General features: G+C 59.7%; 51 protein-coding genes and 1 tRNA gene (2 of these 52 cut by a window edge). 20 read left to right on the forward strand and 32 right to left on the reverse strand.

Features of this window, described 5'->3' with window-relative positions; translation table 11 throughout:
• The 3 genes from coxB to RCH06_RS09920 form a co-directional block, all read right to left on the reverse strand.
• Positions 1-253, reverse strand: partial view of a cytochrome c oxidase subunit II gene (gene coxB, locus RCH06_RS09910; protein WP_327081295.1) — the 5' portion only. Its footprint begins 935 nt before the window's first position; 253 of the gene's 1,188 nt are visible here — the first part of the coding sequence; the start codon lies at positions 251-253; the stop codon falls past the left edge of the window.
• Positions 254-386: 133 nt separating this feature from the next.
• The gene (locus tag RCH06_RS09915) at positions 387-890 is read right to left on the reverse strand and encodes a DUF2244 domain-containing protein (RefSeq protein ID WP_442799634.1); all 504 of its coding nucleotides are present in this window, start codon (positions 888-890) and stop codon (positions 387-389) included.
• Positions 891-1,102: 212 nt separating this feature from the next.
• A complete protein-coding gene (locus RCH06_RS09920; protein WP_327081296.1) occupies positions 1,103-2,008 on the reverse strand; it encodes a methyltransferase domain-containing protein in 906 nt (301 codons plus the stop codon).
• On the opposite strand from RCH06_RS09920, the gene RCH06_RS09925 reads away from it, so the two are divergent.
• Together RCH06_RS09925 and trmL are read left to right on the forward strand one after the other, a co-directional pair.
• On the forward strand, positions 2,007-2,816 hold the full coding sequence (locus RCH06_RS09925) for a ComF family protein (RefSeq protein ID WP_327081297.1): 810 nt from the start codon (positions 2,007-2,009) through the stop codon (positions 2,814-2,816). The two genes, RCH06_RS09920 and RCH06_RS09925, sit on opposite strands and share 2 nt — an antisense overlap.
• Before the next feature lie 72 nt (positions 2,817-2,888).
• Positions 2,889-3,368 carry a tRNA (uridine(34)/cytosine(34)/5-carboxymethylaminomethyluridine(34)-2'-O)-methyltransferase TrmL gene (gene trmL / locus RCH06_RS09930; RefSeq protein WP_327081298.1) on the forward strand — a complete coding sequence of 160 codons (480 nt, stop codon included), beginning with the start codon at positions 2,889-2,891 and terminating at the stop codon, positions 3,366-3,368.
• Positions 3,369-3,383: 15 nt separating this feature from the next.
• On the opposite strand, the gene RCH06_RS09935 is transcribed toward trmL, so the two are convergent.
• Entirely contained in the window at positions 3,384-3,839 is a 456-nt protein-coding gene (locus RCH06_RS09935; RefSeq protein ID WP_327081299.1) for a MaoC family dehydratase, read from the reverse strand.
• A 207-nt stretch (positions 3,840-4,046) separates the two neighbouring features.
• On the opposite strand from RCH06_RS09935, the gene kefC reads away from it, so the two are divergent.
• Positions 4,047-5,870 (forward strand): glutathione-regulated potassium-efflux system protein KefC, encoded by a 1,824-nt coding sequence (gene kefC / locus RCH06_RS09940; protein WP_327081300.1) that lies wholly within the window; start codon positions 4,047-4,049, stop codon positions 5,868-5,870.
• A gap of 66 nt (positions 5,871-5,936) precedes the next feature.
• On the opposite strand, the gene RCH06_RS09945 is transcribed toward kefC, so the two are convergent.
• On the reverse strand, positions 5,937-6,692 hold the full coding sequence (locus RCH06_RS09945) for a sulfite exporter TauE/SafE family protein (protein ID WP_327081301.1): 756 nt from the start codon (positions 6,690-6,692) through the stop codon (positions 5,937-5,939).
• 109 nt (positions 6,693-6,801) lie between these two features.
• Between RCH06_RS09945 and RCH06_RS09950 the strand changes: the two genes are divergently transcribed.
• Positions 6,802-7,443 carry a trimeric intracellular cation channel family protein gene (locus RCH06_RS09950; RefSeq protein WP_327081302.1) on the forward strand — a complete coding sequence of 214 codons (642 nt, stop codon included), beginning with the start codon at positions 6,802-6,804 and terminating at the stop codon, positions 7,441-7,443.
• Positions 7,444-7,595: 152 nt separating this feature from the next.
• Here RCH06_RS09950 and pcaF read toward each other — a convergent pair whose 3' ends face one another.
• The 3 genes from pcaF to RCH06_RS09965 are packed head-to-tail and all read right to left on the reverse strand — an operon-like array spanning position 7,596 to position 10,242.
• Complete coding sequence (pcaF, locus tag RCH06_RS09955; protein ID WP_327081303.1) at positions 7,596-8,804, reverse strand: 3-oxoadipyl-CoA thiolase; 1,209 nt, start codon at positions 8,802-8,804, stop codon at positions 7,596-7,598.
• A gap of 55 nt (positions 8,805-8,859) precedes the next feature.
• Complete coding sequence (locus RCH06_RS09960) at positions 8,860-9,513, reverse strand: 3-oxoacid CoA-transferase subunit B (RefSeq protein ID WP_327081304.1); 654 nt, start codon at positions 9,511-9,513, stop codon at positions 8,860-8,862.
• Positions 9,514-9,522: 9 nt separating this feature from the next.
• Positions 9,523-10,242, reverse strand: coding sequence for a 3-oxoacid CoA-transferase subunit A (locus RCH06_RS09965; RefSeq protein ID WP_327081305.1), 720 nt, complete (start codon positions 10,240-10,242; stop codon positions 9,523-9,525).
• 136 nt (positions 10,243-10,378) lie between these two features.
• Between RCH06_RS09965 and RCH06_RS09970 the strand changes: the two genes are divergently transcribed.
• Complete coding sequence (locus RCH06_RS09970) at positions 10,379-11,215, forward strand: IclR family transcriptional regulator domain-containing protein (protein ID WP_327081306.1); 837 nt, start codon at positions 10,379-10,381, stop codon at positions 11,213-11,215.
• Between the two features lie 88 nt (positions 11,216-11,303).
• On the forward strand, positions 11,304-11,738 hold the full coding sequence (locus tag RCH06_RS09975) for a DUF1841 family protein (RefSeq protein ID WP_327081307.1): 435 nt from the start codon (positions 11,304-11,306) through the stop codon (positions 11,736-11,738).
• Positions 11,739-11,827: 89 nt separating this feature from the next.
• On the opposite strand, the gene RCH06_RS09980 is transcribed toward RCH06_RS09975, so the two are convergent.
• Positions 11,828-12,505: a c-type cytochrome gene (locus RCH06_RS09980; protein WP_327081308.1), complete on the reverse strand. Its 678-nt coding sequence runs from the start codon at positions 12,503-12,505 to the stop codon at positions 11,828-11,830.
• A 133-nt stretch (positions 12,506-12,638) separates the two neighbouring features.
• On the opposite strand from RCH06_RS09980, the gene RCH06_RS09985 reads away from it, so the two are divergent.
• The 6 genes from RCH06_RS09985 to RCH06_RS10010 all read left to right on the forward strand — a co-directional run bounded on the left by RCH06_RS09985 (position 12,639) and on the right by RCH06_RS10010 (position 21,625).
• Positions 12,639-13,481: an AAA family ATPase gene (locus RCH06_RS09985; protein ID WP_327081309.1), complete on the forward strand. Its 843-nt coding sequence runs from the start codon at positions 12,639-12,641 to the stop codon at positions 13,479-13,481.
• A gap of 53 nt (positions 13,482-13,534) precedes the next feature.
• Positions 13,535-14,134: a GNAT family N-acetyltransferase gene (locus RCH06_RS09990; RefSeq protein WP_327081310.1), complete on the forward strand. Its 600-nt coding sequence runs from the start codon at positions 13,535-13,537 to the stop codon at positions 14,132-14,134.
• A 14-nt stretch (positions 14,135-14,148) separates the two neighbouring features.
• Entirely contained in the window at positions 14,149-15,372 is a 1,224-nt protein-coding gene (locus tag RCH06_RS09995; protein ID WP_327081311.1) for a vWA domain-containing protein, read from the forward strand.
• Positions 15,373-15,393: 21 nt separating this feature from the next.
• Positions 15,394-17,397 (forward strand): autotransporter assembly complex protein TamA, encoded by a 2,004-nt coding sequence (locus RCH06_RS10000; RefSeq protein ID WP_327081312.1) that lies wholly within the window; start codon positions 15,394-15,396, stop codon positions 17,395-17,397.
• Positions 17,397-21,476, forward strand: a complete 4,080-nt coding sequence (locus RCH06_RS10005) for a translocation/assembly module TamB domain-containing protein (RefSeq protein WP_327081313.1) — start codon at positions 17,397-17,399, stop codon at positions 21,474-21,476. Before RCH06_RS10000 ends, RCH06_RS10005 begins: the two co-directional genes overlap by 1 nt.
• 74 nt (positions 21,477-21,550) lie before the next feature.
• Positions 21,551-21,625 (forward strand) — tRNA-Arg (locus RCH06_RS10010).
• A gap of 477 nt (positions 21,626-22,102) precedes the next feature.
• Here RCH06_RS10010 and RCH06_RS10015 read toward each other — a convergent pair.
• Entirely contained in the window at positions 22,103-22,351 is a 249-nt protein-coding gene (locus RCH06_RS10015) for a hypothetical protein (RefSeq protein WP_327081314.1), read from the reverse strand.
• 569 nt (positions 22,352-22,920) lie between these two features.
• Here RCH06_RS10015 and RCH06_RS10020 point away from each other — a divergent pair.
• The gene (locus RCH06_RS10020; RefSeq protein WP_327081315.1) at positions 22,921-23,931 is read left to right on the forward strand and encodes a Stealth CR1 domain-containing protein; all 1,011 of its coding nucleotides are present in this window, start codon (positions 22,921-22,923) and stop codon (positions 23,929-23,931) included.
• A gap of 38 nt (positions 23,932-23,969) precedes the next feature.
• Here RCH06_RS10020 and RCH06_RS10025 read toward each other — a convergent pair whose 3' ends face one another.
• The 4 genes from RCH06_RS10025 to RCH06_RS10040 form a co-directional block, all read right to left on the reverse strand.
• Complete coding sequence (locus RCH06_RS10025) at positions 23,970-25,364, reverse strand: MFS transporter (protein WP_327081316.1); 1,395 nt, start codon at positions 25,362-25,364, stop codon at positions 23,970-23,972.
• 462 nt (positions 25,365-25,826) lie between these two features.
• Positions 25,827-26,396 carry a hypothetical protein gene (locus RCH06_RS10030; RefSeq protein WP_327081317.1) on the reverse strand — a complete coding sequence of 190 codons (570 nt, stop codon included), beginning with the start codon at positions 26,394-26,396 and terminating at the stop codon, positions 25,827-25,829.
• 64 nt (positions 26,397-26,460) lie between these two features.
• Positions 26,461-26,682 carry a CsbD family protein gene (locus RCH06_RS10035; protein WP_327081318.1) on the reverse strand — a complete coding sequence of 74 codons (222 nt, stop codon included), beginning with the start codon at positions 26,680-26,682 and terminating at the stop codon, positions 26,461-26,463.
• A gap of 196 nt (positions 26,683-26,878) precedes the next feature.
• Complete coding sequence (locus RCH06_RS10040; protein ID WP_327081319.1) at positions 26,879-28,501, reverse strand: ABC transporter permease; 1,623 nt, start codon at positions 28,499-28,501, stop codon at positions 26,879-26,881.
• A gap of 112 nt (positions 28,502-28,613) precedes the next feature.
• On the opposite strand from RCH06_RS10040, the gene RCH06_RS10045 reads away from it, so the two are divergent.
• Entirely contained in the window at positions 28,614-29,681 is a 1,068-nt protein-coding gene (locus RCH06_RS10045) for an ABC transporter ATP-binding protein (RefSeq protein ID WP_327081320.1), read from the forward strand.
• A gap of 117 nt (positions 29,682-29,798) precedes the next feature.
• Here the strand turns inward: RCH06_RS10045 and RCH06_RS10050 are convergent, their stop codons facing one another.
• From RCH06_RS10050 to RCH06_RS10075, 6 genes are read right to left on the reverse strand one after another with little or no spacing between them, the layout of a single operon-like run.
• Positions 29,799-30,536 carry a lysophospholipid acyltransferase family protein gene (locus RCH06_RS10050; protein ID WP_327081321.1) on the reverse strand — a complete coding sequence of 246 codons (738 nt, stop codon included), beginning with the start codon at positions 30,534-30,536 and terminating at the stop codon, positions 29,799-29,801.
• A 36-nt stretch (positions 30,537-30,572) separates the two neighbouring features.
• Positions 30,573-31,868, reverse strand: a complete 1,296-nt coding sequence (locus tag RCH06_RS10055) for a dihydroorotase (protein ID WP_327081322.1) — start codon at positions 31,866-31,868, stop codon at positions 30,573-30,575.
• Positions 31,865-32,827, reverse strand: coding sequence for an aspartate carbamoyltransferase catalytic subunit (locus RCH06_RS10060; RefSeq protein WP_327081323.1), 963 nt, complete (start codon positions 32,825-32,827; stop codon positions 31,865-31,867). The genes RCH06_RS10055 and RCH06_RS10060 overlap by 4 nt, the downstream gene beginning before the upstream one ends.
• Positions 32,828-32,838: 11 nt before the next feature.
• Positions 32,839-33,372 (reverse strand): bifunctional pyr operon transcriptional regulator/uracil phosphoribosyltransferase PyrR, encoded by a 534-nt coding sequence (pyrR, locus tag RCH06_RS10065; RefSeq protein WP_327081324.1) that lies wholly within the window; start codon positions 33,370-33,372, stop codon positions 32,839-32,841.
• Complete coding sequence (gene ruvX, locus RCH06_RS10070) at positions 33,365-33,835, reverse strand: Holliday junction resolvase RuvX (RefSeq protein WP_327081325.1); 471 nt, start codon at positions 33,833-33,835, stop codon at positions 33,365-33,367. The genes pyrR and ruvX overlap by 8 nt, the downstream gene beginning before the upstream one ends.
• Positions 33,828-34,418 (reverse strand): YqgE/AlgH family protein, encoded by a 591-nt coding sequence (locus tag RCH06_RS10075; protein ID WP_327081326.1) that lies wholly within the window; start codon positions 34,416-34,418, stop codon positions 33,828-33,830. Before RCH06_RS10075 ends, ruvX begins: the two co-directional genes overlap by 8 nt.
• A gap of 151 nt (positions 34,419-34,569) precedes the next feature.
• Between RCH06_RS10075 and RCH06_RS10080 the strand changes: the two genes are divergently transcribed.
• Entirely contained in the window at positions 34,570-36,045 is a 1,476-nt protein-coding gene (locus tag RCH06_RS10080) for a cryptochrome/photolyase family protein (protein ID WP_327081327.1), read from the forward strand.
• Between the two features lie 61 nt (positions 36,046-36,106).
• Here the strand turns inward: RCH06_RS10080 and RCH06_RS10085 are convergent, their stop codons facing one another.
• The 6 genes from RCH06_RS10085 to RCH06_RS10110 form a co-directional block, all read right to left on the reverse strand.
• Positions 36,107-42,085, reverse strand: a complete 5,979-nt coding sequence (locus tag RCH06_RS10085) for a hybrid sensor histidine kinase/response regulator (protein WP_327081328.1) — start codon at positions 42,083-42,085, stop codon at positions 36,107-36,109.
• Between the two features lie 56 nt (positions 42,086-42,141).
• Entirely contained in the window at positions 42,142-44,226 is a 2,085-nt protein-coding gene (locus RCH06_RS10090; protein ID WP_442799637.1) for a methyl-accepting chemotaxis protein, read from the reverse strand.
• A 235-nt stretch (positions 44,227-44,461) separates the two neighbouring features.
• Positions 44,462-44,992 carry a chemotaxis protein CheW gene (locus RCH06_RS10095; protein ID WP_327081330.1) on the reverse strand — a complete coding sequence of 177 codons (531 nt, stop codon included), beginning with the start codon at positions 44,990-44,992 and terminating at the stop codon, positions 44,462-44,464.
• Positions 44,993-45,015: 23 nt separating this feature from the next.
• Positions 45,016-45,381 (reverse strand): response regulator transcription factor, encoded by a 366-nt coding sequence (locus RCH06_RS10100; protein WP_327081331.1) that lies wholly within the window; start codon positions 45,379-45,381, stop codon positions 45,016-45,018.
• Positions 45,381-45,779: a response regulator gene (locus tag RCH06_RS10105; protein ID WP_327081332.1), complete on the reverse strand. Its 399-nt coding sequence runs from the start codon at positions 45,777-45,779 to the stop codon at positions 45,381-45,383. The genes RCH06_RS10100 and RCH06_RS10105 overlap by 1 nt, the downstream gene beginning before the upstream one ends.
• A 79-nt stretch (positions 45,780-45,858) precedes the next feature.
• The gene (locus RCH06_RS10110; RefSeq protein ID WP_327081333.1) at positions 45,859-46,032 is read right to left on the reverse strand and encodes a rubredoxin; all 174 of its coding nucleotides are present in this window, start codon (positions 46,030-46,032) and stop codon (positions 45,859-45,861) included.
• Positions 46,033-46,114: 82 nt separating this feature from the next.
• Between RCH06_RS10110 and thiD the strand changes: the two genes are divergently transcribed.
• Positions 46,115-47,089: a bifunctional hydroxymethylpyrimidine kinase/phosphomethylpyrimidine kinase gene (gene thiD / locus RCH06_RS10115; RefSeq protein WP_327081334.1), complete on the forward strand. Its 975-nt coding sequence runs from the start codon at positions 46,115-46,117 to the stop codon at positions 47,087-47,089.
• On the forward strand, positions 47,070-48,401 hold the full coding sequence (gene hemL / locus RCH06_RS10120; RefSeq protein ID WP_327081335.1) for a glutamate-1-semialdehyde 2,1-aminomutase: 1,332 nt from the start codon (positions 47,070-47,072) through the stop codon (positions 48,399-48,401). Before thiD ends, hemL begins: the two co-directional genes overlap by 20 nt.
• Positions 48,402-48,546: 145 nt before the next feature.
• On the opposite strand, the gene purH is transcribed toward hemL, so the two are convergent.
• The 3 genes from purH to dusB all read right to left on the reverse strand — a co-directional run bounded on the left by purH (position 48,547) and on the right by dusB (position 51,487).
• The gene (purH, locus tag RCH06_RS10125; protein ID WP_327081336.1) at positions 48,547-50,118 is read right to left on the reverse strand and encodes a bifunctional phosphoribosylaminoimidazolecarboxamide formyltransferase/IMP cyclohydrolase; all 1,572 of its coding nucleotides are present in this window, start codon (positions 50,116-50,118) and stop codon (positions 48,547-48,549) included.
• Positions 50,119-50,183: 65 nt separating this feature from the next.
• Positions 50,184-50,420 carry a helix-turn-helix domain-containing protein gene (locus RCH06_RS10130; RefSeq protein ID WP_327081337.1) on the reverse strand — a complete coding sequence of 79 codons (237 nt, stop codon included), beginning with the start codon at positions 50,418-50,420 and terminating at the stop codon, positions 50,184-50,186.
• A gap of 44 nt (positions 50,421-50,464) precedes the next feature.
• Positions 50,465-51,487: a tRNA dihydrouridine synthase DusB gene (gene dusB, locus RCH06_RS10135; RefSeq protein ID WP_327081338.1), complete on the reverse strand. Its 1,023-nt coding sequence runs from the start codon at positions 51,485-51,487 to the stop codon at positions 50,465-50,467.
• A gap of 167 nt (positions 51,488-51,654) precedes the next feature.
• Here dusB and RCH06_RS10140 point away from each other — a divergent pair, with 167 nt between their 5' ends.
• Positions 51,655-52,137, forward strand: coding sequence for a YqaA family protein (locus RCH06_RS10140; protein WP_327081339.1), 483 nt, complete (start codon positions 51,655-51,657; stop codon positions 52,135-52,137).
• A 7-nt stretch (positions 52,138-52,144) separates the two neighbouring features.
• On the opposite strand, the gene RCH06_RS10145 is transcribed toward RCH06_RS10140, so the two are convergent.
• The 3 genes from RCH06_RS10145 to RCH06_RS10155 all read right to left on the reverse strand — a co-directional run bounded on the left by RCH06_RS10145 (position 52,145) and on the right by RCH06_RS10155 (position 55,186).
• Positions 52,145-52,900, reverse strand: a complete 756-nt coding sequence (locus RCH06_RS10145) for an rRNA pseudouridine synthase (protein ID WP_327081340.1) — start codon at positions 52,898-52,900, stop codon at positions 52,145-52,147.
• Between the two features lie 158 nt (positions 52,901-53,058).
• Positions 53,059-54,150: a redox-regulated ATPase YchF gene (gene ychF, locus RCH06_RS10150; protein WP_327081341.1), complete on the reverse strand. Its 1,092-nt coding sequence runs from the start codon at positions 54,148-54,150 to the stop codon at positions 53,059-53,061.
• Positions 54,151-54,265: 115 nt separating this feature from the next.
• Complete coding sequence (locus RCH06_RS10155) at positions 54,266-55,186, reverse strand: MOSC domain-containing protein (RefSeq protein ID WP_327081342.1); 921 nt, start codon at positions 55,184-55,186, stop codon at positions 54,266-54,268.
• A 114-nt stretch (positions 55,187-55,300) separates the two neighbouring features.
• Between RCH06_RS10155 and RCH06_RS10160 the strand changes: the two genes are divergently transcribed.
• Both RCH06_RS10160 and RCH06_RS10165 read left to right on the forward strand, forming a co-directional pair.
• Positions 55,301-56,410: an FAD-dependent monooxygenase gene (locus tag RCH06_RS10160; RefSeq protein ID WP_327081343.1), complete on the forward strand. Its 1,110-nt coding sequence runs from the start codon at positions 55,301-55,303 to the stop codon at positions 56,408-56,410.
• Between the two features lie 46 nt (positions 56,411-56,456).
• Positions 56,457-56,904 carry the 5' portion of a DsbC family protein gene (locus tag RCH06_RS10165; RefSeq protein WP_327081344.1) on the forward strand. Its footprint extends 287 nt past the window's final position, so the window shows 448 of its 735 coding nt (coding positions 1-448); its start codon is at positions 56,457-56,459; its stop codon lies off the right edge, out of view.

Genomic DNA, 56,904 nt, shown 5'->3' on the forward strand with positions numbered 1-56,904 from the left:
GGTGTTTCAGGATGGAGTAAAACATCACCCCGAACACGGCCACGAAGATCACGAGGCAAATCGCCATCATGAACCAATGCAGCCATTGCTGTTCTTCGGCAATGCGGGTGGCTGCGGGATGCAAGTTGAGCTGGTTGACGGCCGGGCCGCCGGGCAGGTCGTTGACAGCATAGGCGGCAGTGCTAATCCAGGCTGCTGCGGAAACACCCAGTGCGCCTGCATGCTGGAAGCCAAGCCGTGTCATTTTGCTCATGGTATTGCTCAGGTTCATCGTGATCACTCTTTTTTCTGCTTCAATTACCGATTGAATTAACCCGCCATTATAAAGTTTGAGGGAGGTCAAAGTTCCGAAATCGGAAATGCAGTACCGATATATCGCTTCTTACTCAGCATGCACGCAACGCAAGTCGTATTTCCCGGGCCAAAAGTGGCCTCAATTCGGGCCGCATATGGCGCCCTACCCGCACTGACCGGCCCTGCCCAGACACCTCAATCAGCGAACCATCGCCATGTTTGGGCTCGACCCGCACCCATTCGCGATTGAACTCGGCCCGCTCGGTGCGCCCTGCAGTTTCCAGCTCAATGACCAGTTGCCCGCCTTGCAGGAAAATTTTCTCCGCATCGCCCGCATGCCGCGAATACAGCAGGAAAGCCGCGCCCACCGCCAGCAATTCCAGCAAGGCAAAAGTCATCACCATGGCCGCGCCCTGCGCCCAGAAAAATGTGGCAATGCTGATTGAAACAAGGCACAAGGACAGGTAAAACCAGCCCAATTGCGCCGGCGACAGCGAACAATGGCGTTTAAGCAGCCAAAGCACGGCCGCTTCTTGTGCAGAAGTGCCTTGTACGGGCAGTGTGGCAAAACGAAATGCAGGCGGGGGTTGCAGCACGTGACGACCTTTAAATAAACGCCATGCAGTGTGGCCGTGAAAAAAGAAGCTGCAAAAGGCAGAAAGACGCTGAAAAAGGCGCAACGAGGCAGCAGCGCTGAATTCGAAAAATGACTATAAATTCAAAGCGCGGGCAACGCAAGCCTTGCCGGGTTACCCCTAAAAAGCGTGCTTAAACTGGGCCTTTCAATTCATATATAGCCACTGCAGCCTCAGCGGGAAGAAGGGCCCGCACTGGCCTGCAGCATCTGGCGCATGTCCTCCACCGACACCGCGCTGTGCGGACTGACCTTGAATTTCGGCTTGGCTTTGAGCGCATGGCCATAAATAACTTCAAACGTCAGCGAAAGCCGACCATCGCTGCCCGTCAGCTCTGCCGCCAGCGCCTGCTCCAGCTGCGCCTTCCAGGCTTTGCCGCGCAAGCCGGGAAAACGCGCCGGATGAAAGTTGCGGCCCAGCTCGGCCAGCTCCTGCAACAGACGCGCCGGCGTCTCGTAGGTCAGCGTGATGCGCTCCATGTCCATCACCGGCTCGGCAAAGCCGGTTTGCACCAGCATGTCGCCCCAGTCGTGCATGTCGGTCAGCTCGTGGCCTGCCGGCGGCCAGCCCAGGCGCGCATACAGCGCCCGCAATTCGCGCGCTGTATCGGGACCCAAACAGGAAAACATCAGAAAACCATCGACTTTGAGCGCCTGGTGCCACTGGGCCAGCAGCGACTGAGGATCGGCGGACTCATGCAGCGCCATGTTGGCCCACAACATGTCCACGCTGCCGGGCGGCGGCATTTCAAAGCGGGTGGGCGCGGCCAGCCACTGACTGGGGTTCCACCACGGTTTTGCTATATTTTTAGTAGCTTCTTGCGCACGTTCAGATTGCACTTCAGCCACAAAACAGGCTGAATCAGGATAAGTTTTAGCCAGTTCGGCATGCGCCTGCATGCCGCCGCGCAAAGCGCCCCAGTGCGCCCAGGCTTGCGGCTTGAGCTTGATCCACTGCAGCCGGTCTTGCATGCGGCGCGCCACTTCTTCATGCAGCCACGGCGAAGACAGGGGCGCCATGCGCTGCCAGCGGCTGACGGCTTGCGGATCGAGCGTGGGCGGACGCGAAGTGGTGGTCATGAAAAGAAATGGTTGCCAAAAGTCAGGCGAGTATATTGACACGGTGTTTTACCGCCCGCTGCACCTTCGTAAATTCCTGCCCCGGCTGCCCGGCTTTGCCAGCGAGTGCGCCGTGTGCCGGAGCTGGCCCGCCGAACAGGTCTGCCCGCCCTGCCTGGCGCGTTTTGCCGCCTGGCAACCGCGCTGCACCGGTTGCGCGCTGCTGCTGCCGGTTGACCTGTCACCGGGTCTGCACACAGCACCCCGCCTTTGCGCCGCCTGCCTGCGCCAGCACCCGCCACTCGACCAAACGCTGGCCGCCGTGCCCTACGCCTATCCCTGGTCGGCCTTGATCACGCGTTACAAGTTTGGTGAACAGCACGGCTGGGCCGGTTTTTTCGCCGGCCTGATGCTGCGTGCGCCCGGTGTGGCGCAGGCAATTAGCGAATTGACTGCGCAAGACTGGCTCATCGCCCTGCCGCTGTCCAGCGAACGGCTGCAAACGCGTGGTTTCAACCAGGCCTGGGAACTGGCCAGCGCCCTCGCCCGCCAGTCGCCAACCCGTGGCCAGGTCGATGCTGCCATGCTGCTGCGCGTCAAACACACGCGCCCGCAAAGCCAGCTCAAGCGCGAAGCCCGCCTGGCCAATGTCAAAGGTGCCTTCCAGGTCGACCCTTTGCGGGCGCGCGGGCTGGCCGGTCGGCGCGTGGTGCTGGTCGATGACGTGATGACCAGCGGCGCGTCCCTGTTTGCGGCGGCGCAGGTCTTGCGGGATGCCGGCGCGGCGCACATCACCGCCGTGGTGCTGGCGCGCACCCCGCCCGCCTAGAATCGCCGCTTCATTTCCTGTTGCGGCACGCTGAAAAAACGCGGCGCTGCCCTTCCCCAACACCTGCCGTCCATGTTCAATATCGTCCTTGTCGAGCCCGAAATTCCGCCCAATACCGGCAACGTGATCCGTCTGGCGGCCAACACCGGCTGCCGGCTGCATCTGGTCGAGCCGCTCGGCTTTTCAATGGACGACAAACACATGCGGCGCGCCGGACTCGATTACCACGAGTACGCCCAGGTGCTGCGCCATGCCAGCTGGCCGGCTTTTTTGCAAAGCCAGCAGCCGCCCGCTGACCGCTTGTTTGCCCTGACCACGCAGGGTGCCTCCAGCATGTACGAGGCGCATTTTTTACCCGGCGACTGGCTGGTGTTTGGCTCTGAAACCAAAGGGCTGGCACCCGAAGTGCGCGAAGCGTTTGGTGCCGGCCAACGCCTGAAAGTGCCAATGCTGCCCGGCCAGCGCAGCCTGAATTTGTCCAACAGCGTCGCCGTGACCGTGTTTGAGGCCTGGCGGCAAAATGGTTTTGCCAGCGCCGCCCAGCCCGGCTGAATCAGCCCGGGCGCTTCACGGGTAGCGCCGCACCAGCGACTCGGCCACGCACACCGGCTTGGCCTCGCCTTCGCGCTCTACCGTGACTTCCCAAGCCATCTGCAGGCCGTTGCCGGCAATCGGCTCGGCACTCAGCAGCGTCATCCGGGCGCGCAAACGGCTGCCGACCGGCACCGGTGCCATGAAACGCACTTTGTTCAGGCCGTAATTCACGCCCATGCGCGATTCGATGACCTCGAATGACGATTCAAAAAACTTCGGCAGCAGCGACAGCGTAAAAAAGCCGTGCGCAATGGTTCCGCCAAACGGCCCGGCAGCCGCTTTTTCCGTATCAATATGAATCCACTGGTGGTCGCCGGTGGCGTCGGCAAACAGGTTGACCTGTTGCTGCGTGATGGTGAGCCAGTCGCTGACAGCGACTTCCTGGCCGGTGCAGGCCGCCAGATCAGACAGGGTTTGGAAGGTTTTCATCAAGCCACTGTAGCCCGGTGCCAAACATTAAAAACAAGCGGGCTGTCGGTTGGGCGACAGCCTTGATACAAAAACACCGCCGGTCAAAGTCTTGCCAAGTGCAAATGGCATCCGACTTTTCCGCTATCGTTACCCGATGCACGCACCCCAAAAAACCTGTTCACAGCCCCGGCGCGTTGACCACACCACTGCGTCCGTCAGCCCAGCATGAACCACGCACCCGCCTGGCTGATCAACAGCTTCATTTACCTGTCCGCCGCCGTGGTGGCCGTGCCGCTGGCCAAAAAGCTCGGTTTGGGCTCGATCATCGGCTACCTCGCCGCCGGCATTGCCATCGGCCCGTGGGGACTTGGGCTGGTCACCAACGTGCAGGACATCCTTCATTTTGCTGAATTTGGCGTGGTGCTGATGCTTTTTCTGATCGGCATGGAACTGGAGCCCAAGCGGCTGTGGAGCCTGCGCCGCCCCATCTTTGGCTGGGGCACTGCCCAGTTGCTGAGCTGCGCAGCGCTGCTGACCGGCACCGCAATGGCGTTTGGCATTGCGTGGCAAACCGCGCTGGTGGCCGGTTTGGGGCTGGCGCTGTCGTCCACGGCGATTGCGCTGCAGTCGATTCATGAACGCAACCTGATGCGCACCTCCAGCGGCCAAGCCGGTTTTTCGATCCTGCTGTTTCAGGACGTGGCGGCTATCCCGATTTTGGCGCTGATGCCGCTCTTGGCCACCATAAATGGATCAAATGAAGCTGTTGTGCATACCGAACGGGCGCTGGAAGCTATAAAAATCATAGCTGTCATTGCCGGGATCATTCTGGGTGGCCGGCTGCTGCTGCGCCCCGTGCTGCGCTGGATTGCCAACAGTGGCACGCCCGAAATCTTTACCGCCGCTTCGCTGCTGCTGGTGGTCGGCATTGCGGCGCTGATGCAGCTGGTTGGCCTGTCGATGGCGCTCGGCGCTTTTCTGGCCGGCGTGCTGCTGGCCGAAAGCGAATACCGGCGCGAGCTGGAAACCGATATTGAGCCGTTCAAGGCCTTGCTGCTGGGCCTGTTTTTCATTGCTGTCGGCATGAGCATCGACTTTGGCGTGCTGTGGAAATTTCCGGGCCAGATGCTGGCCATTTTGGCCGGCTTCCTGGGCCTGAAATTGCTCGCCATCTACGGACTGGCGGCGGCGATGAAGCTGCCGTATCAAGAGCGGCCGGTGTTTGCGCTGCTGCTGGCGCAAGGCGGCGAATTTGCGTTTGTGGTGTTTCAGGCGGCGGCTGGCGCGCAGGTGTTTTCAGCCGAAACCGCGTCGCTGCTGATCGGCGCGGTGGCGCTGTCCATGCTCATCAGCCCGCTGCTGCTGGTCGCCATCGACAAGTGGCTGTTGCCGCGTTACGCCCAGGGCAAGCCCTCCATGATGGAAGAAATCTCCGAGCCGCAAGAAGCGCCGGTCATCATTGCCGGCTTTGGCCGCTACGGCCAGATCGTCGGCCGCCTGCTGCTGGCGCAGGGTATTTCGGCCACCGTGCTGGACCATGACGCCGACATGATCGAGACCATTCGCACGTTCGGCTACCGCGTGTTCTATGGCGATGCCACCCGGCTGGACCTGCTGCGCACGGCGGGCGCGGCCCAGGCCAAAATTCTGGTGCTGTCGGTCGATGACGTGGAGCAGTCGCTGAAAATCGTCGACATGGTCAAGGAGAACTTTCCACAGCTGCAGATCGTCGCCCGTGCCCGGGATGTGTCGCACTGGAACGCGCTGCGCGACCGGGGCGTGATGCGCGTCGAGCGCGAACTGTTCGACTCCAGCCTGCGCAGCGCCCGCACCGTGCTCGAACTGCTAGGCCAGCCGGCCCCGGCCGCGCAGCAAGCCGCCGAACGCTTTCGCCAGCACAACCTGGCGCTGTTCGAGCAGATGTACCCGCACCGCAACAACCGAGAAAAGTTCATCGCCGTGGCTAAACAGGGACGGATGCAGCTCGAAGCGCAGATGAAGCTGGAGCGCGAGCAGCTCGGGCAGCCAGCGCAGGACGCGCAAGGCTGAAATAGTGATGAAACAGGCCGCTTGCGCAATACGGGTGGGCGCAAGCAGCTATTTAATCAATAGCAATCAAGCCAACCCGTCCCACAGCAGCTTGACGCCTGTCAGAAACATGCCGCCGTACAAAATCCGGTAAAACCAGAGCGGGCTGATGGTGCGGGCCATGCGCACGCCGATCCACACGCCAATCGGTGCCAGCGGCAGCAGCACCAGCGAGGTCGCCATGTTTCGCCAGTCCAGCAGGCCCAGCCAGGCGTAGGGAATCCACTTGGACAGGTTGATGACAAAAAAGAAAAACGCCATGGTGGCGGTGAACTTGACCGGGCTCAGGCGCAGCGGAATGACGTAGGCGCTGATCGGCGGGCCGCCCGCATGCGCGACAAAACTGGTGAAACCCGACGTGATGGTCAGCAGCGCACCCAGCCATTTGGGCGGCGGCGGGCTGTCAGGACGGGGCGGAAACAGCAGGCGCTGCGCCAGAAACAGCAGCGTGAAACCACCCACGATGGCCGCCACCGTGTGCGCATCGAGCACCCTGAACAGCAGCGCGCCCACCACCGTTCCGACCAGGCCAAAGGGCACCAGGAATTTCAAAAACGGGTAGTCAAAGTCCTTGCGGAATGCAGCGATGCCGAGCAAGTCCATCAGCAGCAGCAGCGGCATCAGGATGGCGGCGGCCTGCGGCACGCTGACGGCCAGCGCCATCATCGGCACGGCGAGTGAGCCAAAGCCCGCCCCAAAGCCGCTTTTGCTGATGCCCAGCAGCAGCACGGCCGGAATGGCGACGGCGTAAAAGTAAGGGTCGGTGATCAGCGGGAAGTCCACGGCGGCAGGTCTTTCTGGCCCGCACCGGGCGACAAAGCGGGCGTGGCGACAACAAAGTGCGCCATGTTACCTGCGCTGTGGCCAGCGCCGGGCGCACGACAATACGGGCATGCTGGTCAACATTCAATCCTGGGGAGAAACGCTGCGCCTGCTGGTCGAGCTGGCCGGCACGGCCGCTTTTGCCGTGTCGGGCGTGCTGGAGGCGGCGCGCAAAAAGCTCGATGCGGTCGGCGTGTGCGTGGTGGGTTTTTTGACAGCGTTTGGCGGCGGCACGCTGCGCGACCTGCTGCTCGACCAGCGGCCTTTTTTCTGGGTCGCGCATGTCGAGCTGCTCTGGGGCGTGATGGCGCTGTGCGTGCTGGCGATGCTGTTTCTGCGCGAACACCATTTCGAGGTGACCGAAAAGGCCATCCAGTGGCCTGACGCGCTGGGGCTGGGCCTGTTCACGGCGACCGGCGTTCATTTGGCGCTGGATGCGCAAATGCCGATGCTGGTGGCGGTGCTGATGGGCTTGATCACCGGCGTGTTCGGCGGCGTGCTGCGCGACATGGTCTGCAATGAAGTGCCGACGGCCTTTCGGGACCACCGGCCTTATGCCGTTTGCGCATTTGCCGGCGGCTGGGTGTATGTGGGTCTGGGGCTGCTGGACGCGCCGGGCTGGCTGGCGCTGGTGGTCTGCGTCAGCGTGACGGCCGGGCTGCGCCTGATGGCGCTGTGGCGCAACTGGGCGCTGCCCGCCTGGCGCGTCTGAGGCGGCGCAGCGCCGTTAGTAGCGCCACGGCGGCATGTCAGGCGCTGCTTTTGTCCATTTTTTGCATCAAACAGGCCTCTTGCGCATGCTGCACGGGCGCTGACAGCTACTGATTCAGTAGCAAAATACTGATTTTTTAGGCACTGAAGCGTTCAGACTCTTTCCAGAATGACGGCAATGCCTTGCCCCACGCCGATGCACATGGTGCACAGCGCGTAGCGTCCGCCCGTGGCGTGCAGCCGGTTGACGGCGGTGGTGGCCAGGCGCGCGCCGCTGGCGCCCAGCGGATGGCCCAGCGCAATCGCGCCACCCCAGGCGTTGACGCGGGCGTCGTCGTCTTGCAGGCCCAGCGCACGCAGCACGGCCAGGCCCTGTGCGGCAAAGGCTTCGTTGAGCTCAATCACATCCATCTGGTCAATGGTCAATCCGGTCAGCGCCAGCACCTTCAGCGTGGCGGGCGTTGGCCCAAAGCCCATGATGCGCGGGGCCACGCCGGCTGTCGCCATACCGACCACACGGGCACGCGGCACCAGGCCGTTTTTGGCGGCGCTGGCTTCATCGGCCAGCAGCAAGGCGCAAGCGCCATCGTTCACGCCCGACGCATTGCCGGCGGTCACGCTGCCGTCGGGACGCACGATCCCCTTGAGTTTCGTCAACGCTTCGAGGCTGGTTTCACGCGGATGCTCGTCCTGGCTGACGATGACCGGGTCGCCCTTTCGCTGCGCCACGCTCACCGGCACGATTTCGCGCGCCAGGTGGCCGGCTTTTTGCGCGGCCACGGCCCGGAGCTGGCTGTTCATGGCCATGCGGTCCTGGGCTTCGCGTTCAATGCCGAAGTCGGTGGCGACGTTCTCGGCGGTTTCAGGCATGGAATCGACGCCGTATTGCGCCTTCATCAGCTTGTTGATGAAACGCCAGCCAATGGTCGTGTCATACACGGTATTGATGCGGGAAAAAGCGCTTTCAGCCTTGGGCATGACGAAGGGTGCGCGGCTCATGCTTTCGACGCCGCCGGCAATCATCAAGCCCGCTTCGCCGGCCTTGATGGCGCGCGCGGCCGTGCCCACGGCGTCCAGCCCCGAGCCGCACAGGCGGTTCAGGGTCGCGCCCGGCACTTCAATCGGCAAGCCGGCCAGCAGGCTGGCCATATGGGCAACGTTGCGGTTGTCTTCACCGGCCTGGTTGGCGCAGCCGTAGATCACGTCGGTCACCGCTTGCCAGTCGACGTTCGGGTTACGCGCCATCAATGCCCGAATGGGAATCGCGCCTAAATCGTCGGTGCGGATGCTGCTCAGGGCGCCGCCGTAGCGGCCGAAAGGCGTGCGGATGGCGTCGCAGATGAAGGCTTGTTTGGTGGTCATGGGTGAGTCTCTTTCTTGGGATGTCAGGCTGTCAGTTCAATGCAAAATTTCGGATTTAATTGGCCATTGGGAGGATTGGCAGTCCTACCAGCTTTTCAAGCTCGGCATGCGCCAGTCCATCGACCTTGTCGATCAGCGTCAAGCCCTGCGGCGTGCATTGCAGCGTCGCCAGTTCGGTGTAGATTCGCTTGACGCAGCCAATACCGGTCAGCGGATAGCTGCACTGCGCCACCACCTTGCTTTCGCCTTGCTTCGTCATCAAATCCATCATCACCCAGGTTTGCCGGGCACCAATGGCCAGGTCCATCGCACCGCCGACAGCCGGAATCGCGCCGGGCTCGCCGGTGCTCCAGTTGGCCAGGTCGCCTGTGCTGGATACCTGAAACGCCCCCAGCACGCAGATGTCGAGGTGGCCGCCGCGCATCATCGCAAAGCTGTCGGCATGGTGGAAATAAGCGCCGCCCGGCAGCAGCGTGACCGGCTGCTTGCCAGCGTTGATGAGGTCGTAGTCTTCATCGCCTGCAGCCGGTGCCGGGCCCATGCCGAGAATGCCGTTTTCGCTTTGAAGGATGACTTCGCGCCCAGCGGGAATGTGGTTGGCCACCAGCGTCGGCATGCCGATGCCGAGATTGACATAAGCGCCGTCAGGAATGTCCTGCGCCACGCGTTTAGCCAGTTCATTTTTGCTTCTTTTTTGATAGCTTGTCATACCCATTCCTTATGCGCCAGAGGCCAATTTGGCATTATTTTTGATCCCGCCGGCCTGGGTGGCGACACGCGCGATGCGCACCACCTGGCGAACGTGGATGCCCGGCGTCACGATGGCTTCGGGGTCGAGCGCGCCCAGTTCCACAATCTCATGTACGGTGGCGACCGTGTAACGCGACGCCATCGCCATCACCGGCCCGAAATTGCGCGCCGACATGCGGTAGGTCAGGTTGCCCCAGCGGTCGCCCTGTTCGGCTTTGATCAGCGCCACGTCGCCATAAATCGGGTATTCGAGCACGTAGTGCTTGCCGTTGATCTCGCGCGTTTCCTTGCCCTTGGCCAGTTCGGTGCCGTAGCCGGTCGGGCAGAAAAACGCGCCAATGCCGGCCCCTGCCGCACGGATGCGTTCGGCCAGATTGCCTTGCGCCACCAGCTCTAACTCGATGCGGCCGCTGCGGTACAGGCCATCGAACACCTGGCTGTCGGCTTGGCGCGGAAAGCTGCAGATGATCTTGCGCACATGGCCGGTCTTGAGCAGGGCCGCCAGACCGGCTTGGCCATTGCCGGCGTTGTTGTTGACGACGGTCAGGTCTTTCGCCCCCTGCGCAATCAGGCCGTCAATCAGCTCGGTCGGGTTGCCGGCGGTGCCGAAGCCGCCAATCAATACCGTCGAGCCGTCCTTGACATCGGCCAGCGCATCGGCCACCGACCGGGCAATCTTGTTGATCATTCAGGGGTCTCCAGGATTCAGGAATATCTGGCAACGCCATGGCAAACGCCATGAAACGACCCACCAGACCTTGATTTTATTTGTTCGCAATAAGAACAACTGTTCGTATAATGAATTCTAGGAGATTTAAACTGTCATGGCAACCACCAAAACCCCACCCTTTGCCAGCACGGATATCTCGTCCGCGACAAAGCGCACGTCACCCGCACCCGGCGACAGCTATGTGCAGTCTTTTGCGCGCGGCCTGGAGGTAATTCGTTCCTTCAGTGCACAGTCGCCCCGTCAAACGCTGTCCGAAGTGGCCGGGCGCACCGGCCTGACGCGCGCCGGCGCACGGCGCATCCTGCTGACATTGCAAACGCTGGGGTATGTGGAAAGTGACGGCAAACTGTTCCGTCTGACGGCGCGCATCCTGGACCTGGGGTTTGCCTACCTGTCGTCGCTGCCCATCTGGAACCTGGCCGAGCCGCTGATGGAAACGCTGGCCGGTCAGGTCAGGGAATCGTGTTCGGCGGCGGTGCTGGACGGCACCGACATTGTTTATGTCATGCGCGTGTCAACCCACAAGATCATGAGCATCAGCCTGGGCGTCGGTTCGCGGCTGCCGGCTTACTCCACCTCGATGGGCCGCATGCTGCTGTCGGCCTTGCCGCCGGATCAGATGATGGCGGTGCTGCAGGCATCAGAACGCAGCCCGCGCACCCGCTATACAGTCACCGACCCGGATGAGTTGGCGGCCAAAATCGCGCAGGTGCGCAGGCAGGGCTGGTCGATGGTCAGCCAGGAACTCGAAGAGGGCCTGGTGTCGATGGCCGCAGCGATCACCGACCGGACTGGCCAGACGGTGGCAGCGCTCAATATCAGCGGCCAGGCCAACCGCACCAGCGCCAAGGTCATGCAGGAAACCATGCTGCCCGCACTGCTGGAAACAGCACGGCGCATTTCTGAAAGACTCAGCCTGCAACGCAGCTGAAACCCAACTGATAAGCCCTATTCGCCTGGGGCAGAAAAATGATTCATCATGGCGGCAACGGGAAATGTGTGCGTGCTACGCTCTGGCCATGTTTACGCCCTCTCAAGCTGATGTTCGCCGGTTTTTTTGCTCCGTTTATGCCAAAGCGCTCACCCCTCAACCGCTGGAAGCTATAGAAACCATAGCAAGCCAGTGGATGGACGAGCATCCCGAATACCATGCCGACTTTAAAGACGCCGACGCGGCGCTGGAGAAAATGTATGACGTGGAAGGCGGCAAAACCAATCCCTTTTTGCATTTGTCGATGCACCTGTCAATCAGCGAGCAGTGCTCGATTGACCAGCCGCGCGGCATTCGCCAGGCCGTCGAGTTGCTGGTCGCCCGGCGCGACTCGCTGCATGCGGCACACCATGAAACCATGGAATGCCTGGGCAGCATGGTCTGGGAAAGCCAGCGTTCAGGCCGCCCGCCTGACGGTGCTGCGTATATCGAGTGCGTCCAGCGTCACGCCACGCGCGATTGACCGCTGAGCAAGCCAGCGCCGGTCGGCCCATCTAGACGCAAAAAAGCCGCTTTTCCAGCGGCTTTTTTCGTCTTGAAGCGTTTGTCTACTTAGCGAAAACGGCTCTCGGGAACCACCTTCAGCTCACCCTCGACGGAGGAGAGGTAATTGGACATGGCCTTGAGTTCTGCATTGCTGTACTGCTTGGCCATGCCGCCCATGATGGGGTGCGAGCGACCGACTTTTGCATTGGGGTTATTGCCGTTGTCAGCCTTGTAGGCCTTGAGTGCTACGTACAGATAGTCGGCATGCTGGCCGGCAATCTTGGGGTAGCTGGGGTCAATGGGCTTGCTGAAATTGGCACCGTGGCAAGAGGCGCAATTGGCTTTGTTGAGCAAAGCCTGGACTTCAACGCTAGGCTCTTTGGCCGGTTTGGCAGGAAGCTCTGCGCCGGCAACCACGCCATGCGTACTGTAATAAGCGGCCAGGTCAGCGATGTCCTGATCGCTGAGCGTCTCTGCAATGCCGCGCATCGTGGGGTATTTGCGTGCGCCTTTTTTGTATTCATGCAACGCCGACGAGATATAGCCGGCGCTCTGGCCAGAAATCATCGGCACCTTGTACACCTCGGGGAAAGACGACTGATAGCCCTTGATGCCGTGGCAACCGATGCACATGGCATTCTTGGTTTCTCCGGCCTTGGCGTCGCCCTTGATCTCCTGGGCAAGGCTTGCAGCCGTCAAGGATGAGAGGGCCAGAGCAAATATCGAGGTGAACAGCTTATTCATTTTGCGCGCACAATCAGGTGAGAAGTCATCGTTAAAACAACGGCGGATTATATCTGCGCCTTCCAAAACAAAGGCTGCCGTACTTAATTTCACCTAGCACCCCTTTTATATCAATACGTCCATTTCAAAAACCATGAAATTTCAAGGCTCAAAAAACTACGTTGCCACGCCAGACCTGATGCTGGCGGTCAATGCCGCCTCGACCTTGACAAGACCCCTGCTGGTGAAGGGCGAGCCTGGCACCGGCAAAACCATGCTGGCCGAGGAAGTGGCCCAGGCGCTGAACCTTCCGCTGCTGCAGTGGCACATCAAATCGACCACAAAAGCCCAGCAAGGCCTGTATGAATACGATGCGGTGTCGCGTTTGCGGGACTCGCAACTGGGCGATGAAAAGGTCAAGGACATTCACAACTACATCGTCAAGGGCGTGCTGTGGCAGGCGTTTACCGCCGACCAGCCGGTCGCGCTGCTGATTGACGAAATCGACAAGGCCGACATCGAGTTTCCGAACGATTTGCTGCGCGAAATCGACCGGATGGAGTTCTACGTCTACGAGACGCGTGAGCTGATCAAGGCCAAGCATCGGCCGCTGGTGTTCATTACCTCCAACAACGAAAAGGAACTGCCCGACGCTTTTTTGCGCCGCTGCTTTTTCCACTACATCAAGTTCCCTGACGCGGACACCATGAAGCAAATCGTGGACGTGCATTTCCCGACGCTCAAGAAGGAACTGCTGGCCGCCGCCATGAAAACGTTCTACGACGTTCGCAACCTGCCCGGCCTGAAAAAGAAACCCTCTACCAGCGAACTGCTTGACTGGCTCAAGCTGCTGGTGGCCGAAGACATTTCGATTGAAGCGCTGCAAAGCAGTGACCAGAAGGTTGTCGTGCCGCCGCTTCTGGGCGCGCTGCTTAAAAACGAACAAGACGTGACCCTGTTTGAAAAGCTAGTGTTCATGCAGCGCAACAACCGTTAACCGTAAACGCTCCAGCATGAAACCGCCAGTGTTGTGGACAGAAAGCGTATCCGATGCGATTCATTGAACCCGTCACCCTGACAGGACGCCAGTGGGTGATCCTGGAGCCACTGGAAAGCCGGCATGAGGCCGAACTGCTGGAGGCCGCCAGGGACGGCGAGCTCTGGAAGCTCTGGTACACCGCCATTGCCAGCCCGGACGCCGTGATCAGCTACATGCACGACGCCCTGCGCATGCGCGATGACTCGGGTGCCATGCCGTTCGTCGTGCGCCGCAAATCCGACGGAAAAATTGTCGGCTCCACCCGTTTTTTCAACGTTGATGCAAAAAACCGTCGGCTGGAAATTGGCCATACCTGGTACAGCAAAAGCGTCCAGCGAACCGGACTGAACACCGAGGCCAAGCTGCTTTTGCTGAAACACGCCTTTGAAAAGCTGAACTGCATTGCGGTGGAATTTCGCACCCACCGGTTCAATTTCGACAGCCGGACGGCCATTGCGCGGCTCGGTGCCAAGCAAGACGGCGTGCTGCGCAACCACCAGGTCTCGCCCAACGGCACGCTGCGCGACACCGTGGTGTTCAGCATCATTGCCAGCGAGTGGCCCACAGTCAAGGCGCACTTGGCGTATCAACTTGGCAAAGCCCGCGACTGATTGTTAAATAAACCATGCTGATTGATTTTTTCTACACCTTGCGCTCGGCCAAATTGCCGGTTTCCGTCAAGGAATTTTTGATGTTGCTCGAAGCGCTGCAGGCCGGTGTGGTCGGGCCCAACAGCGGCAAGCTCGATGGGCCTGAAGACGAGATCAGCGAAGGCGCCTACAAGATTGACGACTTCTATTACCTCAGCCGCACCATCATGGTGAAAGACGAAAAGCACTACGACAAGTTTGACCGCGCCTTTGCCAGCTATTTCAAGGGCGTGGAGATGGTGGCCGACTTCACCAAGGACATTCCGCTCGAATGGCTGCGCAAGAACCTGGAGCTCGAACTCAGCCCCGAGGACAAGGCCAAGATTGAAAAAATGGGCTGGGACGAGCTCATGGAAACGCTGAAAAAACGTTTTGAAGAACAAAAAGAGCGCCACGAGGGCGGCAGCAAATGGATTGGCACCGGCGGCACCTCGCCCTTCGGCGCTAACGGCTTCAACCCGCAAGGCATTCGCATCGGCCAGGAAAAAAGCCGCAACCGCAGCGCCGTCAAGGTCTGGGACCAGCGCGCCTACAAGGATTACGACGACACGCAGGAACTCGGCACGCGCAACATCAAGGTGGCGCTGCGCCGCCTGCGCAAGTTCGCCCGCCAGGGCAACCAGGAAGAGCTTGACCTGGACGACACCATCCGCTCCACCGCCGCCAACGCCGGCTGGCTCGACATCAAGATGGTGCCCGAGCGCCACAACAACGTCAAAGTGCTGCTGCTGATGGACGTGGGCGGCACCATGGACGACCACATTCACCGCGTAGAAGAAATGTTTTCCGCCGTCAAGGCCGAGTTCAAGCACCTTGAGTTCTATTACTTCCACAACTGCGTGTATGACTTCATGTGGAAGAACAACCGCCGCCGCTTTGCCGAGAAGTTTTCGACCTGGGACATCATCCGCAAGTACAACAAGGACTACAAGCTGATCTTCGTTGGCGACGCCACCATGAGTCCTTACGAGATTTTGCAGGCGGGTGGCAGCGTCGAATACAACAACGAGGAAGCCGGCGCTGAATGGCTGCAACGGCTGACCAACGCCTTTCCCAAGTTCGCCTGGATCAACCCCGAGCCACAGGGCATCTGGCAATACCGCCAGAGCATCAGCGTGATCCAGCAGTTGATGGGCCAGCGCATGTATCCCCTGACTTTGAAAGGGCTTGAAGAAGCCATTCGGCTGCTCTCGAAATAATGTCAACGTAAACTCCGGCCCGTGACCCATTCCAGTACCCACTGCATGCAGACAGCCATTGGCGCCACGCCACTTCCGGCCCGTTTAGCGCTCACCTCATTGGCCCTGACGGCCCTGCTCCTTGGGCCTGCGGCCCAGGCACAAACTGCTGCACCCGTAGCGCCGCCAGCAGATCCTTCGATATCTTCTACTTCCACACCGCCGTCGAGCGTCAAGCAAACCGCGCCCGCGCCTGAACCGCCGCCCGAAAAAGTCGAGCCCGAGGCCACGCCGCAAGGCGCTGTCGGCCCGACCAGCGCAGAGCCCGAAGTGACGGCTTTTGACATATCAGTCCGCGCCCCGTCAGAAATCAAGGAGATGCTTGAAAAGCACCTTGAACTGCAGCGCTACCGCGCCGTCACCGATCTGGACGAGTCCGAGCTGGCGCGCCTGATCGTGCTGGCCGAACGCAATGTCCGCAACCTGGTCGGCACGCTGGGTTATTTCAGCCCTGAGATCCGCATTACGCGCGAAGGCGGGGTCAATGAGCGCCCCGTCATCGTGGTGGCCGTTGAACCCGGTCAAGCCACGCAGATCGGCCCGGTAGCGATTAATTTTTTAGGTGATATTGCCGACTCGCCAGACATTGACGCGATAGCGCAGCGCACTGAAATCGAGCAAGACTGGCGTTTGCCGACTGGCCTGCGCTTCACCCAGGATACCTGGAGCGGCGCAAAAACCCAGGCTTTGCGTCAGCTGGTCGCCCGACGCTACCCGGCCGGCAAACTGGCCGGCAGCCTGGCCGACGTGGATGCCCCGGCGCATACCGCCAGCTTGACCGTGAGCCTGGATTCCGGCCCGCTTTATCGGCTCGGGCCGATGCAGGTCAGCGGCGTGGAACGCTATGACCCGGTGCTGGTGCCCCGTCTGGCACGCCTGAATCAGGGTGATATTTACGATTTGAATGACCTCGTGCAGGCGCAGCAACGGCTGGCGTCCAGCGGCTACTTTGATTCGGCCTATGTCTTTATCAACCCCGATAACGACCCGCAGGCGGTTCCTGTGCAGGTTCAGGTGCGTGAAGCCAAGCTGCAAAAAGTTGTTCTCGGTGTCGGTGTCACCACGGACAATGGCCCACGCGCAACGCTGGAGCATACGCACCACCGGGTGCCCGGCATCGGCTGGCGCGCGACGACCAAGCTTCAGCTGGAGAAAAAATCGCCCTCTGCGCAAACCGATTGGCTCTCCATTCCCGACGAGGCGAACTGGCGCTGGGGCGCGCTGGGCCGCATAGAGCGCATTAATGACAACGAGCTGATCACCCAGGCGCAGCGCCTGCGCTTTGGCCGTTCGCAGGTCGGCGACCAGATTGACCGCAATATTTACGTGCAGTACGACCGCGCCAATGTTCAGGGAACGGGAGTCACCGGCAATTCCGCCGCCACGACCGGCAACGGCTCGGCGCTGACGGCCAATTACATCTGGACTGGCCGCTACTTTGACAGCACGCCTTTCCCGAGCAAGGGCTATGCGCTTGGCTTTGAACTGGGCGGTGGTACCACGCTGGGTCAGGTGCGCCAGCCGTTCACGCGTACGGTGGGCCGCTGGCTCGGCATTTTGCCGCTTGACAACGGCCGGATCGCCATGCGCGCAGAAGGTGGCGCGGTGTTGGGCAAAGACACGGCGCCCATCCCTTCCACACAACTGTTTCGCACCGGTGGCGACAACACGGTGCGCGGCTATGGCTACCGGGACATCGGCATTGCGCTGCCCAATGGGGTGATTGGCCCTGGCCGCTACATGGCGGTTGGCAGCATCGAGTGGCAACGCCCCATCACACTCAAAGGCCGGTCCAACGAATTCGAGCAGACGGTATTTGTCGACGCTGGCGCTGTGGCCGACAAACCGCAAGACCTGAGTCCTTCCTTCGGCATCGGAACCGGCGTGCGCTGGAAAAGCCCGATTGGTCCGCTGCAGATTGATCTGGCTTATGGCCTGAAGGTCAAGCAGGCGCGTCTGCACATCAGCGTAGGCTTTGTCTTTTGATGGCCACACCCAGCAAACCCGCAAACACGAAGGCCAAACGCGCCGCCAAGCCAGCCAGGAGCTGGTTAAAAGCTTCGGCCCGCGTGGCAGGCGGCCTGATCGCCCTGACTGTCGGCGCCACGGGCGCATTGTGGTGGTGGGCTGGTACTGAAGGCTCGCTCGCCACAGGCCTGCAATGGGCCAGCCAGTCACAGCCGCTGAAGTTTGAAAATGCCACCGGTTCCTTGCGCGCAGGCGGCCATGTTGACCAGTTGAACTGGGAGCAAGACGGCCTGAATGCCGATGCGCGCGATGTCACGCTGTCCTGGCAGCCCTGGTCTTTGCTGCACGGCACGCTCAAGCTCAACCGGCTGTCAGCAGCCAGCATTGAGGTCACGGACACGCGTCCACCGTCACCCACGCCAACACTTCCACCTAACGCATTGGGTTTGCCTTTGCAGATAGCGCTGGACGATTTTTTTGTCGGTCAATTTGAATACAAAGGCAAGGCCGCGTTCACGGTTGCCGATATCGCCGGAAACTATGCGTACAACGGCCTGCAGCATCAGTTTGATCTGAAAAGCACGCAGTACGCCAGCGGCCTTTACAGCGGACGGGCGGTGCTGACATCGACCGGGCCGCTCACGCTGCAGGCCACCTTGTCGGGTGCGCTGGCCGTTACTGTGCCCAACAACCCGGAGCCTGTGCCGCTGACCTTCCAGGCGACCGCCAACGGCCCACTGACTGACATGCAGGTCAAGGCAGAGCTGCAGATGACCGCCGCCGCCACAGCGTCTGCAGCCGATGCCAAAAAACCCGCCCTGCAGCCCCACGCCAGCGCCAGCGCCCGCGTCACGCCCTGGGCGGCGCAACCTTTGCCGCAAGCAGAGGCAACCTTTCGTGACCTGGACCTTGCCGCTCTGCTGCCGCAAGCGCCGCAAACCCTGCTGAGCGGCAGCGCCAGCGTTCAGCCGCTCGAAAACGCCAGTCCAACGGCAGCCAGTCCGGCCTGGGCCTTGCAGTTGCAACTGACCAATAGCCTGCCCGGCCCCTGGGATCAGCAACGTTTGCCGGTCGAGCAGTTGGACACGCAAGGCGAATGGCGAGATGGCGCGGCCCTGGTGCGCAGCCTCAAAGCACAACTGGGCGGCGGCGAATTGCTGGCCAGCGGCGAATGGGCGCCCGCACCACCCGCCGCGCCGCCATCCGTATCGCCAGCCACAGCACCTGCCACGGCAGAGCCCACGGCACCTGCACAGGCATGGCAACTGAACGCCACCCTCAAACACATCAACCCGGCCCAGCTGCATACCCAACTGGCTCCCTTGCCACTCGATGGCCGGGCTGAAGTTAATGGCCAGGGCGCCATCACGCGTTTTGATGCCAGCGTCCAGACAGCGCGTGGCGCGGCCAACGCCGTCAAACGGCCTGCGCCCCGAACCCACTCGGGCCAAAACAACTTGCTGGAGCAACTGCGCTTGCGCGATGCCAGCGCCACCGGCAGCTGGAATGCGCAACAGGCAGGAGGCACCTTGACGCTGTCGGCCCTGCAAGTACGCACCAGCGACGCCGAACTCAGCGGTCAGCTTGAGGTGCAGCCCGCCCAAAAAGGCGGCCAGGGCAAGCTGGCCTTGTCAGCACCAGGGCTGGAAGCCAAATTGAATGGCGAAATGCGCCCCACCAGCGGCGCTGGCGAATTGAGCGTGCGCGGCCGCGATGCAGCCCAGGCGCTGCGCTGGCTGCAAAAGCTCCCCGGCATGCCCGCGTCGGTGTTGAGCGCCTCGGCCAGCGGCAGCGCCGAACTGCAAGCCCAATGGAAAGGCGGCTGGCAAGACCCGGCCTTGCAGGCAAAACTCGATGTGCCGTCGCTAGACTGGATTCCAGCCGCATCCAAAGCACCAGCCCCGAAAAAACCTGCAGCCAACACGCCTGCCAAGGCCGTCACCGCCCCCAAAGCTGCAGCAAGCGCCAATCTGCTGAAAGTTCGAGAACTGCAAGCCACGCTGTCGGGCCGACTGACTCAAGCCCAACTGGGCGTGCAAGGCCGGGTCGAAATCGACCAGCGCCGCTATGCCCTGCAAGTGGCCGTCGATGGCGGACGGTTGAAGCCTGCGAATACCAACACGCCCCTTGGCGAATCAGCCTGGAAAGGCTTGGTCAAGCAATTGAGCCTGAGCGTTGAAGACCCGGCACTGGGCAGCGGCGCATGGCGGCTTGCAACGCGTGCCCCGGTTGCCCTGAAGTGGACACCTTCACGCACAGGCGGCGCGTTTGAAAGCGGCTCTGGCGAGGCGCTTTTGACGGCACCCGCAAGCACCGCCTCAAGCACCCCGCCCTCCCAGGCTACGCTGTCATGGCAACCCGTGCGCTGGCGTGCGGGTGAACTGGTGACCGCCGGAAAAATAACGGGGCTGCCGATTGCTTGGGTCGAACTGCTGGCTGGCCCACAGATGAAGGGCGCAGGCCTGGGCGGCACGCTGGTGTTTGAGGGCCAATGGGACGCCGTGCTCAACAACAGCCTCAAAGTCAAGGCCAGCCTGGCGCGCAGCAGCGGCGACATCACCGTAGAAGCCCCAGGCGTGCCTGGCAATGCGACGCGCGTGGCAGCGGGCATCAAGGAGGCCCGCATCTCTCTGGAAACCGCAGGCGACGCGCTGACGCTGGCCTTGCGCTGGAACAGCGAACGCGCCGGCACCGCCGACGGTCAGCTCAAAACACGGCTGGTTCGCGCGCCTGATGGGCAAGGCGTGGGCGGCTGGCTCTGGCCTGCAGACGCGCCCCTCAACGGCCAGCTTCGGGCGCAATTGCCGCGCATCGGCGTCTGGTCGCTGCTGGCGCCGCCCGGCTGGCGGCTGCGCGGCTCGCTCGGGGCCGATGTGACAATCAGCGGAACCCGTGCAGCCCCCAACCTGGCCGGCGACTTGCAGGCCAACGACCTGGCCTTGCGTTCAGTCGTCGATGGCATCGAATTTGGCAATGGCCGCCTGCGCGCCCGGCTGGACGGTACGCGCATGCGCATCAACGAATTCACGCTGCAAGGCGCGGGCGAAAAAGGCACCGGCGGCAGCCTGACAGCGCAGGGCGAAGCCGGCTGGATCAACGGCAAACCGCAGGTTCAGCTCGACGCCAAATTGCAGCAGTTGCGCGCCAGCATCCGCACCGACCGGCAGCTCACTGTTTCGGGTGACGTGCAGGCCAGGCTCCAGGGTGATCAGACCGAACTGACCGGCAAGCTGGTGATTGACAAGGCGCGCATCATCCTGCCCGATGAAGGCACGCCGCAACTGGGCGATGACGTCATCGTGCGCACTGCCAGCGGCGCGGCAGCGGGCAAAAAAGCCCCTGAAAAAACCAGCAATGAAACCGTTGACAAGGCAAACCGGCCTCTCAAGCTGGCGGTAGATATTGACCTGGGGCGCGACTTCCGCATTCAGGGCAAAGGCATTGACACGCGGATTCGCGGCACGCTGGCACTCAGTGGCAATTCACTGAGCGAGCCACGGCTGGTCGGCACGCTCAGAACCTTTGGCGGGCAATACCGCGCCTACGGCCAGCGGCTCGATGTCGAGCAAGGGGTGATCCGCTTTACCGGCGCGATTGACAACCCGACGCTCGATATTCTGGCGATTCGCCCCAACCTCACGCAACGCGTCGGCGTGCAAATTACCGGCACCGCCCTGCTGCCCAGCGTGCGCCTGTATGCGCAGCCTGAACTGCCTGATGCGGAAAAACTGTCTTGGCTGATTGTGGGCCGGCCCTCGGCAGCCGGTGGCGCCGAAGCGGCTCTGCTGCAGCAAGCTGCGCTTGCGCTGCTGGGCAGCAAAGGCGGCGGCATGTCGGGCGGTCTGGCCGCCTCGCTGGGCCTGGACGAGTTGTCGTTCCGGGGTTCATCCAACAATGCCGACGGCACGGCCACTGGCGGTGCCATTACCCTGGGAAAACGGTTTTCGCGCAATTTTTATGCAGCCTATGAACGCAGTATTTCTGGCGCATTGGGAACGTTGTTTGTTTTCTATGACCTGTCGCAGCGCTTCACGCTGCGTGCCCAGGCGGGCGAGCAAAGCGCAATAGACCTGATTTTTACCGTGCCCTACGACTGAGCCTGAAAGCGCCCGCCTTCAACAACCCGCGTTCAGCGCATACAATTCCGGTTCTTCGCAACCTGCCAAGACGTGTCGCCATAGTTCAACGGATAGAACGAGTGCCTCCTAAGTGCTAGATACAGGTTCGATTCCTGTTGGCGACACCACATTTCAAGCCGCTTACGTCCAAAGACGTGCGGCTTTTTTCTTTTCTCCTCTGGAAACTCTTAAAAAGCTAAACCCTGTCGTTCTTTAACGTCCGGTAAAGTGCGACACGTTCCGGGGGTAACTGGGGGCACATTTGGGGGCATATTTTCAGGAGTTGGGGGCACATTCTCACATTGATGAGAAAAAAGAGGGGGGCCACAACACAACCCCCTATGCACCCCGTGCAACAGCGCGGCGGCGGGGGCCGGGCGCGTGGCTTGCCGGTCGTCAGACACAACACCGCCCGCAACCATTAATTAACCGGCTTTTAGTAAACCAAATTAACCTGGTAAACCTGCTTTTAAAACCCTGCCAGCAAGGAAAGCGCGGGGGTCGAATTACCCTCACGGCCCGACGCCCCAGGAGAACCTATAGGGGGGCCATACCGCACGTGGTGCATGTTCATCGTCAGTGTCTCACGCGGCGTACACCATCGATCAGCACCGGGGAACCGAACCGAACCGAACCGCCACCCCAACCAGCACCAGCACCAGCACCAGCACCAGCACCAGCACCAGATCAGCCAAGCACCGGCACCGGCACCGGCACCGGCACCGGCCACCAGCACGGCACGGCACGGCACGGCACGACACCGGCACCAGATCAGCCAGCCAGGCACGGCACCGGCTCACGGCTTGAGGTCTGGCGCTCAGGCTGGCCCACCTGATCAAATCAGGTCGTGTCATACCCCCTCAAAACCCGCGCAGTTCATCGCTACAGCGGGGTTTTTGTTGCCTCAAGCGCATTTCGCCGAACACCAGAGCGTGTTTTAAATCAGCTTGGCGCAAGCCACGAACGCGGCCGCGCCAGCAGTCATCCAGGCGAGGTTTTCGGGATGGGCAGACCTTGCGGTGAAGTGGCGGTAAAGCTCTCTGGTCAAGCCAACGGCAACCGGCGCAAGGGCGGCTGCGATGAGGTCGAACGGTAAGCCTATGAATGCGCAAACCTGTCGTCTGCGGCAACATCGCGCAATAGGGGCGCTTTTAAAACGCACCTTGTTTTCAGCACGGACGAATTAAAGCCCAGCCTGCCAGAGGGCTGCCGGTTAATACAGGTTTCGTTTTTTAACCAATAATGCTATTTTTTTAATAGCTGCTTGCGCAGGTGCAGCAAGCACAATGGCCACTTATGACCCATAAAATCAGTTTTCTGGCACGGCGGATCTCTAAATGAGTCTGTACCAGCTGATGTCTCAAGCTGGCGACGTAATTCGTGCTGGCGGCATGGCGGTGATGCGTAGTAAAGGTAACAAGCATTGAAGACTTCAGCCCCGCGTCGGCAGAAAAATGCCGCGCAGATCGACATTGTTTATTTATGGGTCAATGGCGCTGATCCGGTCTGGCTGAACAAGCGCCAGCGCGCCTATGCTGCCTGGGCACAAAAAAACCCGCAGCAGCTTGCCGTGTTCGGCAATGTGGCGGGGCGTTACCGCGACAACTCCGAGCTGCTCTTCAGCCTGCGGGCGCTGGAGCTGTTTTTCCCTGACCACGGCCATGTTTACCTTGTCACCGACGGGCAAAAGCCGGCCTGGCTGCGGCCTTCCAGCGGGTTGACGGTGGTGGATCACCGCAGTCTGCTGGCGCCCGGCAGCGCGCCAGTGTTCGACTCCGGGCACATCGAGTCCTGTCTGCACCATATTCCGGGGCTGTCAGAGCGTTTTTTCTACTTGAATGACGATGTTTTTTTCGGCCAGAAAGTTGATCCTGAATGGTGGTTTGGCGAGCGCCTGAAAGTATTCATGGAGCCTTCATCGACCCGGCACCCCGACACGCTGACCCCGCAGGCAACGGCGCTGGTCAACGCGTCCATTCAGTCGGGGCAATGGCTGGCGCAACGCTTTCCTGGCTATCGCCATAGGGCACAGGTGTATTCGCACGCGCCGCGCGCCATGCGCAAAAGTTTGATGCATGAACTCGAACGCCTCGCGCCCGACTGGTTTGCGCAGGTGCGCTCGACCGTTTTTCGCTCCTGGCGCATTCCGCCCATCATTTCAGATCTGGCGCCGCGCTGGATGGTGCAGGCGGGTTATGCCGAGCAACAGGTACTCAACCCGCTGTTCATCAGCACCGGCGCGCCGCAGGCGGCGCAGCAATTTGACACGCTGCTGGCGCACTTTGGACAGCTGCCCTTCTTTTGCATCAACGACACCTGCGACGAAGCAGACGAGGACGACCCGCGCCTGCTACGCATTGCGCATACGCTGCAAAAGCTTTTACCCCAGCCCTCGTCATTTGAATATGTCGATGAAGCCTGCGTCGCTGCCTGAAGGCAAAGCCGGTTGCACGCTTTGGCCCGTCGGAAGGTTCAGGAATTTCTGATGCGCAGCGCGCTGCACAAGCCCGCCACGGCCGCAAAACCGGCGGCCAGCCACAGCGCAAACAGCGGCCCCTGCCCGCCGTTCGGCGCCAGAAAACTGAAAATAATCGCCAGCAACACCGCCCCCAGCGTCTGCCCGGTCAGCCGCGCCGTTCCCAGCATGCCGCTGGCGCCACCACTGCGGTGCGGGGGCGCGGAGGTGATGATGATGTGGTTGTTGGGTGACTGAAACAGCGCAAAACCCAAGCCGCACACCACCATGCGCCACACGATGTCGGCATTGGAGGGCTGCGCAGGCAGCAAAGCCAGCGCCACCAGCCCCAGCGACAGCAGGCCCAGCCCGATGCCGCCCAGCAACCCGCCCGGATAGCGGCCAATCAGCCGGCCCACCAGTGGCGCCATGACCACAATGCTCAGCGGCCACGCCGTCAACAGCAAACCAGCAGTCAGATGGCTCATGCCATAGCTGCCCAGCAATAAAAAAGGCAACCCGACAAAAGCCAGCGTCTGGGCACAAAACGCACCCACCGACGTTCCCATAGACAGCGCAAATACCGGAATACGCAACAGATCCAGCGGGAACAGCGGCACCGGCTCGGACAGCTGACGCCGGACATACACCACGCCCACAACCAGCCCCGCGACCAGTTCGGAAAGCGCCAGCCACAGCGGCGTTGCCGTACTGCTGCCCGCACCGGCATCGCCGCGCGCACCCAGCCCGTCAATGCCCAGAAAAACCAGCCCGAACATCAACCCGTTCAGCACCACGTCCAGCGGCGAAAAGCGCGCCCCTGCGGCTTTGGCGTGATTAACCGGCAAAGCCTTGCGGCCCAGCCAGAGGCTCAGCAAGGCCAACGGAACGTTAATGGCAAACAGCCAAGGCCACGAGCCTACCGACAAAATGCCCGCCGCCAGCGAAGGCCCGGCGACCGAAGCCGTCGCCACCACCATCGAATTGATGGCAATACCGCGTCCCAGCATTCGCGCCGGATAAATCAGCCGCACCAGCGCTGCATTCACGCTCATGAGGCCCGCCGCGCCGATGCCCTGCAGCACGCGGGCGAGCGCCAGCATGGGCAGTGATTCGGCCATCGAACAGGCCACCGAGCCTACGGCAAACACCGCCATGCCCACCAGATAAACCCGCCGATAGCCGACGATGTCGCCCAGCGTGGCCAGCGGCAACAGCAAGGCCAGCGTGGCAATCTGGTAGGCGTTGATGACCCAGATGGACTGGGCGGCAGAGGCATTCAGTGCGCGCGTGATGTCGGGCAAGGCCAGGTTGACGATGGTGCCGTCAAGCACCGCCATGACGATGCCCAGAACAATCACCACCAACGCGCGCAGGCGTTCGCGTGTGGGCAAGCCATCCTGAGCAATCATGCGAACCTTTGAAAAAAACGGGGTGAAGTCAGCGGCGCTGCTGCGGCGCCAGCGCCAGCCAGGGCGCAGAAACGCCGTTGAGTTTAAAACGCCGCCAGAAATTTTTCAGCCAGCGCGGCGAGCTGACAGGCAAGCCTCTGGCGTGTGCAAATCCGATTTTTCAAAATAGAACGGCCTACCCGCCGACGGCAAAGGTTTTGGAGCGTCTGCAATGGCATTGAGCAGCTAAATTCAAGAAGAACAGGCCTGTTGCGCACAGCAGACGGGCGCTGACAGCTATTAAAAACGTAGTGAGTGCATAAAAAAATCCCGCGCTGTTTACACAGTCGCGAGATTTTTTTGAGGCTTTTGCCTAGGGGAGATTTGACATGAAAAAGCGTCATTCAACGCGGGTTATGTCAGTTTTGCCCTCAGGCCTGCACCTTGCCGGATTGGCTTAAACCGCCAATCCGGCTACAAAAATTACATGCCGAACTTGGCTTTGGCGTCGTTCTGGCAAGTGTCCTTGGCGGCACCGGCCAGGCTGTCGCAGCGTTCTTTGGCGGCTTTGTAATTGGCTTCACGCTTTTCAGCATTGGCGTCTTTTTTCACATCCGCCATTTTTTCAGCTTTGTTGTTGCTGGTTTCCATAGCCGCCTTTGCTACTTTGGCGTTTTCCTTGGCGGTGACATGGGCAGCCTTGGCGTCCTTGACACAAACATCCTTGGCATTGCCAGCCAGGTCATCGCACTTTTCCTTGGCCGTGTCATAAGCGGCATCGGCCTTCGTCATGGCGACATCGCGTGTGTGTTTGGCACTGGGCTTGTACTGGGCTTCCATTTCGGCCTTGGCAATTTTTTCAGCGCCCTTGGCTTCGGACATACAGATGTCCTTGGCGTTGTCTTTCAGGGTGCCGCACTTGTCTTTGTTGACTTTGTAGTCAGCGCTGATCTGGTCTTTGTGGGTCTTGTATTCGGCCTTGGTCATGGCCATGGCGCTGCCGGCAAACATACAGGACATGGCGACGGTCAGCATGAGGAGTCTGGTTTTCATGGGGAATCCTTGGGTAATTGATGGGTCAGTTGCAAAAAGGTTTTTTCGCCGCTGCGAGCCAGGCTCAGTAGCGCTCGAAGAAATTGGTCGGGTTGCTTTGATGCCAGGTGGTAACTTGCTTTTCAGCTTCTTCCAGCGTCACGCCGTGGCGTTCCTGAATCTTGCCCAGCAGCTGGTCACGCTTGCCGGCAATGACATCCAGATCGTCATCGGTCAGCTGACCCCATTGCTCTTTCACTTTTCCCTTGAATTGAAGCCAGTTACCTTCTACGCGATCTTGGTTCATGTTCTCTCCTCAAAATTATTGAAATCTGCTTGAATTTGGCAAAGGCGTCCTGTCGAAGGAAACTCTGTTTGCAGATGACAAATACTAGCGAAGACGCCAGAACTCAAAGGTAGGTTTGCGGGTTTTCAATGCGTAGTCTCATGCCTACAGCTGAGCCGAAAAGCATCGGCAAAGCCCTTCAGAACAGGCCGGCGGGTTATCTGGAACGAAGCGTGCGACTCAGCAAAGCCACTGGAAGCAGCCCGACCAGCACCAGCGCCAAGGCCGGCAATGCCGCTTCGCCAAGCCGCTCGTCGCGCGCCAGCTGGTACGTGACCACGGCCAGCGTGTCGCTGTTGAAGGGGCGCAACACCAGCGTGGCCGGCAACTCCTTCATCACATCGACAAACACCAGCAAACCCGCCACCGCCACCGAGCGCTTGAGCAGCGGCCAATGCACACGTGCCAACAGGCCTGCGCCGGTGGTGCCGAGCATGCGCGCACTGTCGTCAAAACTGGCCGGAATGCGTGAATAGCCGCTCTGGATGCTTTGCAGCGCCACGGCACTGAAGCGCACCAGATAGGCCCAGACCACGCCAAGCACCGTGGCGGTAATCCAGTAACCGGCGCCGGTCTGCGGCGCGGCGGCCTGCAGCCAGCCAACGGGAAGCAGCAGGCCGACCACAATCACCGCTCCCGGAACGGCATAGCCCAGGCTGGCCAGTTGCACGGCGCCCCGGGTCAGCACATCCGGCTGGCGCCGTACCGCAAACGCCAGCGCCAGCGCCAGTGCGGTCGCCAGCACGGCGCTCAAACCGGCCAGCCACAGGCTGTTGAGCGTCCAGTTGACGAACTGGTCCCACAGCAGGTTGTCCCAGCCCAGCGACAGAGGCCGCAACATGAACAGCACCGGTAACACAAAGCCAAACGCAATCGGTGCAGCGCAAATTACCCAGGCCAGCGCCGCCCGCGCGCCGCGCAGTTGCACCGGCGCGGCATCGGCAGCGCCTGCGCGCGCGCCCCGGCCGGCGGCAAAACGCATGCGCTTTTGGGCGCTGTGCTCAATGCGCAGCAGCACCGCGACAAAGACCAGCAGCACGGTGGCCAGCTGCGCGGCCGCCATGCGGTTGTCCATCGACAACCAGGCCTTGTAAATTCCGGCGGTGAAGGTCTGGATGCCAAAGTAGCTGGACACGCCAAAATCAGCCAGTGTTTCCATTAGCGCCAGCGCCACACCGGCGGCCACGGCCGGACGCGCCAGCGGCAAGGCGACCTGGCGAATGCGACGGGACAGCGGCGCGCCCAGCAATCTGGCCGCCTCCATCAGATGCACGGCGCGCTCCGACAAGGCGGTGCGCGCCAGCAGATACACATACGGGTAAAGCGCCACCGTGAACACCAGCACCGCGCCACCCAGGCTGCGCACCTCGGGCAGCAAACGCCCCTGCAATCCGAAAGCCGAGCGCAGCCCGCTTTGCAGCGGGCCGCCGTACTGCAGAAAGTCGGTGTAGGCATAGGCCAGCACATAAGCCGGCATGGCCAGCGGCAGCAGCAAGGCCCATTCAAAAATGCGGCGTCCCGGAAACTCAAACAGCGTGACGGCGCTGGCCGTGGCCATGCCGATGGTGGCCACGCCCACGCCGACCAGCAGGCATAGCAATAACGATGTCCAGGTGTAGTCGGGCAGCACCGTCTGCAGCATCTGGCTCAGGATGGAGCGCGCTTCGCTGTCAAATTCCAGCCAGGACAGCACCACCGCCAACACCGGCAATGTCAAAAAAAAGACCAGCACCACCAGCAAAGCGGAGGGAAGAAAGCGGAAAAAGAATGCGCGGCGCATGGAGACCCGAAAAAAAGGCGGGCACCGGCAGGGGCCGTGCCCTACCCGCTTGCGCCGTAATGTATGCAGTGAGTTACTGCAAATGAGAATTGTAAGCATCTACAATAAACCGATGTTTCTGGAAGTCTCTCAACTCGGGGTGCATTACGCAGGAAGCGCCCATGCGTCCGTCGATGGCGTGTCGTTCAACCTGCAGGCGGGCGAAATTGGCGTGCTGATTGGCCCGTCGGGTTGCGGCAAGACCACATTGCTGCGCGCCGTGGCCGGCCTGGAGCGCGCCCACGCAGGCACGATCCGGCTGGCCGAACACCTCGTCAGCAGTCCGCAAACCCATGTTCCCGCCGAGTCGCGCCAGATTGGCATGGTTTTTCAGGACTACGCCCTGTTTCCGCACCTGAACGTGGCCAAGAATGTGGCTTTCGGCCTGATGCATTTGAAAGCCGACGCCCGCGAGCAGCGTGTCAACCAGGTGCTTGAGTTGGTCGGCATGGGCACGGCGCACAAACGGTTTCCGCACGAACTGTCAGGCGGGCAGCAGCAGCGCGTGGCGCTGGCGCGGGCGCTGGCACCGGGGCCGCGCCTGTTGCTGCTCGACGAGCCGTTTTCCAATCTGGATGTTGATTTGCGCGAACGGCTGGCGCATGAGGTGCGCGCCATCCTGAAGGCCGCTGGCGCCACGGCCTTGTTCGTGACCCACGATCAGCTCGAAGCCTTTGCCATTGGCGACCGCATCGGCGTAATGCACGAAGGCCATTTGCACCAGTGGGAAGACGCTTATGCGCTGTACCACCGGCCAGCCACACGTTTTGTGGCTGACTTCATTGGCCACGGTGTCTTTGTTCCCGCCACGCTCATGCACCAGGAAAGCGGTGTGGTGGCGCGCACGCCGCTGGGCGACCTGACCGGACTCGATGAATGCCCGCTGCCGTCCAGCTATCCGGGCGGCGAATGTGACGTGCTGCTGCGTGCAGACGATATCGTGCATGACGACGCATCGCCCGTAAAAGCCAAAATTACGCGCAAGGCGTTTCGCGGTTCGGAGTTTCTCTACACACTGCAACTGGCCAGCGGCGAAACGGTGCTGGCCCACGTTCCCAGCCACCACAACCATGCCGTCGGCGAATGGGTCGGCATTCGGGCAGAGATGGATCATGTGGTGACCTTCGTGCGCGAAGTTTGAGTCAAATCCGCATCAAAAGCACCGCTGGCGCATGCTGGACAAGCGCTTGAAGCTATTTATTTGATAGCACCGTCGGTGCGCTATTCAAGGGCTAAGCCAGCGCCGCTGCAAAGCAGCTCAGCGCTGACGCAAACCATCCACTGTATGGCGCAGGTGTGCGTTCCAGACACGGCGGTCACGGCCTTCGGCCCGCTCGGGCTCGCCGTAATGCACCACCGCCACGATGGCGGGCGCGCAAAGGGTGCGCCAGATTGAGCCAATCAACGTTTCGTCGCCAATATAGCTGGGCGCATAGCTGGCCTCGCCGCTGGCCTTGTCCACAAAACGCAGGCCGACGGGCTGCACCGGCGCGTTGGCTGCCACAGCCGCCTGCAGCAAATTGGCATGAAACGCCAGCAGCGTGCGACCGTCACCGGTCGTGCCTTCGGGAAACACCGCCAGCACTTCATTGGCTTGCAGCGCATCCCGCATCAGGTGCACCATGCGCAAGGCGTCGCGCCGGGAGCTGCGTTCGATATACAGCGTGCCTGCGGCCGTGGCCAGCGTGCCAATCAGCGGCCAGTCCTGCACGTCGGATTTGGAGACAAAACGGCAGTGGCGCGCCGCATGCAGCACGGGAATATCGAGCCAGGAAATATGGTTGGACACCAGCAGCACCGGCCCGGTGATGGGCGGCTGGCCGCGAATTTCCAGTGCAATGCCGGCATGGCCGAGAAACGACAGCGCCCAGGCCTGGACTTGCGCGCTTTGCTGCGACGGCTGCAATCGCGGCAGGCGCACGGCGGCAATCCACAAACCCCACAGAATGTGACCGAGTATGCGCAGCATGCGCCAGCCGCCGGTTAATTGACGCATGAAAGTTGACGCATGAAAGCGTTTGCCAGCAAACCCTCAGGCGCGCTCGAACGCGACTTGCCCGCCGACCAGGGTGTAGCGCACGCAGCCCGGCAGCTGGTAGCCCGAAAACGGCGTGTGCTTGCCCTGACTGCGCAGCGTTGCGGGCGTCACCGTCCATTCACTGCTTGGGTCGAACACGCAGATATCGGCAACGCCGCCCTTGGCTAGACGGCCCGCGCTGGCCTGGAGCGTTCCCAGCGCATGGCCCAGCACGCGCGCCGGCTCGCTGGTCAATACCGCCAGCGCCCGCATTAAACCCGCGTCGCTGTCATGTCTCCATTTGCAGGCCAGGCTCAGCAGCAACTCAAGTCCGGTGGCACCGGGTTCGGCCTCGGCGAAAGGCAGGGTTTTGGCATCTTCATGAACGGGCGTGTGGTCTGACACCAAGGCATCAATCGTGCCGTCGGCCAGGCCCTGGCGCAATGCATCGCGGTCGCGCTGCTGGCGCAGCGGGGGATTCAGGCGCATCCGGCTGTCAAAGTAGCCAATGTCCACATCGGTCAGGTGCAGGCTGTTGATGCTGACATCACAGGTCACCTTCAAGCCCTCGGCCTTGGCCTGGGCCACCAGCGCCACACCGGCGGCACTGCTGATCCGGCACAAATGGACGCGGGCGCCGGTAGCGCGCATCAGCTCAAAAATCGTATGCAGAGCAATGGTTTCAGCCGCCACCGGCACGCCGCTCAGGCCCAGGCGTGTCGCCAGCGCGCCGCTGGCAGCCACGCCTTTGCCGAGGTGAATTTCCTGCGGCCGCAGCCAGACGCTGTAGCCAAACGTGGTCGCGTATTGCAGCGCGCGCATCAGCACCTGCGTATTGGCCAGCGGCACCTCAGCCTGGCTAAACGCCACGCAACCGGACTCGGTCAGCTCGACCATTTCGGTCAGCGCTTCACCCTTGAGCGCGCGCGTCAGAGCCCCTAAGGGAAAAACGCGCGACTGGTGCAGCTTTTCGGCACGGAACTTGAGCATTTCCACCAGGCCGGGCTCGTCGAGCACCGGATCGGTATCGGGCGGACAGACCAGGCTGGTCACGCCGCCCGCCACTGCAGCGGCCAGTTCGCTCTCCAGCATGCGTTCATGTTCATGGCCAGGCTCGCCCAGCCGCACTGACAGATCAATCAGGCCCGGCGCCACGATGCAGCCGGTCGCGTCGATGGTTTTGTTGGGCATGAAATCAGTCAGCGCGCCGTTGAGCGAGACGATGCGACCCGCCGCAATCGCCAAGTCACCGACCTGGTCAAAGCCGGTGGCCGGGTCAATGACACGACCGTTTTTAATCAATAACTTCATGATTCGTTTCCTGCAACGATACCCATCACGGCCATGCGCACCGCGATGCCAAAAGTGACCTGCGGCAAGATGACGCTCTGTGCGCCATCGACCACAGCCGAATCGATTTCCACCCCCCGGTTGATCGGGCCGGGATGCATCACGATGGCATCGGGCCTGGCGAGTTGCAGCTTTTCGGTCGTCAGGCCAAAACTCTTGGAGAACTCCTGGCTGCTGGGCAGCAGCGCGCCGGTCATACGCTCGTTTTGCAACCTGAGCATGATGATCACGTCGGCGTCCTTGATGCCTTCTTCGAGCGTATTGCAGACACGCACACCCATCTGCGCCATGTCAGACGGCACCAAAGTTTTGGGGCCGACGACCCTCACTTCCGGGCAACCCAGCGTGGTCAACGCATGAATGTCGGAACGGGCCACGCGCGAATGCAGCACATCGCCGACGATGGCAACGGTCAGGTTGCTGAAGTCTTTTTTGTAATGGCGAATGGTGTACATGTCGAGCAGCCCCTGCGTCGGGTGCGCATGGCGGCCATCGCCGGCATTGACGACGTGGACATGCGGCGCAACATGCTGGGCGATCAGGTAGGGCGCGCCTGATTCGCTGTGCCGCACCACGAAAATATCGGCGGCCATCGCGCTCAGGTTGGCGATGGTATCTAACAGCGACTCACCCTTGGACGCCGATGAACGCGCGATGTCCAGATTGATGACATCGGCTGACAGCCGCGTGGCGGCAATGTCAAAAGTGGTGCGGGTGCGCGTCGAGTTTTCAAAAAACAGGTTGAACACGCTCTTGCCGCGCAGCAACGGGACTTTTTTGACCTCGCGGTTGCTGACTGACACGAAATTGTCCGCAGTGTCCAGGATTTGCGTCAGGATGGCTTTGGACAGGCCTTCGGTGGACAGCAGATGGATCAGCTCGCCGTTTTTATTGAGTTGTGGGTTTCGTCGGTACAACACGCTGTAGGTTCCTATTGCTGTTTGGAGTCAAGCTGGCTGGCCAGGTCTTGCAGCCGAAAGCTGAAAAGGCCATCGTCGTTGCGGGCCAGCTCCAGCGCCTGCGATGCAGGCAAAACCACGCGGGCCACGGCCAAGTCGGCCTGCACCGGCAGCTCGCGCCCGCCGCGATCGACCAGCACCATCAGCCTGACGCTGGCGGGCCGGCCATAGTCGAACAGTTCATTGAGCACCGCGCGTATCGTGCGTCCGGTGTAAAGCACGTCGTCCACCACGATCAAATGCGCGCCATTGACATCAAAAGGCAGCACGGTCTGGCCGCTGGACGACAGCCCGCGTTGCGAAAAATCGTCGCGGTGCATGGAAGACGACAAAATGCCGAATTCCTCCGTCAGCCCCAGGTCTTTTTGCAGGCGTTGCACCAGCCATGCACCGCCCGAAGCCACACCCACCAGGCGGGGCGCTGGCGCATCCGCAGCGAATTGCAGCCGCATGCCGCGCAGCAATTCGGCGTACAGCGCCTCGGCGTCAAGAACCAGACTACTCATGGGGAAGACTCCTTAAAAATTGTTCCAGGATGATGCAGGCCGATGCAGCGTCCGCATCTTTGGCACCGCTGGCCAGGGCTTCGGTGGTGCTGTAGCGCTCATCGACTTCAAACACCAGCAAGCCAAACCGACCCCGCAACTGGCGGGCAAATTTTTGCGCACGCACGGTGTTTTCATGACTGGCACCGTCAGGATGAAAGGGAACGCCGACCACCAGCGCATCGGGCTGCCATTCCTTGATGCGGGCCTGAATAAGTGGGAAACGGGCTGTGCCTTCGGCGGCAATGGTATTTTGCGGCGTGGCGGTGCGCGTCAAGCTATTGCCCGAAGCCACGCCGGTACGCTTCAAGCCAAAATCAAAAGCCAGAAAGGTCTGCAAACCCGCAGCAGGATGCGGCGTAGCAGACAGGCTCTTTTCAGGCTGGGAATCCTCCGTGGGTGCCGGGCCTTTTGGCTCAACCATGACCGGCTACAGGAGAAATCATCCAGCTTTCAAGGCCCAGCAGCATCAGCGCCTTGTCGTAGCGCTCTTCGACCGGCGTGTCAAAAATCACGTCCAGATCAGCCGCCACCGTGAGCCAGCTGTTGTCGAGCAATTCGGATTCGAGCTGGCCTTCGCCCCAAGCCGAATAACCCAGCGATACAAACACCTTGCGCGGACCAGCCCCGGTTGACAGGGCTTCGAGCACATCCTTGGAGGTGGTCATTTCCAGACCGCCTGGAATCGACATGGTCGAGGCATAGACCGACTCGTTGCCCGGCATCATGGATTCGTGCAGCACAAAACCGCGCTCGGTCTGCACCGGGCCGCCCTGGAACACCGGGGCCTGCGTGAGGTCTTCGCGGCGCAAGGGCAGCTCGACCTTGTCGAAAAGTCCCTGGACGCTGATGTCGCTGGGCTTGTTGATGATGAGTCCCAAAGCGCCCCGTTCACTGTGCTCGCACATATAAATCACGCTTTTGGAAAAGGCTTCATCCTCCAGCCCAGGCATGGCAATAAGGAAGTGGTGCGTGAAGTTGATTGGGGATGAAGGTTCCGTAGACATCACCCGATTTTACGCGTTGCCGCACAGCCAGCGTACCGTGCTGCAGAAGGCCCCAAGGGGCAAAATCAGCTTGATCGGGTTTGCCGAATATTTACCGGGCGCGCCTTTCACGCTACCCTTGCGCCAACAATTTATCAAGACCCTTCAAGACATGCTCAAAAAATACCAGACCGGCCTGATGTGGTTCAGGCGGGACTTGCGCGCCCAGGACAATGCCGCGCTTTACCACGCCCTCAAGTCGTGCCAACAGGTGTTTTGCGCCTTCGTTTTTGACCGGGATATTCTCAATGGACTGCCAAAATCCGACCGCCGCGTTGCGTTCATCCGCGAATCATTAACAGACTTGAACGCGCAGTTAACGCAGCTTGGCCTGCAGCATCTCGACTTGCCAGCGGGCCTGCTGGTGCGCCATGACACGGCCCAAAATGCCCTGCCCGATCTGGCAGCCCGGCTTTCGGTTGATGCGGTATTCATCAACCACGACGACGAACCCGACAGCCTGGCGCGCGACGCTGAAGTGCAAGCCTTGCTGGAAGTCCGGGGTGTGGCTTTTCACAGCTTCAAGGACCATGTCATTTTTGAACGCAACGAGGTGCTGACGCTGGCAGGCAAGCCTTACACGGTCTACACGCCTTACAAGAATGCGTGGCTGAAAAAAGTCGACGCCTTTTATCTCAAGCCCTACCCGGTTGAAAATTACGCGGCGGCATTGGCGGCCAGACCAGCGGATGAGCCTGGCGATATGCCTTCGCTGGCCGAACTGGGTTTTGAGTCCACCCATCTGTCAGCGCTCAAAATCCCCGCGGGCAGCCAGGGTGGCGATGCGCTTTTTGACGATTTCCTGGCACGCATGGTGAATTACAGGGAAACCCGCGATTTCCCCGCCGTCAAGGGCCCGAGCTATCTGGGCGTGCATTTGCGCTTTGGCACGGTCTCAATCAGGAAGCTGGCCGCAATTGCGCTGGAGCAGCAGAAAATGGGCAGCGAAGGGGCGGCGACCTGGCTTAACGAGCTGATCTGGCGGGATTTTTATGCGCAAATCCTGAGCAACTTCCCGCACGTTGCCGGCAGCGCCTTCAAGCCCGAATACGACGCAATTGCGTGGGTGCAAGGCGATTCGGCCCAAGCACTTTTCCAGGCTTGGTGCGATGGCCAGACAGGTTATCCACTGGTCGATGCAGCGATGGCCCAAATCAACCAGACCGGCTACATGCACAACCGTCTGCGCATGGTCACCGCCAGTTTTCTGGTGAAAGACCTGGGTATCGACTGGCGCTGGGGCGAACGCTATTTCGCCGAAAAGCTCAATGATTTTGACCTGGCATCCAACAACGGCGGCTGGCAGTGGGCGGCCAGTTCGGGCTGCGATGCACAGCCGTACTTTCGTATTTTCAATCCGGTGAGCCAGAGCGAAAAATTCGACCCTCAAGGCAAGTTCATCCGCAAATACCTGCCTGTGCTGGAAAAGCTGTCAGGCGCCGCACTGCACAGCCCCTGGCTGGCCAGCCCGATCGAGCTTGCTGCCGCTGATGTGACGCTGGGCCAGAATTACCCCCTGCCTGTTGTCCAGCACGCCGAAGCGCGTGCGCTGACATTGCAGCGCTACGCGGTGGTCAAAAAGCCTTAACTTTTATTTGCTACCTTTTAAATAGCAGGTTGCGCACGTCCAGCGTGCGCAACAGGCAATTTTAGGCAACAGCCACGGCTTTTTGAGCGCAGTATTGGCCCACCAGGCGGAGCAACTCTTCTTCAGAATAAGGCTTGCCCAAATAATGATTAATGCCTAGTTTCATGGCATGTTCGCGGTGCTTTTCGGCAATGCGTGAGGTAATCATGATGATGGGCAAGTCCTTCATGCGGGCATCAGCCCGAATGTTGCGAACCAGGTCAAAACCGTCCATTCGCGGCATTTCAATATCAGACAGCACCACGGACGGAATTTCTTCCTGCAGCCGCTCCAGCGCTTGCAGACCATCGGCGGCCATCACCACCCGGTAACCATCGCGCAACAGCATGCGCTGGGTCACACGCCTCACAGTGATAGAGTCGTCCACGACCATCACGAGTGGCGCTTTCTGTGCCGCCGATGGCAAGTCGATATTCAAGATATCGCCATCAGAAGCCCCGGCGGCTTTTGAATCGGCGTACTTCAGGCTCCAGGCACGCGCCTGTTCGCCGTACACGGCAGCCAGCGCCACAGGGTTATAGATCAGTGCCACGGCACCCGAAGGCAATACCGACATGCCAGTCAAACCAGGCAACCGGGCCAGCTGAGGGCCCAGATTTTTGACCACGACCTCACGGTTGCCCAGCACTTCATCGACATGCAAGGCAATACGCTGGTCAGCGCTCCGGAAAATAATCACCGGTGAGGTCTTGCCCTGCACTTCACTGCTGTTATGCGATGACTGCAGCAAGGCGCCTGACCAGAAGAACGGGACCGCCTCGCCGCCGACATCGAGTGTGCCAGTGCGATAGGCCTGCGCCAGCTCAGCGGCCGAAGACCGTCGCACGGTTTCAACCACGCTGACCGGTACACCGACCGACAGGTTGCCGGAGCGGATCATCACAACCTGCGTCACAGCAGTCGTCAGGGGCAAGACCAACGTGAAATGCGTGCTTTTTCCTGCAACGCTAGCGGTTCTTATGCGTCCACCCAGCGCCATCACATCGGTACGGACTACGTCCATACCGACACCGCGACCGGCAAGTTCGGTCACGGTGTCTGCGGTTGAAAACCCCGGCACGAAAATCAGGTCGGCTATCGCCTGGTCGTCCACTGACTGATCTGGTGTCATCAATCCAAGCCGGATGCCCTGCGCACGAATACGCGCCAGATCGAGCCCGGCGCCGTCATCGCTGAAGTCCACGGAAATATCACTGACTTCCTGGCGAAGCTGGACAGTGATCAAGCCGACGGGATCCTTGCCCGCATCGGCGCGGACTTGTGGCTCTTCAATGCCGTGGGTCACGCAGTTGCGCAGCAAATGCTCAAACGCCGGCAGCATCCGATCCAGCATGCCACGGTCCATTTCAAGATTACCGCCCTGCAGATCCATTCGCACCTGTTTGCCGGTTTCTTTGGAGGCTTGCCGGACTACCCGGTACAAACGCTCTGAAACGCTGTCAAATTCCACCATGCGCGTGCGGAGCAAGTCACGCTGCAACTCGCGGGTCTGGCGGCCTTGAATAATCAGGTCGTCTTCGGTGGCTTCAATGGTGCGCTGTAAAGTGCGCTGAACGGTTGCCACGTCGTTGACCGACTCGGCCATCATGCGCGTCAGTTCCTGCGCACGGGTAAAACGGTCAAACTCCAGCGGATCAAAGCCTGTCTGGGCTTCCTTGGCCAGCGCCAGGCGTGACTGCATCTGGGTTTCAGTTTGCAGCTCAATGTCGCGCAGCTGTTGCCGCAACCGTGTCAAATTACTGGTCATATCGTTCAGGGACAGCCGCAACTCGCCAATTTCAGACTCCAGGCGCGAGCGGGTGATCATTACCTCGCCAGCCTGGTTGACCATGCGATCAAGCAACTGTGTGCGTACCCTGATGGAGGCATTCGTAGCCTGACGCAAGGGCTGCATCGCGAGGGTTTGCGGAGCAGGAATTGCAATTTTTCCGATGCTGTCGCTACGGTCTGACGACATACCCGAAATGCCGGCCTTTTCTTTAGAAGTACCGAGCTTGTCAGCGTGCTGTTTTTGCTCATTGGCAATAACTGGCGCAGCTACAACGTCTGCCAATGGGGCCTGGACGGCAGCGACATCTGCTTGACGCAACACTTCAAAAGTGCTTTGCATTCTGTCAAAGCGATTGAGCAAGGGCTCAAATTCCTGGCTGGCTGCTGCGTCTGAACCGACATAAGAAATTTCCGACTCGATATGGTGCGCCATTTCACCGAGTCGCATGGCGCCTGCCAGACGTGCGCTGCCTTTGAGGGTATGCAGTACGCGCAGAACTTCCTGGCGTGCGCTCTGGTCGTCAGGGCTATCGCTCCACTGACGCAATGCAGCGCCAAGCCGAGGCATCAACTCTGCACATTCTTCTTCGAAAATCGGGAAAAGATCGAGGTCAATCGTATCGACAGCATCAATGTCATCGTCATCGAATGCAAAAGCTGCATCGTCCACGGAAACTGCTATCGGCACAACTTGTTTTGCAACAGCTTGCGGTGCCGTCACAACCTCAATCTCGCTCTCATCCTTAACGGAAGCTACAGGGTCAACAGCGGTTTCGTGCGGCACGTCAGTGGCAGGTTCAGTGCGGTCTTCGCTTGCAGGTGCGAGGTCGTCAAACAGCTCAAACGCATCGTCATCGTAGGTTTGTGGCGAGTCCGAACCAGAGAACTCCAGCTGTTTCAGTCGATCAAGAATGTCCTGCTGAGGCTGCTTCAAGAAGCCTGCTGCAAACTGGTGCAGCAAACGGCGTATGTCTTCCGAAGCGTCGACAAACAGCTGCCCGTAGGCAGAAGCGCCGTGGTTATGATGAGTGCGTGAGTTTCCGAGGGCATTCTCAAGCGATCGCGCCAACTCAGAGAGCGACATGAACCCGACGGTTGCTGAACTGCCCGTCAGTGAATGGGCCAACGCCACTGTTGATGCACTGATCGGCTGATCACTTTCAAGTGCCCATTCGGCAACTTCACTTACTAACCGGCGTGACCACTCATCAGCTTCGTTCAGGTAAACGTTGTAAAGAGGAATTCCTATACGCAACCCATCAATGATCTTGATTCCACTGTCTGCATTTTCCTCTTGACTGACTTCAGACACAGGAACGCCATCAAGGCTGGCCAGCACTTGATCCTGTTCATCCACCTTCAATTCTGGAATATCGTTTTCAATTTCCAACGGTATGGGTTCAGCCTGGTCCGCCTTATCACTCATTACGGTAGACAGTGGCAGGTCTGTCGCCACTTCAGAAGCCACGAGGTCATTTGGCAACTCGATCGCCTCAATAGCGGTTGTCTCGGCAAGTTCTGGACTGGCCGCATCGGCCAGAAAATATTGATCGAAATCAGCATCGGTCAACTCAACCGTATCCACGATTTCAGGTACCGCTGGGGTAATTTCAGGCGCCATTGCAGGCTGAATGCCGGCATCCGCCTGTAAGGCTTCAAGACTGCCTTTCGAGTCAGCAGCCGCTACATCTGCAACGGAAGACGACAGCAATGGATCGCTGACTTCGCCAGACAAGTCCAAAGCACGGTAGCGCCCTTCGATGTGCATGGCCTCCGCACTTCGACGGAACGGAGCAGCCGACCACGGGCTGTCCTTAGCCGCTGCGATATCGGCCACCCATCGTTCAAACGCGTTGATCACTTCGGAACACAAGTTGCGGAATTCCTTGATCGCTGTTTTTTGGTCTGCCAGCCAGCTGTTGAGCATTTGCTCCATCGACCAGGCGGCCTCGCCAAACTCGTTCAGACCGACCATTCGCGCACTGCCTTTGAGCGTGTGAAAGGCACGCCGCAATACCGTCAGTTGTTCGCTATCAGCAGGATCTTTCGCCAAGGCTTCAATCGCTTGCAAGGCATTGACAATAACTTCACGCGCTTCCTCCAGGAAAATATCCTGCAGATCATCTTCCTCAAACTCCAAGGGAGTGGGCAGACTCACCGGCAGCTGAGCGACCGGGGCCGCAACAGGAATCGTCTGGGCAACCGGCGCATCATCGGAAGCAACGTGAAGGCTTTCAACAGCAGCCGTGACCTCCTCTTGCGGCGGGGCCAGCAGAAACTGATCCGCAGGCACAGAAAGCAACTCCGGCTCTTTGTCGAGCGAATCAAAGAAAATATCGTCAGTAACCAAGCCTTCTGTTTGATTCACAACGGCAGCCGCTTCAGAAGAAAGCGACTCATTATTCACGGTGACGCTTGACGCTGCATCAAGGGCGCCTTGCGAACGGCCCATGAGTGGTTTGAGCTCATCTTTATCTTCGTCATAGACAAACAGTTTTTTTGCCAGCACGGGCTGGTAATTAAGCATGTCAATCAGAAAACTCAAGGCGCCCAAATTGTTGCCGAGATGCTCAAAAACTCCAGTGACTTGAGCCGATTTCTCGTCAATTTCAGTTTCGAGCATTTGCTCAACACGCCCCCTCATGTGCAGTATGGCCTTGGCGGCTTGATCCAAACCCAATACAGACAGCACGCCGCGCATCTGGGACAACTGCGCTGGCACCAATTGCAGACTGGTCTTGTCTTGCGGATTGCGAAAGAATAAATCCAGCGACTTCTCAAGATCGCCTAGGGACACGCGCAATTCACTTACTACGCTGCCCATGGTTTGCTTGTCACTAACGCGGCTATACAACTCTTCCATCCAGCCTTCCAAGGACTGAGGCTCGCCGCCATTAATAACCCATTCGAGTCGCTCAGCCAGGCTGGCCGTTCTAACCGCCAATTGAGGATCGGACGGATCCAGATCTTGAAACACTGCCTCCAGATAAAGCACGGAAGTGGCCACTTCCATAGCCAATTGAATGCCGGGGGTTTGGCCTGAGCGCACCGTCGACTCAACCGCCCCGGTCAAGGCTACCGCAAGGGGTTCGCTGGGTGCATGGAGCTTGCGCAATGAATCGGTCACCAAGCTGAACTGGTCGGAAACCAGTTTCATTTTGGTGATTTCACCGGCACAAAGCGAAGACCAAGCCTCCTTGGCAGAAACAATTCGTTTACGCGCCTGCGCAAGAAGCGCCGGATCAAAGCGGCCAAACTGCAGAAGTTCGTAATTCACCGGCTTGAACTGTGTCAATCCGTAGGCAAAACGTACCGCCGACAGCACAGGCGTGTCACTGGCCCGGTTTGACACCGCCTGAGCGCAGAAAAACAGCAAGTCCAGCGCCAGACGCTCAGAGACGGATGTGTCGCCTTTGGAAAGCGAAGCATATTGAATCAAAATTCTGGAAGCAGCCCGCCGGACATACAGGTCAGAGCCCAACAAATTGTGGGCTACCGCTTCAAAATAGCCTGCAACTACAAGCCAGAAAATTCTGACCTGGTGTTCAGTCTGGTTGGCAGCAAAGCCCAGACTCAAATCCCTGAGACTGCGAGCTGCCTGAGAATTCTGGCCCTTCATGAGCTGAAGAACCGATTGATCCAGCGTGGAACGCGCTTCATCGTCATACGGGCGCGCATCGGACAGCACGGACAATTGCGGCTCCAGCCAACGCCACTCGAACGGCCAGAGATCAGCCGGATGAATACGCTCTGCCCGCACCAACTCCTGCACATCTCGATATTGAGGAAAGAGGGACACAGCAGAAACAGGCTTGTCAGCCAGTACACACTCCAGATATTCTGTAAGGGCAAAACTGGCGTATTCAATCTTGGCCACGGCATCTTGAGTGCAGAGCTCTGGATGCTGCAAAAACTTTTGCGCAGCAGATTCCATCGCTCGCAGCAGCAACGCAGGGCTGGCCAGTCCCACCATTTCCAGCACACCAACAGCCTGATGGAGTTGCTGACGGGCAATTCGCAGTTGACTGGTCTCTATTGCCGCAAGATCAGAACCGCGCGCCATTTCGGCGTCCCAAGCAAAACGTTTGAGCGCTTTGGAAGCGCCCTCCAGCGACTTTCGAAGCTCATCCAGAACCCAAGCCAACGGGCTCAGGTCACTCACGGAAGCATCAGGTTCGGCGGCGATTGAATTCGTGACCATAGAGTGCATAAATTACAGACAGGTTCAGGAATTGAGGCTTGCAGTCAGCCCGTAAAACAAGGGGTTCAAGCAATCTTGAATCGTGATACCGATTGACGCAACTCTTCCGCCATCCGGGAGAGATCACGCACCTGCTGCGCCGTTGAACGGGTACCTTCTTCGGTCTGCTCGGTCACTACAAAAATATGCTGGATATTGTCAGCAACCACATTGGCGGAGACAGCCTCTCTGGAAGCGGAATCGGAAATTTGCACGATCAGATCAGCAAGATGACGCGACACCTGGTCAATCTCGGTCAACGCGGTACCAGCACTGTCAGACAATTTAGCCCCTTCGACCACACCCTGCGTAGAACGCTCCATAGCGGCTACGGCGTCCTGGGTATCCGTCTGAATGGCTTTGACCAACGCTGAAATCTGGCGCGTTGCATCGGCAGACCGCTCAGCCAACCGCTGCACTTCCTCGGCCACTACTGAAAAGCCTCGTCCGGCTTCACCAGCTGAAGCGGCCTGAATGGCAGCATTAAGCGCAAGCACGTTGGTTTGCTCGGTAATGTCAGAAATCAGCTCGGTAATTTCACCAATCTCCTGGGACGATTCACCCAGTCGCTTGATGCGTTTCGAGGTTTCCTGAATCTGGTCACGGATGGAATTCATGCCGCCGATGGCATTTTGCACCGCCTGCAGGCCGGATTCAGCAGCAGTCAGAGACTGACGCGCAACCAGGGAAGACTCCTGCGCCTGCGTGGAAACTTGGTTGATTCGGACGGCCATATCCAGTACGGACTGGCCGGTTTCCCGAATCTCGTGCAACTGCTGGGTCGATGCGGCCAGCAACTCAGTGGACGTGTTTTCCACCTGCGCCGTTGTCTGCGCCACCTTGGTCGCCGTGTTTTGCACGTTACCCACCAGCTGGCGCAACTCTTCAACCGTGTAATTCACCGAGTCGGCAATAGCACCCGTAATGTCTTCTGTCACGGTGGCTTCTTGCGTCAAATCGCCTTCGGCAACATTTTGCAATTCATTCATCAGTCGCAAAATCGCAGCCTGATTGGCGTCATTAACGCGTTTGGCATCCTGTTCCTGGCTTTTGGCATCCTGCCGCTGCCCCTCGGCCACCGCTTGACGTTTCTGGCTATCCTTAATCTGCAAACGAGCCAATCCCGCAGCGCACAGCAATGCAACCAACGCAGCCGCCACGAGCGTTGCCAGTGCACCAACGCCCAGACCGGTTTGCAAAGACAGCTTGTCCTGCAACTCCTCAAGACCTTGACGCAAAGGCTCGCTGTCCGCAATGATTGACGTCTGCGCTTCGCGGGCTGACACCAGCCCCTGCAAATTACCCAAAATGGCGCCTGCTTGTACGCGGGTCTTCTCATAAAGTGCCATCAAGGCCTGAAGACGTTCGCGCGTCTGCGGATCCTTGGACGCACGCAGGTTCAGCTCGGGACTACCGTCAAGCAGCCCTTGCGCGATTTCCTTGAATGAATTCAGATCTTTGCCGAGCAAAAACACAGCTTCAGGACTCACGCCTTCCACGGTCAGAAACTCATTGGCAGACTTACCAATCCGCTGCGTAAGCATCACCAGTTGTCCAGATGCTGAAATTTCTGTAGGCGCTGCATTTTGTTGAAGCTTGAGCGAAGAAACGGTTTCAGCGATTTCAAGCAAGTCCGAAGATTGGCGGTTAATGGTTCGCAGCGCCTCACTCACCTGCTTCAGAATAGCTTGCTGGCCCATGACAATTTTCGCATTTTCCTCAGCGCGCACCACCATCGGAGTGACTTTTTCAACTTCCGGCTGCAAGTTGCCACTTACGGCTTTCAGGCGCAAGCTGTCGTCACCTGACTTCATACCCCGCACGTTTTTAGCCAACACGTCAGCGCTCTCGCTCACGTCAGGGAACGCCTTGGCACTCCCGATCAGCGCTTGCGATGCGGATTTCGCCAGCCGCTGCGACTGCATCAGTGCCTGACCGGTTGCCGCTACTTGCTGCGCAACATTGCCAGCCTTATTCAGCGCAAAAAATGTTACAAAACCCAGAACCAGAACAGAAGCGGAAAGCAGCACCACCAGAATCTTCTGGTGTTCATTCAGCGTTCGGCGGCCGAGCAAGGGAAGGGTTATCCGATCAGCATCACCGGCCCACATGCCTTCTTCGGTGACTGACGTGCTGCTGGGGCCAAAAGCTTCTTCTTGCGCTTGAACAGCGGAAGTGCGGGAGTTTTCATTCAAGCCATTGGCGGCCAGAAATTCACCCGACAAACCCGCTGACGCCATCGAACTCCTGCCTTCAGCCTGGACAGGCTTGGTTTTAAAAAGCTTCTGGATATTTTTAATAGCAGACATGGATGGGACTTCCAGGTGAAACAGATAACAATGCGCTTTAGGCCGCAATGGTCAAAAAATGAACTTGTTGTGCAAGCAATTGAAGATTTATCTCCTGCCAGCTTGCACCCTTGTGGTCAACGTACTGATTTCCAAAAAATGCCGGTGCATCCGGCTTCTTTTCAGAAAAATCGATAAACGCATCCTGCTTTCGCAAGCCAGCCAACTTGTCGATCAGCAAAACACAGTTGACCTCGAAGGCGCTATTGAGTGAGACAAGTCGCGAATCCGAATGCACAAGCTCATTTTTGGATTGCGGCGCCACACCGCTGACATAACTGGCCAAGTCCACGACCCCAAAAAGACCGCCGCGCAAGTTGGCGACGCCCACGAACCAGGCTTGGGTATAGGAAACAGGCTGAATGCCGACGAAAGGGAAAATTTCGCCCGATTGGGCCAGTGAAAACAGGTATTTTTTTCCTCCTGCCTCAACAGCCAGCCACATGGCGGAAACGCCCTGTGTCTTGGCAACCAGCAAGCGCTCTGCCAGTCGGGTCTGCAACTCTCTAAGGGCTTGTCTGTTCGCCATGCTGTAGTTTTATATGCCGTTACTCAGGAAAGTGCCCTGATTTTGGCCATCAATTCGTTGGCATCCACCGGCTTGGTAATGTAGTCACGTGCGCCTTGGCGCATTCCCCACACCCGGTCTGTTTCCTGGTTTTTGCTGGTGCATAGCATGATGGGAATATTCGAATACAGCGGATCGCGTGCTATGGAGCGGGTCAACTGAAATCCGTTTTGTCCCGGCATAACCACATCCATGAGAATCAACTCAGGCTTTTCTTCTGCCAAACGGCGAAAAGCATCTTCAGCATTTTCGGCAGTTTTTACTTTGAAACCGTTTTTAACCAGCAAATCAGTCAAAAACATCAACTCTGTTTTTGAATCATCTACGACAAGAATATTTTTGATTGTCATCACGCTTCCCTTTGTTTATTGGCGCCCAAGGCTTGTACGATTTGCAGCAATTGATCTTTGGTGAAAGGCTTGGTCAGGTAATCCTGCGAACCGACCATACGACCCCGTGCCTTATCAAAGACACCATCCTTTGAGGACAACATCACAATAGGAACGTCGGAAAATCTTGCATTGCGCTTGATGATTGCGCAGGTCTGATAACCATCCAGACGGGGCATCAGAATGTCGCAAAAAATCAGGTCGGGTTCATAGTCATTGACCTTGGACAAGGCATCAAACCCGTCTTCAGCCAGCAAGACTTCATGCCCCCCCTGCTTCAAAAATATCTCGGCACTGCGCCTGATCGTATTGCTGTCATCGATGACCAGCACCTTCAGTCCGGAACTTGGAATGCTCACTGCGTTTACTCCTGTTTTTAAGATGACGAGCTGGTTCAACCTGCCTGACTGGCCCCGCTTAGAGCCAAGGCATGAATGCTTAGAGTTGAACCATTTCGAAATCCTCTTTGCGCGCTCCGCACTCCGGACAAGTCCAGTTCATGGGTACTTCGGCCCACGGCGTTCCGGCGGAGATTCCATGCTCTGGCGCACCTGTCGCCTCGTCATAAATCCAACCACAGATCAAACACATCCACGTCATTGATTGAGTCACAGCTTAATTGGCCTTCGAATAGATTGCAACAATTGTATCGGTGTGGCGTTCCTAATTCGAGGACGAGGCAAAATCAAAGCCTATGGCAAACCCCAACCTGCTTCCGACAGACAGCCGGCAACTCCAGATCGAGGATGATGAAGCCTCGCCAGCATGCGTTATGGCATTCAATGCCAACGACCCCAGCGGCGCAGGCGGCCTCACGGCGGACATCACCGCTATCACCTCTGCCGGGGCTCACCCGTTGGCGGTCGTGACCGGCACCTACGTGCGCGACACCGCCGAAATCCTTGACCATTTTGCTTTTGACGATGAAGCCATCACGGACCAGGCGCGTGCAGCCCTGGAAGACATGCCGGTGTCAGCGTTCAAAGTGGGTTTTGTGGGCAGCCCGGAAAACATCAGCACGATTGCCGAAATTGCTTCTGACTATGCTGATGTGCCGCTGATCGCTTACATGCCCAGTCTGGCCTGGTGGGACGAGAGCGAAATTGACACCTATCTGGATGCATTTCGTGAATTGATGCTGCCGCAGGTGACCCTGCTGATCGGCAACCACAGCACCTTGTGGCGCTGGCTGTTGCCCGACTGGCCGACTGAGCGCAGCCCGACGGCACGGGACATTGCCAAAGCCGCTTCCAGCCTGGGCGTGCCCTACACACTGGTGACCGGCATTCCACTGCCCGACCAGTTTATTGACAATGTGCTGGCCACGCCGCAAGCCGTTTTGTACAGCGAAAAGTTTGAGCGCTTCGAGGCCGTTTTTGAAGGCGCTGGCGAAACCCTGTCTGCGGCGCTTTGTGCCTTGCTGGCCAATGGCCACGACCTGCAGGCCGCCACCGCCGAAGCACTGACTTACCTGGACCACAGCCTGGAAGCCGGTTTTCACCCCGGCATGGGCCACATCGTGCCCGACCGCCTGTTCTGGGCGCAGGCTGAACTGGACGAAGAATCCGATAACGAAGCGGCCGATGCCGACCTGTCCGGCCTCGACGATGCCGACTTGACCTCCAACTCCACTTTTAATCTGCCCCCTAATGGAACAACCAAACACTAAGCCCGCCACGCCCCTGACTACGTCCCGCAACGCCGCATTATTCGAGCGCGCCCAAAAGCTGATTCCCGGCGGAGTCAACTCGCCGGTGCGTGCTTTCAAGGCCGTAGGCGGCACGCCGCGCTTCATTCAGCGCGCGCAGGGCGCGTATTTCTGGGACGCCGACGGCCAGCGCTACATCGACTACATCGGTTCCTGGGGGCCGATGATTCTGGGCCATGGCCATCCGGCAGTGGTCGAAGCCGTGCAAAAAGCAGTGCTCGAAGGCTTTTCCTACGGCGCGCCGACTGAGCGCGAAGTCGAGATGGCCGAAGAAATCGTCAAGCTCGTGCCGTCCATCGAAATGGTGCGGCTCGTCAGCTCCGGCACCGAGGCGACGATGAGCGTGATCCGGCTGGCGCGCGGCGCGACCGGACGCAACAAGATCATCAAGTTCGAAGGCTGCTACCACGGCCATTCCGACGCGCTGCTGGTCAAGGCCGGCTCGGGTCTGGCGACCTTCGGCAGCCCCACCAGCGCCGGCGTTCCGGCCGAAGTGGTCAAGGACACGCTGGTGCTGGAATACAACCACCTCGCGCAGCTCGAAGAAGCGTTTTCGCTGCACGGCAAGGACATCGCCTGCCTGATGATCGAGCCGATTGCCGGCAACATGAACTTTGTGCGCGCCAGCGTGCCCTTCATCAAGCGCTGCCGCGAGTTGTGCACGCAATACGGCGCATTGCTGGTGTTTGACGAAGTCATGACCGGCTTTCGCGTCGCGCTGGGCGGCGCGCAAAGCGTTTATGCTAAGAGCATTCCCGGCTTCAAGCCGGACCTGACCGCATTGGGCAAGGTAATTGGCGGCGGCATGCCGATGGCGGCGTTCGGCGGCACGCGTGCCGTGATGGAGCATTTGGCACCTTTGGGCGGCGTCTACCAGGCCGGCACCCTGTCGGGCAACCCGGTGGCCACCGCCTGCGGTTTGGCGACGCTGCGGGAAATCCAGAAGCCCGGTTTTTACGAGGCGCTGGGCGCGCGCACGCAAAGTTTGGTGACAGGCTTGAGCCAGGCCGCCGCCAAATCAGGCGTGCCGTTTTGCGGCGACAGCGAAGGCGGCATGTTCGGCTTTTTTCTGCTCGATGCGCTGCCGCAGAACTACGGCCAGGTCATGAAAACCGACGGCCCGGCGTTCAACCGCTTCTTTCACGCCATGCTCGACAGCGGCGTCTACTACGCCCCGGCGCTGTATGAAGCCGGCTTTGTCAGCGCGGCGCACAGCGCGGAAGACATCGACGCCACGGTAGATGCCGCAGCCCGGTATTTCGCAGGCTGCTGAACAGGCTTGCAGACCCAACGCAAATTGCTATTAAAAAAATAGCTGCTTTCACACGTCAGCCGTGCGCAAGCAGCTATTTGTCATAAAAAAAGCGGCCAAAAGCCGCTTTTTTTGATTCAGCGCCTGTTCAGCGCTGCTGTGCAAGTTAATGCCGGAAATGTCGCACACCGCTCAGCACCATGACCACGCCGCGCTCGTTGGCGGCATCAATCACTTCCTGGTCGCGCATCGAGCCGCCCGGCTGAATGACGCTGGTCGCGCCTGCATCAACCACCACATCGAGTCCGTCGCGGAACGGGAAGAACGCGTCGCTCGCCACGGCTGTGCCCTTGAGCGACAGACCGGCATGTTCGGCCTTGATGCTGGCGATGCGCGCTGAGTCCAGGCGGCTCATCTGACCAGCGCCCACGCCCATCGTCATGCCACCGGCGCAAAACACGATGGCGTTGGACTTGACGTACTTGGCCACCGTCCAGGCAAACAGCAGATCCTGCAGTTGCGCCGGCGTCGGTTGCAGCGTGCTGACCACTTTCAGGTCCGCCAATGCCAGCTCATGGATGTCGGCGGTCTGCATCAACAGGCCGGAGCCGACACGCTTGATGTCGATCAGATTGCGGCCCTGATCCCAGGCAGTAGGGCCACCGGGCGGCAAATCAATCTGCAAAATCCGCACGTTAACCTTCGTCTTGAACACTTCCAGCGCCTCGGGCGTGAAGGCAGGGGCCATCAGCACTTCGACAAACTGCTTCGAAATCTGTAGCGCAGCACGCTCGTCCAGCGGGCAGTTCAGCGCAATAATGCCGCCAAATGCTGAAGTCGGGTCGGTCTTGAACGCCTTGCTGTAGGCGTCCAGCGCATCCGCACCCACCGCCACGCCGCACGGGTTGGCATGCTTGACGATGACGCAGGCCGGCTCTAGGAAGCTCTTGACGCATTCCCAGGCGGCGTCAGCGTCGGCGATGTTGTTGTACGACAGCTCCTTGCCCTGCAACTGTTTGGCCGTGACCAGCGAGCCCGGTGCAGGGTGCAAGTCGCGGTACAGCGCAGCCTGCTGGTGCGAGTTTTCACCGTAGCGCAGGTCTTGCACCTTGATGAAGCGGCCGTTGGACTGGCCGGCAAACACGCTGGGGTCGCCTTCGGGCTGGATGCTGGACAGGTAGTCGCTGATCGCGCCGTCGTACTGGCTGATGCGGTTGAACGCGGCCACCGACAGGGCGAATTTGGTTTTGTCGGTCAGTTTGCCGCCCTCTTTGAGTTCGGCCAGCACGCCGGCGTATTGCGACGCATCGGTCAGCACGCCGACATCTTTCCAGTTTTTGGCCGCCGAGCGCACCATCGCCGGGCCGCCGATGTCGATGTTTTCAATCGCGTCTTCAAGCGTGCAGCCAGGCTTGGCCACGGTGGCTTCAAACGGGTACAGGTTCACCACCAGCAGGTCGATGGTGTCAATGTCATGCGCCGTCAACGCCGCCATGTGCGCTGGCAGGTCGCGCCGGGCCAGCAAACCGCCGTGGATTTTCGGGTGCAGCGTCTTGACGCGGCCATCGAGCATTTCCGGAAAACCGGTGTGGTCGGCAACTTCGGTCACGGGCAAGCCCGCGTCGGCCAGCAGTTTGGCGGTGCCGCCGGTGGACAGCAGCTTGATGCCCAGCGCATGCAGGGCCTGGGCAAATTCAAGGATGCCGGTTTTATCGGAAACGGAAATCAAGGCGTTCATGGGTGTCTTTTCTAAGGATGCGAAATCGTCAATAGCCGGGGATGAATGAAACAGGGGACGGCTTTTTAGCTGATGAGCTTGTGCTCGACCAGCTTTTTGCGTAGGGTGTTGCGGTTCAGCCCCAGCCATTGGGCAGCGCGCGACTGGTTTTGATCGGCATGCTGCATCACCACTTCGAGCAGCGGCTTTTCAACCACGCGAACCATCATGTCGTACATGCGGTCAGGTTCGCTGCCGCCCAGGTCGGTGAAATAGCTTTCCAGGCTGGTGCGGACACACTCTTCCAGGTTGATTTTGCTCATAGTGCAGCGGCTTCTTTCTTTTTATCGTCGTTCATCGTTTGGCGTCATGCGGCGACCGGGTCATCGGTGCTGGCCGGAATACGGGCCATCCGGTCACCCAGGTCATTAAAAAATTCAGTCACTGCCTCAAGCTGCGCCGGGGAGTCTTCCAGCAGATTCATGCGGGCCCGAAAAGCCTCTCCGCCCGGCAGGGTCTTGACGTACCAGCCAATATGTTTGCGCGCTGTTCGCACGCCGCTGAATTCACCGTACAGCTGGTAGTGGTCCAGCAAATGGTCAAGCAGCAGCGTCTTCACATCGGCCACCAAGGGCGGTGCCAGGTGCGTACCGGTCGCCAGAAAATGCGCCACTTCGCGAAAAATCCAGGGCCGGCCTTGCGCGGCGCGGCCCACCATCACGGCATCAGCGCTGGTGTAGGCCAGCACGTCGCGGGCTTTTTCGGGGCTGCTGATGTCGCCATTGGCCACCACCGGAATGCGCAGCGCGGCCTTCACCTCGGCAATCGTGTCGTATTCGGCCAGGCCTTTATAGCCCTGCTCACGCGTGCGGCCATGCACGGCAATCATCTGCACGCCGGCGCTTTCGGCGGCGCGCGCAATCGTCAGGGCATTTTTATGCGTTTGCGCCCAGCCGGTGCGCATCTTCAAAGTGACCGGCACGCCGTGCGGTGCGCAGGCGGCCACCACGGCCTCAATGATCTGCAGCGCCAGCGTTTCGTCCTGCATCAGTGCCGATCCGGCCCATTTGTTGCAGACTTTCTTGGCCGGACAACCCATGTTGATGTCGATGATCTGCGCGCCCCGGTCCAGGTTGTAGGCGGCGGCGTCAGCCATCATTTGCGCGTCGGTGCCGGCAATCTGCACGGCAATCGGCGCGACTTCGCCGTCATGGTTGGCGCGGCGCGAGGTTTTCAGCGTGTCCCACAAATCGCGGCGCGACGTGACCATTTCACTGACGGCATAACCCGCGCCGAGCTTTTTGCACAGCTGGCGAAATGGCCTGTCCGTGACGCCGGCCATGGGCGCGACAAACACATTGTTTGCCAAAACATAGGGGCCGATGTTCATGAAAGGATGGACGCGTGGGAGGGTTGCTGAAAAAGGAGGCATGATTGTAGCTGCCTAAAATTTCAGCAATTGAAATCCGGCCTGGAATTTGTCAACCCCTCTCAAGCCTTCGGCGGGCAGCCCTATGGCCGTTCAATGGCTAGCGCGCTGCCTATACTCAAGCCCCTATGGAAGCCTGGATACAACACCTGATCGAACTGCTTGCCCTGCCGGAATACGGCTTGAGCACCGTCTTCATCGTCTCCTTTATTTCCGCCACCTTGCTACCGCTGGGCTCCGAGCCGGTAGTGTTCGGGCTGGTCAAGCTCAACCCGGCCATGTTCTGGCCCGCTGTGCTGGTCGCCACGGTCGGCAACACGCTGGGCGGTGCGCTGGACTGGTGGATCGGCTTTGGCGCGCACAAGGTGGCCAATAAATACACCCATTCGTCACACCACGGCCGTGCGGTGCGGTGGCTGGAAAAGCTCGGCCCCAAGGCATGCCTGCTCGCTTGGTTGCCCGTCGTGGGCGACCCGCTTTGCGCGGTGGCCGGCTGGCTGAAGTTTCCGTTCTGGCCGTGCCTGGCATACATGGCCGTCGGCAAATTCTTGCGCTATTTTTTGATGACCGGCAGCCTGATCTGGGCGTTTCCGGGCGTGCTAGGCGCTTGAGGCGGGTTTAAAACCGCTCGTAGGGCATCAAATAGCGCCACTGTCCCGGCTGTAACTGGCTCAGCGACATGCGCCCGACGCGCAGGCGTTTCATCGCTTCGATCTTCAGGCCCACGCTTTCGCACAGGTAGGCGATCTGGCCGGGCATTTCGCCCTTCAGGGCAAAACGCAGGCGCTTTTCGCTTTGCCAGCTGACTTTGGCCGGTGGCAGCAAGGCGCCCCGGTAGGTAAAACCGTGGTCAATGCGGTTGAGCCGCTCCAGGCCGCCGGGCCTGATCTCACCGCTGACCTCAACCACCACTTCATGCTCCAGCAGGCGGGCGTCTTCACGCAGCTTGCGCGCGACACGCCAGTCACCTGAAAAAACCACCAGGCCGCTGGCCGCCGTGGCCAGCGGCGTGAGCAACTCGGAGCTGGAAAAATGTTTTTTAAGCGGCCGGATGCCCGAGCGGTCGTCAGGCGAATGATTGGCGGCCGTCAGCAACTGGGCGGCGGTTTGAATGCCGGCATCGCCGCTGGCATTCGCCGCGTCCCGCGACTCATAGCCTGCGGGTTTGTGCAGCAGGAGCGTGACAGGCGTCAGCGCCAGCAGGCTGGCACCGGGCAACAGCACAATCGCCTGGTTCTGCACGCGCGCCTGGGGTTCCTCCACCACCACGCCATTGACAGTAACAAAGCCGCCTTCGATGTACTGCTCGGCTTCGCGGCGTGAACAGGCCAGCATTTCAGCCAGGCGTTTGGCAAGTCGTACCGGTTCGGTCATGGCTGCAGGCGTCTTGGTGAGTCGGGTTTAATAAACTGATGCTATTAAATAAATAGCTGCTTGCGCACGTGGATATTGCGCATAAGGCCTAAAAGGTTTGAAAAATCTCGAAAATCAGCGCTGCACCGGCGTTTAGCCGGCACAACGCAGAATCACGCTCAGGAGCTGAACAAAAAGTTCATCACGTCACCATCCTTGACGACATAGTCCTTGCCTTCGGCGCGCATCTTGCCTGCGTCTTTGGCACCCTGCTCGCCCTTGAAGGTGACGAAGTCGTCAAACGCGATGGTCTGGGCACGGATGTAGCCTTTTTCAAAATCGGTGTGAATCACGCCAGCCGCTTGCGGGCCGGTGTCGCCGACATGAATCGTCCAGGCGCGCACTTCCTTCACGCCAGCGGTGAAATAGGTTTGCAGGCCCAGCAGCGTGTAGGCAGCGCGAATCAGCCGGTTCAGTCCCGGCTCGGTCTGGCCGAGTTCTTCAAGGAACATCTGGCGATCTTCGTCGCTCATTTCAGCCATTTCAGCTTCCATCTTGGCGCTGATGGCCACCACCGGCGCATTTTGCGACTGAGCGTAGGCGGTCAAGCGGTCAAGGAAGGGGTTGTTTTCGAACCCGTCTTCGGCCACGTTGGCGACAAACATCGCTGGCTTGGCGGTAATCAAAAAAAACTGCTGCAGCAGCGGCAGCTCGTCCTTACTGAAGTCCAGCGTGCGCACGGGTTTGGCTTCGTTCAGCGCAGTCTGGCATTTCTCCAGAATGGCGACCAGCTTGGCAGAGTCCTTGTCGCCCGAGCGCGCCAGCTTGCCGACGCGGTGCAGGGCTTTTTCCACCGCCGCCAAATCAGCCAGGCAGAGTTCGGTCTGGATGACTTCGATGTCGTCAATCGGATCGACCTTGCCGGCGACGTGGATCACGTTGTCGTCTTCAAAGCAGCGCACCACATTGACGATGGCGTCGGTTTCGCGGATATGGGCCAAAAACTTGTTGCCCAGGCCCTCGCCCGTGCTCGCGCCGGCGACCAGACCGGCAATGTCGACAAACTCGACAATGGCGCGCTGCACCTTTTGCGGATTGACGATGGCGGACAACGCGTCCAGCCGCGCGTCAGGCACTTCCACGATGCCGACATTGGGCTCAATGGTGCAAAAAGGATAGTTTTCCGCCGCGATGCCCGCTTTGGTCAACGCGTTAAACAGGGTGGATTTACCGACGTTGGGCAAGCCAACAATGCCGCACTTCAGACTCATGACGTACCTTCAAAAACAGGATGGCAAGTGTATGCGATGCCGCCAGCGCAACGTTTTCTGACGAACTTCGCCGGCGCGGCAGGCAGAACGCAGCGCCCCGCCCGCAAGCCTGCAACTACTCAAACCGGTAATTGGCCCCGACCGGCTGGCCGACTTTAAGCAAGTGCTCGACACCGGCCAGCACGATGGCGTCCATGCCGAACGTAACCGCGCCGTTGACGCGCGCATCCTGACGGTAGGCCTGCAGCAGGTCGCCAACCTCCGGGCTGCTATGGGCCGTGGCCGGGTCAATATTGGGAATCGGGCAGCGCGGGCACGGCTTGACCGGCTTGAGCTGAACTTCGCCCTGATCTGTAGCGATGTGCAGCAGCTCAAGCCGGTCTTCATCGTGCGGCAGCACCTTGTCGCCCTTGGCGGGATTACCAAGCACGATGTTGGGCCGAAAGCGTTCCATGCCGACGGCCGCGTGGCCTCTGGCTACCAGCTTTTCATTGAACTGATCAAGCGACGCTTCACTGATGACGAGCAACGCATAGCCGTCGCTGAACTGGTTCGGCGACTCAATGCCATCAGTCCACTGCAGGCTGCTCAGGCGTTTGCCCTCGGGGTCAAAACGCACCAGGCGCGCCGTCGTGCCCAGAAAATCAGTGAACCACTGCGCGGCAATCGGCCCCATGTCATAGGCCGCCACTTCGTCATTCCAGACCTTTACCCGCACTGGCGCTTCGACTTTGTCGAGCGCAATGTGCAGCGCCAGCATGCCGGGGGCGCGCAGCACCATCTCGTAATGCTTGAGTTGCGGCTGGATCAGCGCCATGCGCGGCAGTTCGCGCTGCGTCAGGAAATGGCCGTTTGCGTCCACCACCATCCAGGCGCGGTCAAATTCCAGCCCGGTTTCGAGCAGCAGCGCCTGCTGTACCTCAACGCCAGCGCACGATTTCACCGGATACACATACAACCGGGAAATCACGGCGGCCAGATCGGCCGGTGAATCCGCCGCCACGTCACGCACAGAAGCCGCCTGAATTTCGCTCATTGAATTGCTCACTTTTGCCTTGCCTTTAGGAATGCCGAAGAGCTGAAGCGCCGGACACGATCCTGCGGGTCGCCCCTCAAACTGCTGATTTTGCACTGCCTCCTAAAATGGGGCATGTCCAAAACCTTTGATGTCTGTATTCGTGGCGACGGCGTAGTGGGCCGTACCCTGGCCCTGCTGCTGGCGCGTGAACGTTTGCGCGTGGCGCTGGTCAGCCGCACCCAGCCCGCCACGGCAGCGCCGCCCGCCCCCGATGTGCGGGCCTACGCCCTGAACAGTGCGTCGCGCAGCCTGCTGGAAACGCTGCGGGTCTGGCCCGAAGCGCCGTTTGCCACGCCGGTCAAGGAAATGCAGGTCTGGGGCGACGACGGCGGCCAGATTGATTTCACCGCCAACAGCGTTGGCCAAGAGGCACTGGCCTGGATCGTCGATGTGCCCGCGCTGGAGCAGCAGCTGATTCAGGCCGTGCGCTACCAGCCGCAGATCGAACTCGTGGCCGCCCCCGCCAAAGCCGCGCTGACGGTGGTTTGCGAAGGCAAGAAAAGCACCAGCCGCGATGAGTTTGGCGTGCAGTGGACCGTCAAGCCCTATCCGCAAAAAGCCGTTGCCGCCCGGCTGGACTCTGATTTGCCGCACATGGGCGTGGCGCGCCAGTGGTTTGCCAACGGCGATATCGTGGCTTTGTTGCCGATGGCGGGCGAAGCCGGGAACTCTGTGGCGCTGGTCTGGTCTGTCTCTGTCGAGCGGGCCGAAGCGCTTGAAAAGCTGTCTGCCGAAGCCTTTTGTGCCGCCCTGCAAGCCATTTGTGGCCTTGAGGCGGGCAATTTGCAACTGAGCAGCGAGCGCGCCAGCTGGCCGCTGGCCCTGTCCAACGCTGACCACTGGGTCGGCACCGGCTGGGCGCTGGCCGGCGATGCAGCGCACACAGTGCATCCGCTGTCAGGCCAGGGGCTGAACCTGGGACTGGCCGATGCAGAGTGTTTGGCGGGCGTGCTGGCGCAGCGCGAATATTGGCGTGCGCTGGGCGATGAAAAGCTGCTGCGTCGCTACGAACGCGCCCGCAAGGCCGATGTGGCCGCGATGGGCGCGGTGACCGATGGACTGCACGGCCTGTTTGCGCAAACCGATGACCGTTGGCAGATGCTGCGCAACTGGGGCATGAAAGGGTTTGCACGCAGCAGCCTGCTCAAGCGCTGGGTGGCACGGCAGGCAGCGGGCTTGTGATTTGAAATTACCGATATTTTTTGAACCCCGGAACAGCAGGAACACCATGAAACTAAATCAATTGACCGCCGGCATCAGGCTGGTAAGCCTGGCGGGCCTGCTGGCTTGCAGCCTGAGCGCGGCTTTCGCGCAAGAAGCGGTGATTCGCAAAAACCTGGCCGAACGTTTGCCAGCGCTGTCAAAAATCGACGAAGTCAGCAAGACGCCAATGAACGGGCTGTATGAAATCCGCGTCGACAGCGATATTTTTTATACCGACGCCGAAGGCAACTTTTTGATTCAGGGCAACCTGATTGACACCAAGGGCAAACGCAACCTGACCGAAGAGCGCGTCACCAAACTCAGCTCGATTGACTTTGACGACCTGCCGCTGAAAGACGCGTTTACCCAGGTGCGCGGCAACGGCAAGCGCAAGCTGGCGGTGTTTGAAGACCCGAACTGCGGTTACTGCAAGCGTTTTGAGCGTGACCTGCAAAAAGTGAACGACGTGACGA

The sequence above is a fragment of the Polaromonas sp. CG_9.5 genome, from assembly GCF_035984465.1.
Classification (GTDB): domain Bacteria; phylum Pseudomonadota; class Gammaproteobacteria; order Burkholderiales; family Burkholderiaceae_C; genus Polaromonas.

Excerpts from the sequence above, each read along its gene's own strand:
- thiD (WP_327081334.1), top strand. The coding sequence starts at position 46,115 with ATGGCAAACCCCAACCTGCTTCCGACAGACAGCCGGCAACTCCAGATC.
- RCH06_RS10040 (WP_327081319.1), bottom strand. The coding sequence starts at position 28,501 with ATGCGCCGCGCATTCTTTTTCCGCTTTCTTCCCTCCGCTTTGCTGGTG.
- RCH06_RS10050 (WP_327081321.1), bottom strand. The coding sequence starts at position 30,536 with ATGCGTCAATTAACCGGCGGCTGGCGCATGCTGCGCATACTCGGTCAC.
- RCH06_RS10095 (WP_327081330.1), bottom strand. The coding sequence starts at position 44,992 with ATGGCGAACAGACAAGCCCTTAGAGAGTTGCAGACCCGACTGGCAGAG.
- pcaF (WP_327081303.1), bottom strand. The coding sequence starts at position 8,804 with ATGACCACCAAACAAGCCTTCATCTGCGACGCCATCCGCACGCCTTTC.
- RCH06_RS10045 (WP_327081320.1), top strand. The coding sequence starts at position 28,614 with ATGTTTCTGGAAGTCTCTCAACTCGGGGTGCATTACGCAGGAAGCGCC.
- pyrR (WP_327081324.1), bottom strand. The coding sequence starts at position 33,372 with ATGAGTAGTCTGGTTCTTGACGCCGAGGCGCTGTACGCCGAATTGCTG.
- RCH06_RS10090 (WP_442799637.1), bottom strand. The coding sequence starts at position 44,226 with ATGTGGGCCGGTGATGCTGATCGGATAACCCTTCCCTTGCTCGGCCGC.
- RCH06_RS10080 (WP_327081327.1), top strand. The coding sequence starts at position 34,570 with ATGCTCAAAAAATACCAGACCGGCCTGATGTGGTTCAGGCGGGACTTG.
- RCH06_RS10035 (WP_327081318.1), bottom strand. The coding sequence starts at position 26,682 with ATGAACCAAGATCGCGTAGAAGGTAACTGGCTTCAATTCAAGGGAAAA.
- RCH06_RS09990 (WP_327081310.1), top strand. The coding sequence starts at position 13,535 with ATGCGATTCATTGAACCCGTCACCCTGACAGGACGCCAGTGGGTGATC.
- RCH06_RS10025 (WP_327081316.1), bottom strand. The coding sequence starts at position 25,364 with ATGATTGCTCAGGATGGCTTGCCCACACGCGAACGCCTGCGCGCGTTG.
- RCH06_RS10085 (WP_327081328.1), bottom strand. The coding sequence starts at position 42,085 with ATGCACTCTATGGTCACGAATTCAATCGCCGCCGAACCTGATGCTTCC.
- ychF (WP_327081341.1), bottom strand. The coding sequence starts at position 54,150 with ATGAGTCTGAAGTGCGGCATTGTTGGCTTGCCCAACGTCGGTAAATCC.
- RCH06_RS09975 (WP_327081307.1), top strand. The coding sequence starts at position 11,304 with ATGTTTACGCCCTCTCAAGCTGATGTTCGCCGGTTTTTTTGCTCCGTT.
- RCH06_RS09995 (WP_327081311.1), top strand. The coding sequence starts at position 14,149 with ATGCTGATTGATTTTTTCTACACCTTGCGCTCGGCCAAATTGCCGGTT.
- RCH06_RS09925 (WP_327081297.1), top strand. The coding sequence starts at position 2,007 with ATGAAAAGAAATGGTTGCCAAAAGTCAGGCGAGTATATTGACACGGTG.
- RCH06_RS10140 (WP_327081339.1), top strand. The coding sequence starts at position 51,655 with ATGGAAGCCTGGATACAACACCTGATCGAACTGCTTGCCCTGCCGGAA.
- ruvX (WP_327081325.1), bottom strand. The coding sequence starts at position 33,835 with ATGGTTGAGCCAAAAGGCCCGGCACCCACGGAGGATTCCCAGCCTGAA.
- RCH06_RS10005 (WP_327081313.1), top strand. The coding sequence starts at position 17,397 with ATGGCCACACCCAGCAAACCCGCAAACACGAAGGCCAAACGCGCCGCC.
- RCH06_RS09980 (WP_327081308.1), bottom strand. The coding sequence starts at position 12,505 with ATGAATAAGCTGTTCACCTCGATATTTGCTCTGGCCCTCTCATCCTTG.
- RCH06_RS10030 (WP_327081317.1), bottom strand. The coding sequence starts at position 26,396 with ATGAAAACCAGACTCCTCATGCTGACCGTCGCCATGTCCTGTATGTTT.
- dusB (WP_327081338.1), bottom strand. The coding sequence starts at position 51,487 with ATGAACATCGGCCCCTATGTTTTGGCAAACAATGTGTTTGTCGCGCCC.
- RCH06_RS10015 (WP_327081314.1), bottom strand. The coding sequence starts at position 22,351 with ATGACACGACCTGATTTGATCAGGTGGGCCAGCCTGAGCGCCAGACCT.
- RCH06_RS09965 (WP_327081305.1), bottom strand. The coding sequence starts at position 10,242 with ATGATCAACAAGATTGCCCGGTCGGTGGCCGATGCGCTGGCCGATGTC.
- RCH06_RS10145 (WP_327081340.1), bottom strand. The coding sequence starts at position 52,900 with ATGACCGAACCGGTACGACTTGCCAAACGCCTGGCTGAAATGCTGGCC.
- RCH06_RS09920 (WP_327081296.1), bottom strand. The coding sequence starts at position 2,008 with ATGACCACCACTTCGCGTCCGCCCACGCTCGATCCGCAAGCCGTCAGC.
- RCH06_RS10160 (WP_327081343.1), top strand. The coding sequence starts at position 55,301 with ATGTCCAAAACCTTTGATGTCTGTATTCGTGGCGACGGCGTAGTGGGC.
- RCH06_RS09970 (WP_327081306.1), top strand. The coding sequence starts at position 10,379 with ATGGCAACCACCAAAACCCCACCCTTTGCCAGCACGGATATCTCGTCC.
- kefC (WP_327081300.1), top strand. The coding sequence starts at position 4,047 with ATGAACCACGCACCCGCCTGGCTGATCAACAGCTTCATTTACCTGTCC.
- purH (WP_327081336.1), bottom strand. The coding sequence starts at position 50,118 with ATGAACGCCTTGATTTCCGTTTCCGATAAAACCGGCATCCTTGAATTT.
- RCH06_RS09960 (WP_327081304.1), bottom strand. The coding sequence starts at position 9,513 with ATGACAAGCTATCAAAAAAGAAGCAAAAATGAACTGGCTAAACGCGTG.
- RCH06_RS10055 (WP_327081322.1), bottom strand. The coding sequence starts at position 31,868 with ATGAAGTTATTGATTAAAAACGGTCGTGTCATTGACCCGGCCACCGGC.
- RCH06_RS10130 (WP_327081337.1), bottom strand. The coding sequence starts at position 50,420 with ATGAGCAAAATCAACCTGGAAGAGTGTGTCCGCACCAGCCTGGAAAGC.
- RCH06_RS10075 (WP_327081326.1), bottom strand. The coding sequence starts at position 34,418 with ATGTCTACGGAACCTTCATCCCCAATCAACTTCACGCACCACTTCCTT.
- hemL (WP_327081335.1), top strand. The coding sequence starts at position 47,070 with ATGGAACAACCAAACACTAAGCCCGCCACGCCCCTGACTACGTCCCGC.
- RCH06_RS09985 (WP_327081309.1), top strand. The coding sequence starts at position 12,639 with ATGAAATTTCAAGGCTCAAAAAACTACGTTGCCACGCCAGACCTGATG.
- trmL (WP_327081298.1), top strand. The coding sequence starts at position 2,889 with ATGTTCAATATCGTCCTTGTCGAGCCCGAAATTCCGCCCAATACCGGC.
- RCH06_RS10100 (WP_327081331.1), bottom strand. The coding sequence starts at position 45,381 with ATGACAATCAAAAATATTCTTGTCGTAGATGATTCAAAAACAGAGTTG.
- RCH06_RS09935 (WP_327081299.1), bottom strand. The coding sequence starts at position 3,839 with ATGAAAACCTTCCAAACCCTGTCTGATCTGGCGGCCTGCACCGGCCAG.
- RCH06_RS09950 (WP_327081302.1), top strand. The coding sequence starts at position 6,802 with ATGCTGGTCAACATTCAATCCTGGGGAGAAACGCTGCGCCTGCTGGTC.
- RCH06_RS10155 (WP_327081342.1), bottom strand. The coding sequence starts at position 55,186 with ATGAGCGAAATTCAGGCGGCTTCTGTGCGTGACGTGGCGGCGGATTCA.